The organism is Pseudomonas sp. SH10-3B (genome assembly GCF_019891415.1).
In the GTDB taxonomy this organism is placed as follows: domain Bacteria; phylum Pseudomonadota; class Gammaproteobacteria; order Pseudomonadales; family Pseudomonadaceae; genus Aquipseudomonas.
The window spans coordinates 1-45,504 of record NZ_JAFLXD010000050.1 but is presented as its reverse complement, the minus strand read 5'-3'; the positions used below and the strand labels follow the sequence as shown (position 1 = coordinate 45,504).

Genomic DNA, 45,504 nt, shown 5'->3' with positions numbered 1-45,504 from the left:
CTTGAACCTGTAAATTGGTGGAGCTAAACGGGATCGAACCGTTGACCTCTTGCATGCCATGCAAGCGCTCTCCCAGCTGAGCTATAGCCCCTCATCGGTGAGGACGGGGCGAATCTTAATGGCGGTTTGGAAGTGTGTCAAATTTATTTTCAACATTTTCCAAAATTTTTTGCCGGGATAACAATCACTTACCGACGAAACCCCGGAAAACCTGGGTTTCGTCGCTGCAACGGGCTGCTTAAGCGATAGCGCCCAACAGTTTTTCCCACTCTTTGTTTTCTTTCTTCGACACACCACCAAGCAAATCAAGGGCTTGGCGCAGGCGGAAACGGGTAAGGTCCGGGCCGAGAATTTCCATCGCATCGAGCACCGACACCGAACTGGCCTGCCCGGTGATCGCGGCAAACATCAGCGGCATGGCATCGCGCAGCTTCAGTTCCAGGGATTCAACCACCGCCTGGATCGTCGCAGTGATCGCATCCTTCTCCCATTGGCGCAGGCTTTCCAGCTTCCAGAGGATCAACTGCATCAACTGACGAACCTGGTCGCCCGAGAGCTTCTTGGATTCGAACAGCTTGGCATCCGGGTTCACACCACCGGCAAAGAAGAAGCTGGCCAACGGTGCGACCTGGCTGAACGTCTCCACCCTGCCCTGCACCAGCGGCGCGATCTTCATCATGTATTCAGGGTTCAGCGCCCATTGCTGCACGCGGCTGGCGAATTCTTCCACCGGCAAGTCACGCAGCCACTGGCCATTGAGCCAAGACAGTTTCTCGATATCGAAGATCGGCCCACCCAGGGACACACGGGACAGGTCAAAGTTATCGACCATTTCCTGCAACGAGAACTTCTCGCGCTCGTCCGGCATCGACCAACCCATGCGGCCCAGGTAGTTGAGCATCGCCTCAGGCATAAAGCCCATGCGCTCGTAGAACGTCACCGAAGTCGGGTTCTTGCGCTTGGACAGCTTGCTCTTGTCCGGGTTACGCAGCAGCGGCATGTAGCACAGCTGCGGCTGTTCCCAACCGAAGTACTCGTAAAGCAGGATCAGTTTGGGCGCCGACGGCAGCCACTCTTCGCCGCGCAGCACGTGGGTGATGCCCATCAGATGGTCGTCGACCACGTTGGCCAGGAAGTACGTCGGCAGGCCGTCGGTCTTCATCAGCACCTGCATGTCCATGCGATCCCACGGGATCTCGACGTCACCGCGCAGCATGTCCGGCACCACGCACACGCCTTCGCTCGGCACCTTCATGCGAATCACATGAGGCTCGCCGGCAGCCAGGCGTTGGGCCACTTCTTCCTTGGACAGCAGCAGCGCACGGCCGTCGTAACGCGGGGTTTCGCCACGGGCCTGTTGCTCGGCGCGCATCTGGTCCAGCTCTTCAGCGGTGCAGAAGCACGGGAACGCATGGCCCATGTCGACCAATTGCTGGGTGTACTGCTTGTAGATATCGCTGCGCTCGCTCTGGCGATACGGGCCGTGCGGTCCGCCGACGTCCGGGCCTTCTGCCCAGGTGATACCCAACCAGCGCAAGGCATCGAAAATCTGCTGTTCCGACTCACGGGTCGATCGCAACTGGTCGGTGTCTTCGATCCGCAGGATGAATTCACCGCCATGCTGCTTGGCAAAGCAGTAGTTGAACAAGGCGATGTAGGCAGTGCCGACGTGGGGATCCCCAGTAGGCGATGGCGCAATGCGCGTGCGGACGGTGGTCATGGCAGGTCTCGAATGGGCGATATAACTGAAAATTGAAACAAGGGGCGGATGGTAACAGCCTGGGGGATTTCTGGAAAACCGAGGCCAGTCCAGCCACCGCAGATCAGACAGCCAGCAACCGCTCGCGCAACTTGCCAATCTCATCGCGCGTCTGCGCCGCCGCCTCGAACTCCAGGTCGCGCGCCAACTGATACATCTTCTCTTCCAACTGGCGGATACGCTTGGTGATCTCACTCGGCGAGCGCAGTTCGTTCTCGTACTTGGCGCTCTCTTCGGCGGCCTTGGCCATGCCCTTGCGCTTCTTGCTGCGCGAGCCCGGCACGGTGGCGCCTTCCATGATGTCGGCAACGTCCTTGAACACGCCTTTAGGCGTAATACCGTTTTCCAGGTTGAAGGCAATTTGCTTGTCGCGACGGCGTTGGGTCTCGCCAATCGCCCGCTCCATGGAACCGGTGATGCGATCCGCGTAGAGAATCGCCCGGCCATTGAGGTTACGCGCCGCACGACCGATGGTCTGGATCAGCGAACGTTCGGAGCGCAGGAAGCCCTCCTTGTCCGCATCGAGGATCGCCACCAGCGACACTTCCGGCATGTCCAGGCCTTCGCGCAGCAGGTTGATGCCCACCAGCACGTCAAAGGTGCCCAGGCGCAGGTCGCGGATGATTTCCACGCGCTCCACGGTGTCGATATCCGAGTGCAGGTAGCGCACGCGCACGCCGTGGTCGGCGAGGTAGTCGGTCAAGTCTTCGGACATGCGCTTGGTCAGCGTGGTGACCAGCACACGCTCCTCCAGAGCCACACGTTTGTGGATCTCCGACAACAGGTCATCAACCTGGGTCAGCGCCGGGCGGATTTCGATTTCCGGGTCGACCAGGCCGGTGGGGCGCACCAGTTGCTCGATAACACGGCCGGCATGTTCGGCCTCGTAGTTGCCCGGCGTGGCCGACACAAAGATGGTCTGCGGGCTGATGGCTTCCCATTCGTCGAAGCGCATCGGCCGGTTGTCCAGCGCCGACGGCAGACGGAAGCCGTACTCCACCAGGGTTTCCTTACGCGAGCGGTCGCCCTTATACATGGCGCCGACTTGCGGCACGCTGACGTGGGACTCGTCGATCACCAGCAGCGCATCGTCGGGCAGGTAGTCGTAGAGGGTCGGCGGCGGCGCCCCGGACTCACGGCCCGAGAGGTAGCGCGAGTAGTTTTCGATGCCGTTGCAGTAGCCCAGCTCAAGGATCATCTCCAGGTCAAAGCGCGTGCGTTGCTCCAAACGCTGGGCTTCCACCAGCTTGTTGTTGGCGCGCAAGTACTCCAGGCGTTCAGCCAGTTCGACCTTGATGCCCTCGATGGCGCCCATCAGGGTTTCGCGCGGCGTCACGTAGTGGCTTTTCGGGTAGAAGGTGAAACGCGGCAGCTTGCGGATCACTTCGCCGGTCAACGGGTCGAAGGCCGACAGGCTCTCGACTTCATCGTCAAACAGCTCGATGCGGATCGCTTCCAGGTCGGATTCGGCCGGGTAGATGTCGATCACATCGCCACGCACGCGGAAGGTGGCGCGGGCGAAATCCATGTCATTGCGGGTGTATTGCAGGCTGGTCAGGCGGCGCAGCAGCTCGCGCTGATCGAGTTTGTCGCCGCGGTCCACGTGCAGCACCATCTTCAAATACGCTTCCGGGCTGCCCAGGCCGTAGATGCACGACACCGTGGTGACGATGATCGCGTCTTTGCGCTCCAGTAACGCCTTGGTCGCCGACAGCCGCATCTGCTCGATGTGGTCGTTGATCGACGCATCCTTCTCGATAAAGGTGTCGGAGGACGGCACGTAGGCTTCGGGCTGATAGTAGTCGTAGTAGGAAACGAAGTACTCCACCGCGTTGTTCGGGAAGAACGCCTTGAACTCGCCGTACAACTGCGCGGCCAGGGTCTTGTTCGGAGCCAGCACCAGCGTCGGGCGGTTGATCTGCGCAATCACGTTGGCGATGCTGAAGGTCTTGCCCGAACCGGTCACCCCGAGCAGCGTCTGGTGCGCCAGGCCGGCCTCGATACCTTCGACCATCTGGCGAATGGCCTCGGGCTGGTCGCCGGCAGGTTCAAAGCGGGTGACTAGTTGGAAATCCGACATAACGTACCTCTTGAAGTCACCCCAGACTGTAAACCCGTCGGGGACGAAAAAGACCACAACCCGCGAAGTTTCAGAGCGGGTCGTAGGAAAAAACCATGATAGCTGTAGAAGTGGTGGCGAATGTGACGGGTTTCAAGGCAATCGTCCTTTCTGCCGTGGTTGATCAATGTTGCAATAAGACTAACGGTCGGCAAATAAACCGAAAAACTTGGCCGAAAAGCCGTTTCGGTTGTCGCCCTCAGCCGTGATGGCCTCTATACTAGCTCCCCGTTTGTGCACCGCTCTAGTGCATTCGGCTGGAGCGCGACACGTCCCTCCTTTCCCCCATAGAGCTGCCGCAAAATGAGCCTGTTCTCCGCTGTCGAAATGGCACCACGCGATCCAATCCTGGGCCTCAACGAAGCATTCAACGCCGACACACGAACCACCAAGGTCAACCTTGGCGTGGGCGTTTACTGCAACGAGGAGGGGAAGATTCCACTCTTGCGTGCCGTTGCCGAAGCGGAAGCCATTCGCGTGGCGCAACACGCCGCCCGTGGCTACTTGCCGATCGACGGCATCGCCGCCTACGACAAGGCCGTACAAACCCTGCTGTTCGGCACCGAGTCGCCTCTGCTCGAAGCGGGCCGCGTAGTGACCGTGCAAGCCGTTGGCGGCACCGGCGCGCTGAAGATCGGTGCTGACTTCCTCAAGCAGCTGCTGCCCGACGCCGTCGTCGCCATCAGCGACCCGAGCTGGGAAAACCACCGCGCCCTGTTCGAAACCGCCGGCTTCCCGGTGCAGAACTACCGCTACTACGACGCCGCCACCCACGACGTGAACCGCGCCGGCCTGCTCGAAGACCTCAACGCCCTGCCGCCCCAGTCCATCGTGGTGCTGCACGCCTGCTGCCATAACCCGACCGGCGTCGACCTGAGCCCGGCCGACTGGCAACACGTGCTGGACGTGGTCAAGGCCAAGAACCTGGTGCCGTTCCTCGACATGGCCTACCAAGGCTTCGGCGACGGTATCCACGAAGACGCCGCTGCCGTGCGCCTGTTCGCCGAATCGGGCCTGACCTTCTTTGTCTCCAGCTCGTTCTCCAAGTCGTTCTCCCTATACGGCGAGCGTGTGGGCGCGCTGTCCATCGTCGGCGACTCCAAGGAAGAAAGCGCGCGCATCCTGTCCCAGGTCAAGCGTGTGATCCGCACCAACTACTCCAACCCGCCAACCCACGGCGCCGCGATTGTTGCCGCGGTGTTGAACAGCCCTGAGCTGCGCGCGCAGTGGGAAGCCGAACTGGCCGAGATGCGCCTGCGCATCCGTGGCATGCGTGAGCAGATGGTTGCCGAGCTGGCCAAGGCTGCGCCGGGCCACGACTTCAGCTTCGTCGGTCGCCAGCGTGGGATGTTCTCCTACTCCGGCCTGACCGTTGAGCAAGTCACCCGCCTGCGCAGCGAGTTTGGCATCTACGCCCTCGATACCGGGCGTATCTGTGTGGCGGCGTTGAACCAATCGAACATTGCTGCGGTAACAAAGGCGATTGTTCAGGTTCTATAAGCCTGCCAGCGTTCTACCAAGGGGGAAGCCAATGGCTTCCCCCTTTTTGCTGGCGAACACACTAGACTGAATCCCGACTGCCCCCTTGCTGTGAGAGCCTTATGAGAAACGACGACCTGGACTTGCGCGCCGACCGCGACGAACTGCACGACTACACCCCGCGCGCGCCCCAAACCAAGCGTCAGAAAAGCCTGGTACTGCAAGTGGCGCTGGGGGTATTCCTGGGCGGTCTGGCGTTGTGGCTGGTGCAGTTGGGCGCCACGGCACTCATGGCGAAACTGGCCATGGGCACCCTGCAATTCGGCGGCTGATACAGATCAAAATGTGGGAGGGGCGGTGTTTTGAAGAGCGCGTTCCTCCAGCAACTTCACAAAACTGTTCAAACTCTGCGACACGGTGCCCCGGCGCCAGATCAGCCAGGTATGCAGTGTGCGAAAACCGTCCGCCAGTGGCCACACGCTCACCGTGGTAAACCCCGGCATGCTTTCCAGCATGCTGCGCGGCATCAGCGCCAGGCCCGCCCCGGCGCTGACGCAGGCGAGCATGCCGTGGTAAGACTCCATCTCGAAGATCCTCCCCGGCACCGCGCCGTCCTGTGAAAACCAGCGCTCGAAATGGTGCCGGTAGGAACAGTTGGAACGGAACGTATAAATGCTCTCCCCATTCACATCCTGCCCCCGCGTGATCGGCCCGTGATGCAGCGGCGCAATCACCACCATCTCCTCCTCGAACACCGCCACGCCTTCCAGGGTGGCATGCAATACCGGCCCATCGACAAACGCCGCCGCTAAGCGTCCCGACAACACACCCTCGATCATCGTGCCTGAAGGCCCGGTACTCAGGTCCAACTCGACCTTGGTGTGCTTCTGGTTGTAAGCCGCGAGCAGCGCCGGGATCCGCACCGCCGCCGTGCTTTCCAGGGAGCCGAGGGCAAACGCGCCTTGGGGCTCCTCCCCCGCCACCGTCGCGCGGGCTTCCTGCACCAGGTCGAGAATGCGCCGCGCATAGCCGAGGAAATTCCATCCGGCGGGCGACAGGCGCAGGCGGCTCTTTTCGCGGATAAACAATTCCACGCCCAAATCCTGCTCCAGTTGCTTGATGCGCGTGGTCAGGTTCGACGGCACCCGATGAATCAACTGCGCGGCGGCGCTGATGCTGCCCTGCTCGGCAACGGCCTTGAAGATTTCCAGCTGCACCAGATCCAATTCATTCTCCAATCGTGAACGTATTGCTTAATATTATTCAGTTTCCAGAAAACATACATCCCCGTAGGCTGACCCTATTCCACACATTCAGCCGGACGGTGCCATGAACGCTATTTCTCACCAGACCCACGCCCTGTCGATCAACCCCGCCACCGGCGAAACAGTCGGCAGCTACCCCTACGAAACCGCCTCGCAACTGGACGCCGCCCTCGACCGTGCCACCGCAGCCTTCCGCACCTGGCGCCGCCAGCCGGTCAGCCAGCGTGCCGAATTGCTGCTGGCCCTGGCCGGCGCCCTGCGCGAGCAAGCCGAAGCCATGGCGCAGATGATCACCCTGGAAATGGGCAAGCCCATCACCCAGGCGCGTGCCGAAATCGAAAAATGCGCCCAGCTCAGCGAGTGGTACGCCACCCACGGCCCGGCCATGCTGGCCCCGGAGCCTACCCTGGTGGACAACGGCAGCGCCCAGATCGAATACCGCCCGCTGGGCCCGATCCTCGCCGTGATGCCGTGGAACTTCCCGGTGTGGCAAGTGCTGCGCGGCGCCGTGCCGACCCTGCTCGCCGGCAATACCTACGTGCTCAAACACGCCCCGAACGTGATGGGCAGCGCCTACCTGATGAAAGCGGCGTTGCAGAAAGCCGGTTTTGCTGAAGGCCTGTTCGAAGTGATCAACGTCACTCAGGACGGCGTGTCCCAGGCCATCGCTGACCCGCGCATTGCCGCCGTGACCCTCACCGGCAGCGTGCGCGCCGGCATGGCCATTGGCTCCCAGGCCGGCGCCGCGTTGAAGAAATGCGTGCTGGAACTGGGCGGCTCCGACCCTTTCATCGTGCTCAACGACGCCGACCTCGACGCCGCCGTGCAGGCCGCCGTGATCGGCCGCTTCCAGAACAGCGGCCAAGTTTGCGCCGCCGCCAAGCGCCTGATCATCGAAGCGGGCGTGGTGGACGCCTTCACCGCCAAGTTCGTCGCAGCCAGCCGCGCGCTGGTGATGGGCGACCCGACATCGGCCAGCACCTACGTCGGCCCGATGGCGCGCTTCGACCTGCGCGACGAGCTGCACGGCCAGGTCCAGGCCACCCTCGAAGAAGGCGCCACCCTGTTGCTGGGCGGCCACAAAGTCGCCGGTGCCGCCAACTACTATGCGCCGACCGTACTGGCCGACGTCACCGACCAGATGACCTCGTTCAAACAGGAACTGTTTGGCCCCGTGGCCTCGATCATCACCGCCCGCGATGCCGACCACGCCGTGGCCCTGGCCAATGACAGCGAGTTCGGCCTCACCGCCAGCATCTTCACCACCGACCCGGCCAAGGCCCGCGACATCGCCAACCAGCTGGAAACCGGCGGGATCTTCGTCAATGCCTTCAGCGTGTCCGACCCTCGGGTGGCGTTTGGCGGCGTGAAGAAGAGCGGGTTTGGGCGCGAGTTGTCGCATTTTGGCGTACGCGAATTCTGCAATGCACAGACCGTGTGGCTGGATCGCAAGTAGCAGCAGTGAACAAATGGCGTTAGCATTCTGTCCACTCGGCTTAACAGCATGTTTTTAGGGTCAGGATCGCACTGTGGAAAAGCTAAATCGCCTTCAAAGCGGAATCGAAGGGCTGGACGCTCTGCTCAAGGGAGGGCTGGTGTCTGGGGCGTCCTATATCATTCAGGGTCGCCCCGGCTCAGGTAAAACCATCCTTGCCAACCAGCTGGGGTTTAATCACGCGCGCAATGGCGGCCGAGTCCTGGTTGCCACGCTGTTGGCGGAATCCCACGACCGCCTTTTCCAGTTCCTCTCTACCCTGAGCTTTTTTGACGCCTCCCGTGTGGGCGCCGAAATCCAGTTTGTCAGCGCCTTCGACACCCTGGAAAACGAAGGCCTCGATGAAGTGGTCAAGCTGCTCAGGCGTGAGATCAGCAGGCAGAGGGCCACTGTCATGGTGGTGGACGGCTTGTTGAACGCGCGTTCCAAGGCCGACTCGCCGATCGACACGAAAAAATTCATTTCCGAACTGCAAGGGCATGCCGCCTTCGCCGGTTGCACGGTGTTGTTCCTCACCAGCTCACGCCTGGACGACGGCAGCCCCGAGCACACCATGGTCGATGGCGTGATCGAAATGGGCGAGGAACTGTTCGGTACCCGTTCCGTGCGCCGTATCCAGTTGCGCAAGACCCGCGGCAGCGGCGCGCTCACCGGCCTGCACGAGTGTGAAATCAACGACGACGGCCTGGTGGTGTATCCGCGCCTGGAAAGCCTCTATGGCCGTCCGTCCGCGCCCGACAGCGCCGACCTGACGCGCATCGCCAGCGGTATCGGCTCGTTGGACGGCATCCTCGGTGGCGGGCTGCACAGTTCCAGCGTGACCCTGGTCATGGGGCCGTCGGGCATTGGCAAGACCACCCTGGGCCTCAAGTTCCTCTCGGAATCGACGGTAGACGCTCCCGGCCTGCACTTCGGCTTCTACGAAAGCCCTCAGCGCCTGCGGCTCAAAGGCCAATCCCTGGGCATCGATATCCAGAAGATGGAAGACAGCGGCGCACTGACCATCGCCTGGCAGCCCACCACCGAAGGCCTGCTGGACGGCCTTGGCGCGCGATTGCTGCGCCTTGTCGAGGAAAAGGGCATCAAGCGCCTGTTCATCGACAGCTTGAGCGGCATGACCCGCGTCTCTAACAACCCGGCGCGGATCACCGATTTCTACAGCGCCCTGATGAACGAGCTGCGCGCCAGGGGCGTCACGGTCTTTGCCACGTGGGAGATGCATGATTTGTTCGGCTCGGAGGTCACTTCCCCCGCGTCTGAACTGTCGAGCATTGCCGACAACCTCATGCTTATGCGTTTCTTCGAGATTCAGTCTGAACTTAGAAGGACGCTTTCCATTCTTAAGGTCAGAGACAGCTTTTATGACCCCTCATTGTTGGAGGTGGTAATCCGTGACCAAGCCGTTGACTTAAGAAAGGTCTCAACAAATGCCCCCTCAGTTGCATCCAATTCAGCGCTGCCTGGTTCAGCTCTTTAAGTCTTCGGGTAGGTTGAATTGACATGGCCACTATCCTGGTCGTCGATGACGAGTACTTGATCGCCGATATCCTTGCCTATGCACTGGAAGATGAGGGGTTCATGGTCGTCACAGCTGGCAATGGGAAAAAAGCGCTGGAGGTGCTGGAGCGAGAACGGCCGTCGCTGATCATTACCGATTTCATGATGCCGGTGATGGACGGAGAGGAGTTCGCCGAAGCGGTGCGTGCACTGCCGGCCGTCAAGCACCTGCCGATTATCCTGATCAGCGGCGCGCAGGCCCATATCGGCATGCAGCGCTCGGACCTGTTCGATGCGGTGCTGGACAAGCCGTTCGACATCGACAAAATCATTACCAAGGTGAAGGATCTGCTGGCGTGACCTCAACTGCGGATATGCCGGCGCACACACTGCACCAGCCCATCCAGCGCCTGCGACTTCACCGGCGCGAGCACGCACACCGTATGTTCCTGCTGGCCTTCTTTCACGGTCAGGGTGTAATGCACCTGGCCCGGCTTTCCGGGCTCTGGCGCGGTGCTTTGCGGCAACTGAAAGAAGTTTGAAGCCTCGATCAGTTGCCGCAACTCTTGCTGGTCCGGCTCGGGCAACGTATTCAACTCCACCGTACGAGGTGTGGCCAAACCCGGAAAAAACGCCGGTCCGCCGTTTTCCTTGATCGATATTTTCATGGCTGTTCCTCACGTCAGACGTTAATGCCAACCGCTTTCCAGCCCTCCTTGACCGCCTTGTGCTCATCCTTATTCGCGCCGTAGAGACGACCGGCTATATCGTAGGTTATACGCGCGAAACGCAAAAACCCCGAGTTCGGCCGCAACCGTGCATCGCGCAGCGCGTCATACCAGATACGCCCTGCTCGCTCCCAGGCGAACCCGCCCAACCTGGTCGCCACTTGATAGAACGCATGGTTGGGAATCCCGGAATTGATATGCACCCCGCCATTGTCATCGTAGGTCTGGACAAAATCATCCATATGCCCCGGCTGAGGGTCCTTGCCCAGCAGCTTGTCATCAAACGCGGTACCGGGGGCCTTCATCGAACGCAGCGCAGACCCTTTGATCTTTTTGGTGAACAACCCTTTGCCGATCAACCAATCGGCGTCTTCGGCCGTTTGCTTCAACGCATACTGCTTGATCAGTGAGCCGAACACGTCTGAGAGCGACTCGTTGAGCGCGCCGGACTGATTGAAATACATCAGCTTGGCCTCGTCCTCAGTGACGCCGTGGGCCAATTCATGGCCAATCACGTCGAGGGCCACGGTGAAGCGGTTGAACAACTGCTCATCGCCATCACCAAACACCATCTGGGTCGAGTTCCAGAACGCATTGTTATAGTTCTGGCCAAAGTGAACGGTGGCGTCCAGCGCCATGCCGGCATCGTCGATGGAGTTGCGGTCGAACACCTCTTCGAAAAAATCGAACGTGGCACCCAGGCCGTCATAAGCTTCGTCCACGGCGGCGTCGCCACTGGCGGGCTGGCCTTCACCCCGGATCAGCTTGCCCGGCAGGCTGTCGGTGCCTTCGGCGCTGTAGATCGAGCGCCGTTTACCAGCGCCCATGACCAGGGCCATGTGGGCCGGCCCCTTGGCGGGCACTGCGACCATGCGCAGCGAGCGGAACGTGCTGTCCTTGGCGCGGGTGCGCAGCGCGATTTCGCGTTGGGCCTTATCACCGTGACGCGCGATCTGGTCGAGCATGTACGGCGGGATCAGGCAGAAAATCGGATTGCGGTAGTGGCGATCACACATGGGCTGGCTCCATTTTTGGCGTGTGGTGAAGCTCCAGGTAACCGCTTGAGGATAGCCCCCAGAGGGTTAACGCGTGTCATCAATTGTCATCAACCTATGTTGCAGTCGTGTTTATCCAAGGAGGACTTACCCATGCCAGCCCGTAAAGCCAAAATCGACCTTGCGCACCGTCCAAGACTCGCCGATCTGCGCCCGTTGATCACGACCACCCCCACGCTGATGGAGGCCCGGGCGGCGGCGCCCCGTGTCACCGCCGCCAAGGATCTAAAGGACCGGCGCGGCTATGCAGCAGACTTTCTCAGCAGCTTCGTGGTGCCCTGGCCCACGGCAGACGAGGCGTTGGCGGATGACGTAGAACCCCTGCGCCTGGACTACACGCATTTCTCGGTGACGATGTCGCGTTCCCGACGACTGGCGCTCTACGTCGGCGTGAATATCGACGGCGGGCAGCATGTGGAGATTATCCGCAGCAATGACACGTGGGCCTACGATGGTCGCCTGCCGATCAGCGCGCAGGTGGGCGAAGCGCTCTACACCAACAACGGCCTGGATCGTGGGCACCTGGTGCGCCGCCAAGACCCCAACTGGGGCGACGAGGCAAAAACCGCCAACCTCGACACCTTCCACTTCACCAACTGCTCGCCGCAGATGAGCGGGTTCAACCAGAAGACCTGGCTGGAACTGGAAGACTACATCCTCGATAACACGCAACGCTGGAAAGCCCGGGCCACGGTGTTCAGCGGCCCGGTGTTCGCCGACGACGACCGTCTCTACCGTGGCATCCGAATCCCCAAGGCGTTCTGGAAAGTGGTGGCCTACCTCAGCGACGACGGCAAGCCCTGCGCCAGTGCCTACATGATCGACCAAAGCCGCGAACTGGGTCAGCTCGACCTGATGTTCGGCCAGGTCAGGACCTACCAGCGCAGCGTGATCCAGATCGAACAATTGACCGGTATCCGCTTCGCCAACCTGGCGGACTACGACGGTTTCAGCAACGAGGAGCGCGCCACCGGGACGCGAATTGAAGCGCTGATCCAGGGCCCTGAGGATATTCGTGTCTGACTGGGCGCCCCTCGGGCTGTATCGCCTCGCCCTAATCAACTACCATACCGCGCCGGTTCCCAAACGGGACTAATAGGGAATCCGAAGCGCGGTATGCCGCGTCAATCGGAACTGCCCCCGCAACTGTAGATGCCGAGCCTGCTCCCCACTGCCACTGGACCACGTCCGGGAAGGCCGGAGCGTGGCGACGACGCATCAGTCAGGAGACCTGCCGGCCCAGCAAAATCACTAACCGGCGGGGTGTCCGGGAAGGACATCCTTACCTGCCCGACCGGCAGTGTTCGAGGGCGTATTTCCGAACTGTACCTCCCCTGTTCCCACGTACGGTTCACACGGAGATTGCCTCATGCTGCCACGCGTTACCGCCCTGATCAGTGCCCTGGGTTTCTGCGCCCTGGCCCAAGCCGCGCCAACTCAGTACCCGCTTACCCTGGAAAACTGCGGCAGCACCCTCACCTTCCAGCAGTCCCCCGCGCGCAGCGTGACCATCGGCCAGGCCGCCACGGAAATGCTCTATGCCCTGGGCGTAGGCGACCGTGTGGTGGGCACCTCGCTGTGGTTCAACAACGTGTTGCCACAGTACGAAGCACAGAACGACGGCATCGAGCGCCTGGCCAACAACGAGCCCAGCTTCGAAGCGGTAATCGCCAAGCGCCCGCAACTGGTGGCCGCCGAGCTGGAATGGGTGGTGGGCCCGCAGGGCGTGGTCGGCACCCGCGAGCAGTTCCACGACCTGAAGATCCCCACCTACCTGCTGCCCTCCGACTGCGAAGGCAAGGACAACCTGGTGGGCGCCGACGGCACGCGGCTGGAGCCGTTCCGTATCGAGACGATCTACAAGAGCATCAGCCAGCTGGCGCAGATTTTCGACGTACAGGATCGCGGCCAACACCTGAACGACGAGCTCAAGGCGCGCCTGGCCAAATCCGTGGCCACCGTGCAGAGCAAAGGCCTCAAGCAGGCCAGCGCGCTGGTGTGGTTCTCCAGTTCCGAAATGGCCAGCGACCCGTACGTGGCGGGCCACAAGGGTATTCCGGAGTTCATGCTCGAAACCCTCGGCCTGCACAACGTGGTGCAATCCGATGAAGAATGGCCCGCCGTCGGCTGGGAAACCATCGCCAAGGCCAACCCGACCTTCCTGGTGATCGCCCGCATGGACCGCCGCCGCTATCCCGCCGACGACCATGAAAAGAAACTCGCTTTCCTGCGCAGCGACCCGGTCACGCGCAACATGGACGCGGTGAAAAACAACCGCATCATCATCCTCGACGCCCTGGCGCTGCAGGCCAGCATCCGCACGTTCGATGGCCTGGAACAACTGGCCACGGCCATCGACGGCTACAACCTGCCGAAATGATCCGGACCTTACTCGCCCTGGCGCTATTGCTGATCGCCGTCCTCGCCGGCGTGGCCATTGGTGAAACCGCCATCGATCCGCTGGTGGTGCTGCAGGTGCTCGCCAACAAACTGTGGGCAGCCGGTTACGTGCTGGACCCGATCGATGAAGGCGTGGTGTGGAACTACCGCCTCACCCGCGCCCTGGTTGCCGCCGCCTGCGGTGCAGGGCTGGCCACCTGCGGGGTGATTTTGCAGTCATTGCTGCGCAACCCGCTGGCCGATCCGTACCTGCTGGGTATCAGCGCCGGCGCCTCGACCGGCGCGGTGTTGGTGGCGCTGATGGGCGTGGGCGGCGGGCTGATTTCACTCTCGGCCGGCGCATTTGTCGGCGCGATGGCGGCGTTCGCCCTGGTGATCTTGCTGGCGCGGGCCAGCGGTTCGTCCAGCGGCACCGGGCAGATCATCCTCGCAGGCATCGCCGGGTCACAGCTGTTCAATGCGCTCACGGCGTTCCTGATCACCAAGTCCGCCAGCTCCGAACAGGCGCGCGGCATCATGTTCTGGCTGCTGGGCAACCTCAGCGGCGTGCGCTGGCCGTCGGTGTGGCTGGCAGTGCCGGTGGCGGTCACGGGCTTGGTGGTGTGCCTGTGGCATCGGCGCGCGTTGGATGCGTTCACCTTCGGCACCGACTCGGCCGCGTCCCTGGGCATCCCGGTGCGCCGCGTGCAGTTTGTGCTGGTGGGGTGCGCGGCGCTGGTGACGGCGGTGATGGTGTCGATTGTCGGCTCCATCGGTTTTGTCGGCCTGGTGATCCCCCACGCGGTGCGCCTGTTGCTCGGCACCGGGCATTCGCGCCTGCTGCCGGCCAGTGCGCTGGGCGGCGCGTTATTTTTGATTGCGGCCGATGTGTTGTCGCGCACCTTGATCAAGGGCCAGGTGATTCCGGTCGGCGTGGTGACGGCGCTGGTGGGCGCGCCGGTGTTTGCACTGATCCTGATTGGCCGGAGGAATGCGCGATGAGCGTACTGAGTTGCACCGGGCTGGGCTTCAAGGTGCGCGAGGCCGAGTTGCTGCGCGATATTCACCTGGAGGTTCAATTGGGTGAAACCCTGGGGATTGTCGGGCCGAATGGCTCCGGCAAATCCACCCTGCTCAAACTGCTCGCCGGCTTGCGCACGCCGGCCAGCGGCGACGTGCGCCTGGGCGGGCAACGCCTGGGCGACCTGTCCCGCCGTGCCATCGCACAACAGCTGGCGGTGGTGGAACAACAGGCCGACACCGACGACGCCATCCGCGTGTTCGACGCCGTCGCGCTGGGCCGTACACCGTGGCTGTCAGCGCTGAGCCCGTGGTCCGGCGAAGACGACGCCATCGTGCGCCAGGCCCTGCATGATGTGGACGCCACCCACCTGAGCCACCGCGCCTGGCGCAGCCTCTCCGGCGGCGAGCGCCAGCGCGTACACATCGCCCGCGCCCTGGCGCAACGGCCGCAGATCCTGTTGCTGGATGAGCCGACCAATCACCTGGACATCCAGCATCAACTGGCGATTTTGAAAGGCGTGCAAGGGTTGCCGGTGACCACCCTCATCGCCCTGCATGACCTGAATCAAGCGCTGACCTGTGATCGCCTGGCCGTGCTGGATCGTGGGCGCCTGGTAGCACTGGGCAAGCCGCTGGACGTACTCACGCCGGAGCGCTTGCGGGAGACATTCGGGGTGCAGGCGCATTACCTGACGGACCCGTTTGATGGGGCGCAGATACTGCGGTTGCGGTCTAACTGAACCCACTACACCCGAGATCCTAATGTGGGAGGGGCTTGCCACCGATAGCGGTGTGCCAGTCGACACTGCTATCGGGCATAGGTATCTACGCACCGTTGGCTAAACGCTGGGCAGATAGGGCTGTTGTGGCGAGCGGGCTTGTCCCGCGTTGGGCTGCGTAGCAGCCCCAAAACCAGCCTCTACAGAGTGTCTGATACACCGCGTTCTTCTTGACTGGGGCTGCTGCGCAGCCCAACGCGGGACAAGCCCGCTCGCCACAGGGAGATTTGTCAGAGTCTGGAAGTTGTGGAGATACCTATGGCTATCAAAGATCGACGGCAGATCGGTCACCATCGCCGGCCTCAACTTCAGCGCATTCATTCGCGCAACTCACACACAGCACTGCCCTTCATACCGGAGGCGTGCACGCTCACATGGCGCACGGAAAAACCGGGGTTTTCGACGAGTTTTCTCTCTTCCCAAGCCCCACCGCTGGCGACCTGATAACCAATGGTGCCGTCCGCTTGCCAGGTCAGGCGCAAGGTGTATACGCCGCGTTGGTCGGGGGCCCGATGGAAGAACGTATCGATGACCGGCTTGGCTTTGTTGAAGGTACGCAGTTGGAACAAACGCTGATCACTGCCGGCTGGCGTGTAGCTGGAAAGAAACAGGGTGTCGTCCTCGGCAGCGTCCTCGGCAGCCGCAAGAATCACCGACGGTACCCACTTTTCGCCGCGGTCCTGGTTGTCGGTGGTGACCTTGCAGGTCAACTGGCCTGTTCCGGTAACGTTCTGGCGCAGAACGGTCTCATACATCCCATAGGGCACGTCGAACGTCAGTGTTTTTTCGGTGACCTGGCCACAGCCTGCCAGCAGATACAGCGCCGATAGACCGATGACTCCTTGGAGAATCTTCACGTGCTTTCCTTGGCTTGGGGGAATATTTGGAGAAGACAGCGTACCCGGCCCACGGGTAAAAGGGGATGGCAATCGATTTAGAAAATAAGCGCCACCTGCCTGGGGAGAATTCACTTTTCTCCCTCGACGTGCTTCGTTATCCACTTGCGGCTGTAAGCAAGCACGCCATCGGCCATCGCCACCGGAAAATGAATAAATCCATGGGCCGACTCCGGCAACAGGTGTACTTCCGCCCTGGGCCACCGCTCTGCAATCAACAGCGTGTCATCCTTGAGCGGGTCCAACTCTCCCACAAACATCAACGCCGGGGGCAGCCCTTCAAAGTCGCCATACAACGGCGATAACGGTGGATGCCTGCGCTCATCATCACTCAGCCCGGGCGTGAGCATGCGCAACGCCTCCACCATCCCAGGCCCATCCAGCACCAACGTTTCAGGGCCCGCAGCGCGTACGCTCGGTGTGCCGGTCAGGTCGTAAACGCCGTAATACAACACCGCGCCGCTTATGCGCTTGAGCAGTTCCGGCCATTGCTTGAGGGCCAGCAACGTCGCCGCCGCCAGATGCCCACCGGCCGATTCGCCGACGACGATGACCGGCAGGCCGGCAAACTCATCGGCACTGAGTAACCAGCGCGCCGCCGCCAAACAATCCGCCATCAGCCCCTCGACCGGCGTGTCGACCGCCAGCCGATAATCCACCGACACCACCGCCACGTCACACGCCTGCAGCATGCCCAGGTTGAGGTCGTCATCCATCTGCGCATTGCCGATCACCCAGCCGCCGCCGTGGATATCCAGCACCACGCCTTTGGGCTTGCCGCTTGGCCGCAGGATGCGCACGGGGACGTTGTCGACAACCCTGCTTTCAGCCGGTGTGGCGCGCTTGAGCGTTTGACTGACGCGCAACAGCGCCTGGATCAAACGCGGCGTGATGCGGTTGCGGATCTTGAAGCGCGGCAGCCAGGCCAGCTTCTGATTGAAGCGGCGCATCTGGGCCAGTTCCGCTTCGCTGGCGGGCCAAGGTTGGTGGGCCATCAGCGGTTATTGCGCAGGATCGAGAAATTCAACGCGGCCGCCACACACAGCCACGCCAGGTACGGGAACAGGATCAAGCCGGTGATCAGGTCCAGGCGAACGGCCAATACCACCATTGCTGCCACGGTGATCCACAGCAACACGATGATCACCATCCCGGCCAGGAGGTGATGCGCGCCGAAGAACACCGGCGTCCACAGCGTGTTCAATGCAATCTGCGCAGCCCACAGCGCCAGTACCATCTGACTGCCAGGAATCAGGCTCAAGCGATAACCGGCCCAGGCCAGCAGCAGGTAGATGATCGTCCACGCAACCGGGAACAACCAATTGGGCGGAGTAAAGCTGGGTTTGACGAGGGATTCGTACCAGGCGCCGGGTTTGAAAATAACACCGGTACTGGCAGCGGCGGCGCAGGCTAGCAGGAAGATAAAGAAAGTCATCGTCTGTCCTTGGCGGGAGTGGTTTGAATCTTGGACGTGCAGCACCCACGTAAAAGTTCAGCGCAAATCAACGGTAGGAGCGAGCTTGCTCGCGAAAATCGCCAACGATAACGCAGCGCCCCCAGCCAAAGCATTCAGGCATCCCCAACCCCTACAATCCTCAGCCAAGGCCAGCGTGCCTGATAACTGCGCGCCTTCTGCTCAAACAACGCCAACTCCGGATGCCGCGGGTTAATCCGCAAAATCCCCTGTTCCACGTCCTCCAACCCATAGGGCGCATACACCTCGCCCGTGGCAATCTCCAAGCCGATGCACGTACCGGCCACCAGATAACGATCGACCCCGTCGCGTGCTGAATGCAACTGCGGATAAGGCCGACCAAAGCGCTGCCCGTACCAAAGGTGCACCCGCGCCTGGTTCTTGACCTCGACATTGACGCCCAGGTCTTTGAACAACTCGTCCGACGCACGAATCACCGCGTCTTCCGCCTCGTAAGACACGTCGGTATCGAAGTAAAAAACGTCGTAGTCCTTCACGCCCTGATCGGCAGACAGATTCGCCTGATGGTTCCACACCGCCTGGAACAGGCAGCCTGCCGTGAGCATGCACTGATCCACACCAAGGTCAGGCAGGCGCGCCGTGATTTCGGCGTTGATGGGGTTGGCCATGGCCAGTTCGAGCAGGGTTTCGACGGTCAATGTCATGCTGACTCCTTCGTCATCGGTACGGTCTTGGGGAACAACCGTACAACATTGAGCACCGCGTACGACGCATGGAGTAATCCGCGCCCATCAGCCCTTCAACTCACCCGCCCGATTACTCGCCGCATCGTCGTAAGCCACATACAACGACTCGGCGATTTGGCTTTTGATGGCTTTGGTGGATTCCAACCCGAGCACAAAACCTTCCGCCTTGCCGCCGGCACGGTTGAGTTCTTCATGAGTGGAGGCACCGGTGATGGCGTCAAGCAGCTTGATGGCGTGAGGGCCTACGCCTTTGGGAAGGCTGATTTGGTCGATGGACATGGGCGATACCTTGAAAGAGAGAGATCGGTAGCGCGTGGAACCACTGCCGGGGGTGGCATGGTAGACCGTTATACGCGGCAAGGGGCTGTTTTCCAGGTGAGCCTGATTAACCCCTTTAAACTCAGGATGCCTGATTCATGGCATTTCACTCTCATGCATCGCCCCGGCCGCGCTTCATCGGGCGAGCCCGCACACCTCATGGATGCCCAAGACATGCGGGACACTATCCGAGTGGTGCGCTTGACTCACGCCAACGACACACCGATGCAAGCCTTCACAATAGAATACGACCGCTGCCTGGCGCTGCGGGCCAAGAAGCATGCGGCGGCGGCAGCGAACTGACCCATGCACACGCTCTACCGAAATTAATAGGGAAATTATGAAGCCTCTTTACCTGTGTTCCATTCTGCTGCTTGCGGGCTGCACCCCAGCGCCGAAATACCTAGTGCCTGCGGGGGCGCCTCACGCGCTTATTCGCAGCGAATTGGTGTCGATGGAGAATCGTCGTAACAGCGTGTCTCTGGTCGAGGCGCCTGCCATCGGCTGCAAATACGGCAGAACCGTGGCGACTTCGCCGGGAGGGCAATTGGTGTCCGTTCGTAAGAATGTATCGACGCCGGAGGGGTTTTTCCCGATTGAAGCCGGCAAGCCGCTGCACTTGGTGATGCGCGGCGCGGCCAAGGGCAATCGCTCGTGCAGCATAGCGTTTGTCAGCGAATTTGCGCCGGGCGCACGTTATGTGATCAAAGGAGGAATCGTCGACAGCCCGGACACGCTGAGCGGTTGTTACATCGACATATTCAATGTCGATTCGGGCGCGCGCGTCCCCAAGACCGATGAGCCGAAGATGGACCGCAATTGTGCGTTGGACCGGCTACCGACGCTCTAGTGGGAAATTGCCCCCTACCTGAGCACCCTTTGGCGCTGCATGTGACCGCCCATTTGCATTGGACTTAACCATTGATGTGCAGGCGCCTCTTGCGCGCCAAAGCATTCTCCAAGCACCGCAGTTGGATGTGGGCTTGGAGCGTAGCGGCATGGGATGCTATACGACACTTATCGGGTGTGATATCAGACAAAGATATCGATTAACGAATAGTTAGGGACAACTAACGATGCGTCCCAAAAGTGCTTATAGCCTGGTTGTTTTCAGCAGTCTTATTATTAGCTCCGGCTGTACATCATATGAATCCAAGCCAGTCATCAAAAGAGTACTTGACGGGATTAAGTCTCGGCTTGATTCCTTTTTTCCTGCCCACGCCCGTCCCTGGACGTAGGCCACACACCACCGCTTAGAAGCTGTACCGCGCAGTCAGTTTGAAATTACGCGGGTCGCCGTAGATGTCGTACGGCTCATAGCCGCCATTGGCGATGCTGACGTAGTAAGTACGGTCGAACAGGTTGTTTACGTTGAACTGCAGATCCAGGTGCTCGTTGGCCTTGTAGCCTGCCACCAGGCCGGCCACGGTGTACGAGCCCTGGCGGTTTTCCCATGCGCTGGTACCGCTGCCGCCTGCGGTGCGGATCTGGCTCTGTTGGTAGACATCACCGCCAATGCGCCAGCGGTGCAGGTCGCCGGGCAGGGTGTAGATCGTGGACACTTTGAACATCTGGCGCGGCAGTCGGCGGTTAAAGTCCTGGCCTTCCAGGGACTCATTGGCGTCGCTGACGTATTTCGTCTGGGTGTAGGTGTACCCGCCGGCCAGTTGCCAGTTTTCGGTCAGGGCACCCTGGATTTCCAGGTCTACGCCCCGGCTGCGCACCAGGCCGGACGCCTCGTAGCACGAGCTGACGGCGGTTGTCCCGCAGCCTTTGACATCAGTCAGTTCCTGGGCGCGATTTTTCTGATCGATCTGGAAAACCGCCAGGCTGGCGTTCAGTGCGCCATCAAAGTATTCGCCCTTGATGCCCACTTCGTAGTTCTCACCCACGATAGGCTCGACCACTTGTCCACCGAGGCCTTTTTCGGTCTGCGGCTTGAAGATATCGGTGTAGCTGACATAGACCGAGTGATGGGTGTCCAGGTCATAGACCAGGCCGGCATAGCGGGTCAGATTGCGCGTGACCTTGTAGCTGCTCTCAGGGGTTGCCCGGCTTTCGAATTCGTACCAGTCCAAACGGCCGCCGAGAATCAGCGACAGCGGATCGGTCAAGCGCAGGCGGGTGCTGGCATAGAAGCTGTCCTGGGTGGTTGTCTCGAGACGGCCGTTGGGGCCCTTGACGATATTCGGCTTGGTATGACCACGAGGGTCCCACGCGAACAGATCGACGTTACTGTCGATGAAACTTTCCCACAGCTTGCCGGTACGATAATCCAGCTGGCGCTTGCTGGCGCCCACGGTCACGTCATGTTCCCGGCCCATGAATTGGAAGGGGCCGCTGAGGGCCAGGTCGTAACCTTTTTCCTTCTGCTCCATGGCTTGCGTCCATAGATAGTGGCGGTTGTAGCCCCAGATGGAAGAGGCCAGCACGTCGGTGTTGGTCGTCGCCTGCATGGCGGCCATGCGCAGCTTCCAGTCGTTGGCGAAGCCATGCTCCAGGGTCGCGAAATAACCGGTGGTGCGGTTGTCCATGTACTCGTAGTCATGCCCCAGGAAGGTATCCCGTGGCAGTCCCAGGTGACCGCCGCCACGGGCCATGGGCAAGCCGCCCCAGACGTAGTTGGTGTGGTCCTTCTGCCGGTAGGCACCCACCGTCAGGGTGGTGGTATCGCTCAGGTCGGCGTCGACGACGCCGTAGTACAGGTCAGCGTCACTCTCGACCGACTCGCGGAAGCTTTTCGAGTCCTGGCGCGAGAGCACGGTACGGGCGCGCAAAGTGCCACTTTCATTGAGCGGGCCGCCGACGTCCAGGGTGCTGCTGTAGTCATCCCAACTGCCGGCACTGCCGGTGAGGGTGGCCTGGAATTTTTGCGTCGGGCGCTTGCGCACCAGGTTGATGGCGCCAGCAGGGCTGCCGGCACCCTGGGCCAGGCCGGTGGCGCCGCGAACGATCTCCACCCGGTCATACATGGCCAGGTTGGCTTCGCTGCTGGGTATGTAGGTCAGGAAGCTGGTGGGAAAACCGTCGTACATGATGGTGTCGACGTCGAACCCGCGCGCGCTGAACGTGGGCCGCCCAGCCCCGCCGGAGCTATTCAGAAAAATCCCCGGCGCACTTTGGGCGACATCACTGATGGTGGTCATGGCCTTGTCGTCCATGCGCTGACGTGTGACCACACTGACCGACTGCGGCGTTTCGCGCAGGGTCAGGGGCAGTTTGGTCGCCGTCTGCATGGCGCCGGTGGTGTAGGAGCCGCTGTTCTCGGTGGTCTGCGCCAGGTTCTGACCAGTAATGTTGGTAGCGCCCAGTTCCAGACTGGCGCCGGTGGCCTGCGGTGTCAGCACGTACAGGCCATTCCCCTGCGGTAAAGCTTGCAGACCGGTGCCCTTGAGCAATTGCTGCAGGCCACCTTCCACGCTGGTCGCAGCATTCAGGCCAGGGCTGCGCAAACCTTCCACCAGGGCCGGTTCGATGGGCAGTGTGATATTCGCCTGGCTGGCGAATTCGGAGAGGCTGCTGCTCAGGTTACCGGCTGGCACGTGATAAGTACGGTTCTGCTGGGCGCTTTGCTCGGCAGCCTGCAGCGATGCAGCAGTCAGGCTACCGCCCGCGATAATCAGACCCAGTGCGGCAGCGTGTACTGCCCGCGCCAGTGGTTGCATGCCCTGCTTCGTCGCCATGTTACCGTCCCTGCCCTGTAAAATTGATGTGGTTACAGGAGGGACACGCAAGCGGGAGAAAACACGACAATGATTCTTATTAAGCCTGTACGCGCGCCGTGACAGTGACCCAGTAGGCGGTGCGGTAGTGGACGCTCACCGGCAGAGTCTGGCTCAGGGCGCGGAGAATCTGGTCGATATCGCGCAACTGGAAGGCGCCTGAAATCAGCAGCCCGGCCACGGCTGGATCGCAACGCAGCAGGCCAGGTCGATAGCGACCCAACTCAGTGATGAAGTCATCGAGGCGCATCTTTTCCGCACGCAGCACGCCGCTGAGCCAGTCGAGACGATTCTGCGCCAGTTTCACTGCGGGTTCCGCCGCCTGGCTGTTGACATGGGTCTGCTGGCCGGTCGCCAGACGCATCAGGCCTTCATCACCCCGTGACAGCCGCGGGCGCACCTGGACAGCGCCTTCCAGCGCGGCGAGGTACGTCGTATGCGGGTACTGGCGCAGCAGGAAGCGGCTGCCAAGCAGGGTGATTTCCGCTTCGGCGGTATCGACGATGAACGGCCGCATGGCGGGCTCGCGAGGCACCTCGACGAGCATCTCTCCGGCAATGAGGCGCACGCGGCGAACGCTGTCGTCGTAAGCAATATCGACGGCGCTGCCGGTGTTCAGGCGAATCTGCGCGCCATCCGGCAGGTGCAGGGCACGCTGCTCGCCCGTGGCCGTGCGCTCATCTGCCTGCCACTCGCGCCACGGTAGACTCCGGTGTGCGGCAAGCCCCAGCGGAGCGGCGACGATCAGCAGTGCCAGGGTCTTGAGCGCCCTTCGGCGGTCCAGGCTGCGCGGCCGCTCCAGCGCAGCCCGTCCGGCACCACCGGCAATCTGTTGGGTTCGGGCGCTGAATCGCTCGGCCAGTTGCCAGGCGCGTTCGTGATCAGCGTGCTGCGCGCGCCATTCGGCACCGGCGGCATGCTCGGCCGCGCAGGCGCTGCTGTTCTGCAAACGCACAAACCAGCCGGCCGCTTCACGGGCAATACGCCGGTCGATGGGCGTCTCACTCATGCAACGCGCCCTGGCTGGCAAGCACGATGCATTCTTCGAAAGCCCGTGCAAGGTAGCGTTGCACCGACCGCACGTTGAGATTCATGCGGCTGGCAATCTCTTCCTGTGTATACCCCTCCAACTGCGCCATCAGGAACGCCTGTCGGTGCTTGGCTGGCAACACGGCAAGCACCTGGTCGATCTCGTCGAGAGCCTCCAGCACCAAGGCCTGATGCTCCAGCGACGGCGCCAGTTCTTCCGGCGTTTGCGCCAGCGCGTCCAGGTAGGCTTGCTCCAGCGAGCGGCGGCGGTAAAGGTTGATGGTCAGGCGATTGGCGATAGTCGCCAGGTAGGCGCGCGGCGTCGCGACGTTCAACGGCTCGTCGGGCGCACGGCAGAGCAGCCGCACAAACGTATCCTGGGCCAGGTCCGCCGCATCGGCGGCATTGCCCAGACGATTGCGCAGCCAGCCCTGCAGCCAGCCGTGATGATGGCTGTAGAGCTGATCGATGGACTGATGCCGGTGGACACTTGCCGATGAAGTAGACTGCACGGGATAGGCTAAACATTAATGAGAATTTGTCGCATTCTAACAGCGTGAGTTCAGGTTCGTACACGTAAAGGTGCTGGTTTCGTTGAATAATGTCCGTGTGCTGTTGATCGTGATCGAGCTGCTTCTGACTGAACGCAGTCGACAGCGGGAGTCTTATGTTCTGAAAGCACATCGAAACCGGGGAATGGGCGCTCTATTATGATTTTTACTAAGGTTGCGCGAGGCCTCAATGACTGACTACCGTGGATTAATCCTCGACGACACCCGGGAAGGAGCCCCTGACCCCGCCATCTCGCAACTGGAAGCCAGCCTCGGCGCACGCCTGCCGGAGGATTACCGGCAGTTTCTCCAGACCTGCAACGGCGCCACTGTGGATTACGACGTGCTGGCCACCATGAGCAATGGCGATGAAGAATTGCTGAGCTTTTTGTTGTATGGCCTGGACCCGGACGAAACGTATGAGTCCAACCCCTATGAACTGGAGCAACTGCGCAAGCAACCGGGCTTCCCCGCCACAGGGTTGCTGCCGATCGGCCGCGATGGCGGCGCGAGTGTCTTGCTGCTGGACCTGCGCGAAGGTCGCCAGGACGTGGGCGCGATGGTAGCGGGGTTACCCGCATGGACGGGGCGCCGCCAGCAAGGCGATGAATACGTCGTGTTGGCGGATTCGTTCAATGCCTACCTGGACTTGCTGCACCTGTCGCAGGAACGGATCGTGGAACATATCAATCACTTCGTCATCAGCGCTGACACGATCGAGGCGACACTGGAGTGGCTGGATCAAGGCAGCCCGGGTTGGCGGGAGCGCTATAGGGATATATGGAATGCAAGGGTTGTGGATAAGCCGATCTGAAGGCTGGCGTACGGGGTCGAATCGCCCGACGCGCTCCAGACTTTCACGCATGGCTTCAATTCGAATGGCGACAAGATCCTCCAAGTCGCTGTGTTGAGTGGGGACCAGGACCACCGGGGAGTTCTAATTGAGGGTGACAGGCATATTTTGCGCTCTGAACATGGTGAATCAAACGTGACGTCGAGCCACAAGCGGGTCCACTGATCGCATCCGCAGCTTGAACATTTTCTACACACACCGCATGAGCCTCTCACAGATTCATCCTGCTGCGTGTGTAGCCTGCCGTTATTCCGAATCCATCTGCCGACCTGTCAACATTCACAGTATCCGCCCCGGCTGTCACCGTTCAGAGTGATTACTCAGCCGAGGAATTCACCATGCACATCTCAAATTCGAGCCTACTGTCCATTCGCGCAGCGTCAATGATGTTGCTGTGTCCTGCGGTACTGTTCAGCCTTTCAGCCTGTATATCGAGTTCTAATAACAACACGGCCGGCAGCATGTGCCCGGGTATCGGAAGCATCCATCAGACCAAAGAGGTACAAGGCTATAGCTACACCGCCATCTCGCCCGGCAGCGGCTGGAAAGGTGAGAACCCCTATGCACAAGAGCACTACCTCAAAGGAATGAAATTCGAGTCCGCCGCTATTCGTACTGCGCAGCAAAGCGAAGGCCAGCGCGAGTACTATTTCGTAGCCTGTGACTACGAGGGGCCGGAGCAGTTTGCATTTTTGAGAATGTCTCAACGCTTCCCTGTACGACCTCGCGCGGTAGGCCCTAATTGGACGGCAGACGACTTCTGCCGAGCGGGTGCGGTTGAGGGTTGCCAATTCACGATATTCACCGAAGTGCCGTGATAGATCTTCGCTGTAAGCTGATGTGCTAAGCGAACCCGGCGATTGGCGCCTGCGCCTGGCCAAGGTGCATACGGCCAAGGGGTGAGTGCGCCTCTTCACTCGTTGGGATGCGGATAAAACTGTGGTCATGCTGATTTTTGCAGGGATTGAATCGCGCAGGCGGTGCTGAACCACCTGCACGGCTTCATTTTTACCCCACAGTAGGTCACGCCTGCGCGCTGAACCGCTGTATTCCACGCCGCTCATACATCGCCGCTTCCGTCGCTTGCGTCGCCTGCTCGCCTTTGTAATGCAGTTGTTGGATAAAAGTCCGGTCCTTAGCCCCCTTGATATCCGACGGGTCGTGATCCCTGAGTAGAGGCGCCAGATCAAGGGTCTTGGCGAAGTTTTCGTTAGTCAGGCTGTAAAACCCCAGGCCCGACCAGACCGAATCGGCGTCCACCGTATCGATGGCGGCGTTGCGGTAGGCGACGGCTGCGGTTTTCAGGCCAAGGGATTGATTGAGCAACTCCGTCAGCCGTTTGGTATCCGAGCTGCTGAGCTGGCCGGCCGAATCCAGCACTTTCAGGCGGCCATCGGCCTCGACGGTGAAGCCGTATTTTTTGCCGGCCAAGTCGGGAGCGGTGGCCGACAGCGCTGACTCGAATGCCTTGAAGGAGGCCTTCAGCGTATTGAACGCGCTGTTGGAAATTTCGACGAGTCGAGGGTGGTCTGGCGACTGGGTCCGACCGACCCAGACGTCGACCACCTCCAGCGGTTCCAACGTAGTGCTCGCTGAGCCACTGGGATGGTAGACGGCCGCCGGAGCGGCGTTTGCCAACGCTTCTTTCGCGGCATCTGTCAGTGGCTGGGCCACGAGCTTCTGGTCGGAAGGCGTAAGGCTGGTGTTGGCCGGCGGGAGATAGGCAGCGCTGACTGAAAGAGCCATTTTATCGATCCTTGATTGGCGGGTTCATGCAGGTTATCGACGGCAAAGGGCCGAGCTTTAAGCGGCCAACGTGCAGGATCGTACAAGCCAGACGCTTCGTTGCCTCGATAGTCTGGCCCTCTTACCTACCAGAGGATGGATCATGGCTACGTCACAACCGGTAAACCTCGCGCAAAAGGCCTCGCTCATCAACGAGCAGTGGAGCCCCAGGGTCGTCGCCGAAATGAACGACTACCAGTTCAAGGTGGTGCGCATCGAAGGGGAGTTCATCTGGCACTCGCACTCGGAAACCGACGAAGCATTCCTGGTGCTGGAAGGGACGCTGCGTATCGATCTGCCGAAAGGCCCGGTGTATGTGGCGGCGGGCGAGCTGTATGTGGTCCCGCGTGGCGTTGAACATCGGACCGCCGCCGAGGGTGAGGCGAAGCTGATGATGATCGAACCTCGGGGCATCCTGAACACCGGCCATGAAGGCGGCGAACGTACGGCCACGAATGATCTGTGGATCTGAAAAAGTGGCGCGGGTGAACCCATAGCCTTACAGCGTGAGGCTCTTGTAGTGAGCGGGCTTGCCCTATTGCCAGTCAGTTAAAGAGGAACACCGTAACTGTTTGCCCGTTCCATCTCTTAACTGAGCGGCATTAGGGCTTGCCCCGCTCACCACAGAGATCGGTGGCAGCCGTCAAAAGTGTGTAGATACTCTCCGTCATTGAGCCGAGCCTTTAGCGGGTAATTTCTGGATAATGCCCAGCTCCCGACCCCGATACGGACATCCCGCTCGATGAAGTTGCCCACCGCCGCCCTCCTCCTCGCCTCTGCGCTGCTGCCTTCCATCGCCCACGCCGACGACGCCGCGCTGACCGATACGCTCAAGGCCTTCACCCGCTGCGACGCGACGTTCTTCAGCCGCCTGAACAGTCATCGCGACGCCTGGCAGGCCTACGCGCCGCTCAAGCAGGACAAAGACTTCGCGTGGATCGCGGTGGTCAACCGTGCGGACCGCAAGGCCAACGCGGTGCCAATCAGCGCACCGCCCATCGCGGGTTTGAAGCTATTGTCGTACGCGGATGAGGCCACGGACCTCGGCAACCTGGGGCTCTACTATTACTGGGGCTTTGTTGTGCAAGGCACTATCGACGACGTAGCCCAACGTCTTGCTCCGCTGCTGGACCAACCTGCCCGCCTGCAAAAAACCGATGGTGCCTACATCCGCAGTGAACTCAAGGTCGACGACCGCTGGCAGGCCATCAAGCCACGGCCCGGCGTCGCACCGGGCACCCGCGAAGTCGAGCGCGTGCTGCTGGTAGAGCCGGAGGGCAGCGACGGCACGCAATCGCGCGTCAGTTGTTCGTTGCAGGGCGGTGTCGATGCGGCGCTGCTGGCCTGGTTGCGTCCGGACATCGCGCCGGTGGACTACCCGCGCACCGTCGTAGAGCCGAGCATCAACGACGTCGCCGTACCCGCCAGCGTGCTCCAGCGCCTCGACTCGGCCCTGCTGCAGCCGAAGTTCAAGACGTTGAGCTACACGTACCTGTCGAAAAAAAGCGATGGCAGCCCCGACACTCCCGTCTCAGTGACGTTCGCGGCGGCGGGCGGCTTGCTGAACAAGAACGAAATCTACAGCGACACCTTCCATGTCGAGCGCCTGGTGCAGGCGGACCTGATTCAACTGAAATCGAAGATGAATGGCGTGGGCGACGGCCAGGTGCTGCTGACCCGCGAAGCCGAACTGAGTATTCCGAGCAGTTGGACGCCTGGCCAGACGCTGAGCGCCAACCTGCACATGGCGAACGTGCCCGGCAAACCGACCGATACCCCGCTCGAGACCTCTGTGAGCTGCAAGGTCGGCCAGCGCTTCCCGGCCCGACAGGTGTTTGCCTCGTTGACCGGCGACGCCATCAAGCTTGAGTGCGTACAGGATGACTACAAGACCTCGCGCGCGTTTATCGAAGACCTGGGCATTGCCCTGACGCTGGAGACGACGTCGAGCAAAATGCACTCAACGTATCAATACACGGCGTTCGAGGTGGTGCGTTGATCGAAGGGGCGTTTGCCAAGCAAACATCCCGCTGATTCAGGGCACTCTACGTTGTCACAGCAGTCTGTTCCTACACACCCCATGCCACGCGGAGTTCCCATGATCATTGTCCATCACCTCAACAACTCACGTTCGCAGCGCATTCTGTGGCTGCTGGAAGAGCTTGGCCTGCCGTACGAGATCAAGCGCTACCAGCGCGACCCGAAGACCAACCTCGCGCCGCCGGAGCTCAAGGCGATCAATGCGCTGGGCAAGTCCCCGGTGATCGAGGACGGCGCCAACGTGGTGATCGAATCCGGCGCCATCGTCGATTACCTGATCCGCCGCCACGGCGACGGTCGCCTGCAACCGGATCCGGCCACTGCCGCCTACGACCAGTATGTGCAATGGCTGCACTTCGCCGAAGGCTCGGCCATGCTGCCGTTGATGCTCAATCTCTATGTGGGGCGCCTGGGCGATGCCGGTGCGCCGCTGCATCCGCGGATCGAATCGGAAGTCGCCAATTACCTCGGTTACCTCAACGAGGCGCTCGCACACACGCCGTATCTGCTGGGCGATGAATTGAGCGGCGCGGACATCCAGATGAGCTTTATCGGCGAAATCGCCAAGGCCCAGGGCAAGCTGCCGGCGTACCCGCACCTGGCTGCGTGGGTGCAGCGTTTCCAGGCACGCCCGGCTTATCGCCAGGCGCTGGAACAGGGTGGGGAGTATGCGTTTGCCAAGTGAGTCTTGCGGCGAACGCTTAAACCATCAAGCACCGGGCTGTTGTGGGGGAGATGGCAGCCTTGGGGGACAGCTTACCCATTCCCCATCATCTGCCACAGCGACGCCCCCACGCCGGTGATGCTCTCCCCGGCAATCAACCCCGCCGCAGCGGTAATCGCAAACCGCTCGGTAATGCTCGGCCAGCGGCAGCTCACCAGCCAGGTGAGCACCGCACCCAGCGCCATCATCAGCGACACCGAAGCTGGCAGCACAAACGCCAACCCCAACGCGGCGGCACTGGGCAAGTAGCGGGCGCGATGGGCGGGCAACAGGCTGTCGAGTATCCCCAGCAACACCCCCGCCACACCGGCAATAGCAATCGCCCAGCGAATGCTCGCCGACAATGAATCCAGCCCATGGGTAAGGGTTTGCGCCACGGCTTTCCAGGTCGCGACCGCCGGCGCCGGCCACTCTTCGGTGAGCAGCATCGATTGCGGATCAGGAATCAGCGCCAGGTACGCGAACACCCCGACGATGCTGCCAATGAAAATCCCCAGGATCTGCGCGATCACCTGCTTGTGCGGCGTGGCGCCAATCGCCTTGCCGACCTTGAAGTCGTTCATCAAGTCAGTGCACTGCCCGGCCGAGCCGCCGGCGGTGTTGGCGCTCATCAGGTTGATCGGCACCTGCCCCGGCGCGACGATGCCAAAGCTCAGCTGGGACAACTGCCCGATGGCGCCAATCGGCGGAATACCGGTGGCGCCCACCACACGGGCGGCGACGGCCGCCAGGCAGATCGCCAAGGGAATGGTCAGCAACGCCATCCACAGATTGATGCCGAACAACAGCGCCTGCAGGCTCACCACCAATACGATCGACAGCACGAAACCGGCGGCCGGCCCGGGTTTGGGGACGCTCCAGGCCTGCCCGCCGGCGGACTTGGTCGAGGTGTATAACGCCCACAGACGAATCGTCAGCGACGCCAAGGTTGAGCACACCATCAGGCTCACCCCCGGCCACAGCAACCATTCCACCAACGCCGCGAATTGCGGGCCGTTGCTGCCGGCCGGCAAGCTCACCAGGCCTTGCGCCAGCAGCCACGGGCCCAGGCCACCCCAGGCAAGCAAGGCGCCCAGCAACAGGGTCAGGCCGACACGAATGCCGATAATGCCGCCAAAGCCCAGCAGCAACAGCGAGGGGTCGGCAGTGAAGGTCAGGCGCTCCAATTGGGCACTCGGCGACCAACGCGGGAAGGCCCACACAAAGGTGTCCACCCACTTCACCAGCCCGGACAGCAACGCCGCACTGAGCAGCACCTTCAAGCGTGTCGCGGCTTCGCGCCCATGGTTGTAGATATGCAGCAGGGTTTCCAGGGTGGCCATGCCTTCGGGAAATTTCAGCGCGTTGTCATTGAGCAACGAAGGCCGCAGGTACCAGGCGATCCAGATGCCCAGGAAACTCACCGAAAACACCCAGGCGATCATCGGCCATGCGTCCAGCTGGTTGCCGGTCAGCAAGGTATAGGCCGGGATCGGCGCCACCAGCCCACCGGAAATAATCGAAGCGGCGGCCGAGGCGACGGTCTGGTTGATATTGCTCTCGTGCAGCGTCCACGGCAGTTGCTCGGACGACCGCCTCGCCAGGCCCTGCCAGATCGCATACCCCACCAGCAGGGCAATGATCGACATGTTGAACGACCAACCGATCTTCAACCCGGCGTACACATTCGAAGGGGTCAGCAGGATACCGAGCACGGTGCCGGTGATGACCGCGCGCAGGCTCAGTTCGCGTTCGACGGGGGTGTGAAGGGGCACCGTTGATGAGGTGGCATGCATGCGGACTCCTTTCGGCAAGGGAACAGGGCGACCTAACAAGTGAGCCCTGTCGGGGCTGAAGGTTCCGGGTTTAATGCGCGCCCCAGGTGCAGCGTTTTCCCTTAACCGGCTTGTGCCTTGTCCAGCAGCCGCTGCACCCAAGGCGCATCCTCGGCATTGACCACGCCATAGCGGTCCGGGGCAAAAAACGTCCAGTGATGTGCAATCTCTCTCAGCCACTTGAGTTCATCGGCCGCCAGCCAATACGCGGTGTGCACCAACGGCATCGGCTCGCCGTCGAAACGTCGGCCAAGCATCAGGTTGGTGCCGGGGGCGAAGGTGAAGGTCAGGTCCTGGCTGGGTTGCAGCTGTTTGTCCGGGGCCGGCATGCTCCCGACGCGGTTGTAGGTGAAGTCACCGGGGTATTCGTCCTTGAACACCAGCCAGTGGCCGGCCGTGGTCTTGGCGACGATCCACTGCGACACGCCGCTGCTCTGGGTGCGTTCAAGCTGGCCGTTTTTCCATTGCATAAGGGCGTTGCAGTCGGGATCGTAGTCCGAGGCCCACAGGCTGGTGCCCGACACCAGCCTGTGGCGCTCCAGCTCGACCATGCCCTGGTACGGCATGGCCTGCCAGTAGCGCTTGATGGGGTCGCGGGTATCGCGCAGGTAGTTGCGCAGCGCCCAGGCCGTCACAAAGACCAGCGTCGCCAGCGCCTGCCAGCCAAACGTGTCGCCGATGACACGGTCGACATCCAGCCTCGGCGTGGACACGGCCCCGTACAGCCACACGCCCAGCATAAACACCAGGCTTGGCAGGAACACACCCAAGCACAACGGCGGCAGCAGCACTTCGATCCAGTCGAAGCGATGCCCGGCCGCGTGCTCGCGCGCCCAGGCCTGCTCCTGGGCGAGCATCGGTGCCTGCTCACGCGCGCCGATGCCGGGATCGGGGGCCTTGAAGCGCCAGTAAAGTGCCATGGGATCGTTATTCATGCAGCGCATCATGCCCTTGGCGCGTGCAGAGATACAGCGCCCGTCACGCCGATAAAACAACCATTGCCGAGACCCCGCATACAGTCATACGATGACTGACCACGACCATAACAATAAAGGATCATCCGTGAATAAACCCCTTCTCCTGGCCGCCGCCGTTGTCTGCGGCCTCGGTGCACACGCCAACGCCGCCACCTTTGCGTATATCTCTAGCCCCGGTGACGGGCTGATTTCCCAGTACCGCCTCGACGAAAGCAACGGTGCGCTGAGCCTGATCGAGCAAGTGACGGCCGGCGACCAGGTTAACCCCATGGCCCTCAGCCCCGACGGCAAGACCTTGTTCGCGGCCTTGCGGGTCAAGCCATTTCAGGTCCAGGCATTCAGTATTGATCCAACCAGTGGGCATTTGACCCCGCAGTCCAAGGCGCCGCTGGCCGAAAGCATGGCGTACCTGGCCACCGACCGCGCCGGGCGCTACTTGCTCGCGGCGTCCTACGGTGCCGATACCCTCAGCGTACAGCCCATCGACAAGCCCGAACCCATCCGCACCTACAAGACCGGCCTGCATGCCCACTCGCTGCGCACCGACCCCAGCAATCGCTTTGCCTACGCCGGCAACCTGGGCACGGACCATGTGCTGCAATACCGCTTCGACGCCGCCACCGGCGCACTCACCCCGATCGGCAGCGGCTTCGTGAGTGTGCCGGCCAATACCGGGCCTCGGCACCTGGCGTTCTCGGCCAACGGCAAGTACCTGTATGTGGTAGGTGAAATGAGCGGCACCGTCACCGCGTTTGCCATCGATGCCAGCACCGGCGCGCTGACCCAGATCGGCATGGCCAATGGCATTCCTGAGCGGTTGAAACTGGCCCACGGCGAAGTGCGTGACGCACGCAACAATGACCTCAAAGACGACTCGACGCCGCGCATTTGGGCAGCCGACCTACGCCTGTCGCCGGACGGCAAGCTGCTGTTGATGAGCGAGCGCACCAGCAGTTCGGTGTCGGCGTTTGCGGTGGATACCGCCACCGGCGGCCTGCGCTTTGTCGACAACTACCCGGTCGAAGAGAAGCAGCCGCGCAATATCGCGTTCTCTCCCAACGGGCGTTGGCTGCTGGTGACCGGCGAGAAAAGCGACAAGGTCGGCACCTATGCGGTCAGTGCCACCGGTGCGTTGAAGCGTGTCGGGGAAGCGGCGTCGGGCAAGGGTGCGCTGTGGATCGAGGTGCTGCATACCTCGACCAACTGACCTGAACATGTGGGAGGGGCTTGCCCCTCCCACAGGGTTGGATCTTCAGGGTCTACAGACCTCAGCTCAGGCGAAACCGTGCGGTGTTATCACTCAGCGCCTGGCTGCCCTTGCTCAAGGTGTCCGCCGCACGGTTTACCGCGCGTGCGCCGTCCAGCAGGCGCCCGGCGGCCTGGTCGACTTGTTGGATATTGCCGCTGACTTCATCCGCCGTCGCCGCCTGCTCTTCCACCGCCGTGGCGATTTGCGCCAGGGTGTCGGTGACGTTCTGCACCGCGCCGGCAATCTCGCCCAGGCGGGTGCCCAAGCCGGTGACGGACTCGGCATCGGTCAACGCCTGCTCGCACGCGGCGCCCATCAGCGTCACCGCCTGGCTCACCGTGGCGCGCAGGCTGTCGACGGTGCCGGCGATCTGCGCTGTCGACGCCTGGGTGCGTTGCGACAGGCTGCGCACTTCATCGGCGACCACCGCAAAGCCCCGGCCCTGCTCGCCTGCGCGGGCGGCTTCGATGGCTGCGTTGAGCGCCAGCAGGTTGGTCTGCTCGGCGATGCCGCGAATGGTGTCGACCACCGATTGAATCTGCTGGCCTTGCTGGCTGACCTGCTGCAAAGCGTCCGACGTGTCGGTCAGGCGCTGGTTGAGCTGCTGGATGCTGGCGGTGGTGCGCTGGCTGTCACGGCTGCTGTCTTCGGCGATGCGCCGGGTTTGCTGGGCGCTGCCCGAGGCTTGTTCGCAGCTGCGCGCGACGCCCATGGACGTGGCCGCCAATTGGGTGGCGGCGGCGGCGATCTGGCTGATCTGGTGCTGCTGGTCCTCGACTTCGCTGAGGGTGCTGCCCGATTGCGAATTAAGGGTGAGCACCGCCGAGCCGAGCTGCTGGGTCTCGTGGTTGACGCCGAGTAGGCTGGTGCGCAATTGCACCACGGCGACGTTCAGCGCGGTACTGATGGCCGCGAGTTCGTCGCGCCCTTCCACCGTCACCGCCACGCACAGGTTGCCGTCGCGCAGGGACTCGGCCAGCGTGGTAATGCCACTGGCGCTGCGCCGGATGGACGCTTGCAGGCACATGAACAGGTACAGCGCCGCCAACGCCAACAGGCTGAACGTCGCCGCCATCGGTATGAATTGCGTGTTCGCGTGTTCGTGGTAGTAGTCCAGGCGCGCATCCATCGACGTCAGCGACTGAACACGCAACGCGCCAAGCGAGGTGAGCATGGCGTCGATACTGCGCTCGAAACCGGCTGTATCCAGCTTGATGCTGCCGCCGAACACGCCGTCGTCGAGCACTTTGAGTTCGTTATCCAACAACTGCAGGCTGGTGTCGTATTGCGCTGTCCACGGTTCCATCCCGGCGTACTGCTTGGCCTTGAGCGAAGCCGCAGCCTTGACCAGTTGATCCCGCGCATCGCCGATGCGGCTGCGCAGGTCGCGCATCTGCAAACGGCTCTGCAAGGTGAACTGCCCCGAAGAAATCGAGGACTGCCCGACACTGGCCATGCGACCGATGCGCTCGATCAGGTCGGGCGTTTGCTGGGTGCCCATCTGCATGAGCATGTAGGTTTCCAACCAGGGGTCGAGGATCAGGCCGGCGTCGAGGGTGATTTGTTCGCGCAGGGCCTGCATCGCCGTCAGCGCGGCGGTGAAGCGGTCGTAGCCATCCGGCCACCACCCCACGGTGCGCAGGGACGCCGAGTCCATGCCCTTGACCGTGGCCTGCAACGCCTCGAAGCGAGCCATGACGTCAGCGCCGGCGTTCTGGGTTTTCAAAGCATCACCGAGAGCTTGCAGGCTTTGCAGGATCACCGGGAAATTGGCATCGACCTTATCCATCGCCGCCTTCGCCGCTGGCGTTGGGGCGTGCAGGATGTCCGCCGCCTTCCAGCGCGCCGCCAGGTTACGTTGGGCGGTCAACTGGCCGTCCAGCGCGTCCAGGGCCAACAGTTGGCGAAGGCCGGACTGCTCGGTGGAAATCACGCTTAATTTGTCGCGATAGTCCTGGCCGATCATCCACAGGCTTCCGGCCAGGGGCAGCATGAACAGGAAAAACAGAATCTGGAATTTACGCGCGAAGCCAAAACGTCCGAGCAGGCGGATACCGGGTGATAAAAGGCTGTGCATGTCCGACCACTCCCAAAAACAACCCACCCCGCGCACCGCAGGGCGAAGCCTTGAAATGAATGAAAGCAAAATGCCATGTCATTGATTGGAAAGGATCTAGCAAGATACGGGCCGCTGACGCCAAGCCCCGAAACAGGGCGCGCGGCGCACGAACGACCCCCATCGCATGCTCGAAAATGGGGCAAAAGCACTCAGTATCGACACAGGCGCTGTCACCGCCGGAGACGACTGCCCGAGGTGCGTTCCAAAACGCCCTCAATCACAGGCATCGTATCGGCCGCACACGGGGAGAACTTGAAGGGCAGGACGCGTGAGATATCACATTGGATGAAACTCCATCAGGCCAGTAACGCGGCAATCCATCGGGCCTGACGTGCAATGTCCTGCAGCTTCTCCTCCGGGACCGTCTGCCGGGCCTGCTCAAGACTGGCCAGGGTCTTGTGTTTCTGGCGCAGCATGCGCTGCCACTTGGCGAGGAACACGGGGCTACGGGCCTGCATCTGCAAGGGGCCGAAGTACAGCTGTTCGGCGCTGTAGCTCACCGGCGTGGCACGTTCGGCAACGATGATTTCGTAGTAGAAACGGTTTTCCCGCAGCAACTCTTCACTGACGATGCGGTAGCCGTTGTTCATCAACCATAGGCGCAACGGTTGCTCGCCGCCGTTCGGTTGCAGGATCAGGCGTTCGCAACCGTTGAGGCAGGCCTTGCCGCTGTCGAGGATGTCGCGGATCGTCTCGCCACCCATGCCGCAGACGCTGATCGCGGTGATCGCGTCTGCCGGCTGTATCGCCGCCAACCCATCGGCCAGGCGCACCGTGATGTGCTGCTCCAGACCGTTATCAACCACGGTGCGTTCAGCCGCCCGGAACGGCGTGGTCGCCACCTCACCCGCCACAGCCGCCGCGATCACGCCACGGCGCATCAAGGCTACCGGCAGGTAAGCGTGGTCCGAGCCGATATCGGCCAACCGTGCGCCCATCGGCACATGCGCTGCCACGCGTTCCAGGCGCATGGACAAGGTGTGTTCGTTCAACCTGCGTTCCCTTTTTATTCGCCGGAAAATCGATCCCGGCTGTTGGTCAGATGCAACACCATCGCCGCCCGCGCCGCGTCCGGGTCCTGGCGCTTGATCGCGTTGAAGATCGCCTCATGCTCCAGGTTCGCCAATTGCCCGAGCTTGGCAAAGTCCGCCCCGCCACGTTCGGCGCCTTTCACTTGGGTACGCGGAATCATCGCATTGCCCAGGTGCAGCATGATCTCGGTGAAGAAGGTATTGCCGGTGGCTTCGGCGATGAGTTGGTGGAAACGTTTGTCCTCTTCCACGCAGCTGTCGTTGTTGGCCAGCGAGGCCTGGTAGTCGTCCAGGGCTGCGCGCATGTGGGCAAGCTGCGCATCGGTCCTGCGCACGGCGGCCAGCGCCACGGCCTGCACCTCCAGGCCCAGGCGCAGTTCCAGCATGTTGCGCACGCTGGCGACGGTGTCCACATGCAGGCGCAAGCCTTGCTGGGCCTGTTGCTCCAACACAAAGGTGCCGATGCCGTGACGCGTCTCCACCAGCCCCGAGGCTTGCAACTTGGAGAGCGCCTCGCGCACCACGGTACGGCTCACCCCATGCTCACGCACGATGGTGGATTCGGACGGCAGTTTTTCACCCGGTTTCAACTGGCCGAGCAGGATGCGCTGGGTCAGGGCGTCGAGTACGCCTTGGGCCAGGTTGGTAGAACGTCTACGGACGGGAGGGCCGTTTTCAATGGGCATATTACGAATCCACGGGGCTGGGCAGGAGCGAGCTTAACATCCCGCCCCACGGCGTAACCCCACTGTAGGAGCGAGCTTGCTCGCGAAAAACCTGAGGGCGCTGCGTTTATCCAGGAGGTCTGCATTATCGTTGACGTTTTTCGCGAGCAAGCTCGCTCCTACAGGTTGGGGGACGAGTAAAAAATGCCCAGCTTGTATGACAACCAACATTTATCGACACCCACCCCACCCGTTCCAAAAGCCTTCTCAACCTTGTTTAAAACACAACCTAGCCCCGTAAAATAACCAAAAAAGCACTAAAACCTGGCCTTTATAAACACAAAAACTTCATCGTCAGATTGCGAACCCCAGAAAAGCACTTGTATGATGTCTATCAACAAGACACGCAAACCCGCATAAAAATAATCAGGGGGAGTTTTGAATTGTGAACAATTCAAGCCATGCATCTGCCGCACCAGACAGTGATTCGGTCCTCGCGCAAGCCGTGAGAAAAGTGAAGGGCCATGTGCTCCCACTGTTCGTGATCATGTTCATCCTCAACTACATCGACCGGGTCAATATCGGCTTTGTGCGTACGCACATGGAACATGACCTGGGCATCGGCGCTGCCGCCTATGGCTTCGGTGCCGGGCTGTTCTTCATCGGCTACGCCCTCTTTGAAGTGCCCTCCAACATGCTGCTGCAAAAGGTCGGCGCGCGTATCTGGCTGACCCGCATCATGTTCACCTGGGGCATCGTCGCCACGTTGATGGCGTTCATCCAGAACGAAACCCACTTCTACATCCTGCGCTTTCTGCTGGGCGTGGCCGAAGCCGGTTTCTTCCCTGGGGTGATCTACTACTTCACGCGCTGGCTGCCGGGGGTTGAGCGCGGTAAAGCCATCGCGATTTTCCTCAGTGGCTCGGCGGTGGCCTCGTTGATTTCCGGCCCGCTGTCAGGCGCACTGCTGCAGATCGAAGGGTTTGGCTTTCACGGCTGGCAATGGATGTTCGCCATCGAAGGCCTGGCCTCGGTGGTGATCGGTTTCTTCGTGTGGTTCTGGCTCGACTCCAAGCCCCACGACGCCAAATGGATGACCCGCGAAGAACAGGACGCATTGGTCAACGCCATCGACCAGGAACAGCGCGATCGTGAAGCCGTGGGCGGCATCAAACCCACCCTCGGCAAGCTGCTAAAGGACCGTCAGATCCTGCTGTTTTGCGCCCTGTACTTTTGCATCCAACTGACGATCTACGCGGCGACGTTCTGGCTGCCGAGCATCATCAAGAAGATGGGTGACCTCAGCGATGTGCAGGTCGGCTTCTTCAACTCGATCCCGTGGCTGATCTCGATCATCGCCATGTACGCCTTCGCGACGCTGTCGGGCAAATTCAAGTTCCAACAGGCGTGGGTGGCGGCAGCGCTGTTGATTGCGGCAGCGGGCATGTTCATGTCCACCACCGGCGGGCCGATCTTCGCGTTCGTGGCGATCTGCTTTGCGGCCATTGGGTTCAAGTCGGCGTCGTCGCTGTTCTGGCCGATCCCACAGGGCTACCTGGATGCGCGTATCGCCGCTGCCGTGATCGCCTTGATCAACTCCATCGGCAACCTGGGTGGCTTCGTTGCGCCGACCACTTTTGGCTTCCTGGAGCAGACCACCGGTTCGATCCAGGGTGGCCTCTACGGTTTGGCCGGCACGTCGGTGCTCGCCGCGATCCTGGTGTTCTTTGCCAAGACCGCCCCCTCTGCCGCGTTGACGTCGCCAAGCGTGACGCCAACGAGCGCCGCCCTCAGCAAACCTCTTTGAGCCTATACAGGAACTTGCCATGAATACGCCCGTCGTCACCCATTTCCAGGTCATCCCCGTCGCCGGCCACGACAGCATGCTGCTCAACCTGAGCGGCGCCCATGGGCCTTTTTTTACCCGCAACATCGTGATTCTCAAGGACAGCTCGGGCAACACCGGCGTCGGTGAAGTGCCCGGTGGCGAACGCATCCGCGAAACCCTGGAAGACGCCCGCAGCCTGGTGATCGGCCAACCCATCGGCCAGTACCAGCGCATCCTCAACCAGATGCGCAGCACCTTTGCCTCACGGGATTCGGCCGGCCGCGGCCTGCAAACCTTCGACCTGCGCATCACCATCCATGCCGTCACCGCCATGGAAGCCGCCCTGCTCGACCTGCTGGGTCAGTTCCTCGAAGTGCCGGTGGCCGCCTTGCTCGGCGAAGGCCAGCAGCGTGATGCGGTGAAAATGCTCGGCTACCTGTTCTACGTCGGTGACCGCAGCGCCACCGACCTGGCCTACCGCAACGAGGCCGACAGCGATGACGAGTGGTTCCGCCTGCGCCATGAAACCGCCCTGACCAGCGAGGCCGTAGTGCGCCTGGCCGAAGCTGCCAAAGCCAAATACGGCTTCAACGACTTCAAGCTCAAGGGCGGCGTATTGAGCGGCGATGCAGAGATCGAAGCCGTCACCGCCCTGGCCGAGCGCTTCCCCGATGCGCGCATCACCCTCGACCCGAACGGCGCCTGGTCATTGAAAGAAGCCATCCGCCTGTGCCGCGACCAGCACCACGTGCTCGCCTACGCCGAAGACCCGTGCGGCGCCGAAAACGGCTACTCGGGCCGCGAAGTCATGGCCGAATTCCGCCGCGCCACGGGCCTGAAAACCGCCACCAATATGATCGCCACCGACTGGCGCGAAATGGGCCACGCGATCCAACTGCAATCGGTAGACATCACCCTGGCCGACCCGCACTTCTGGACGATGCAAGGCTCGGTGCGCGTGGCGCAGATGTGCCATGAGTGGGGCCTGACCTGGGGCTCGCACTCCAACAACCACTTCGATATTTCCCTGGCCATGTTCACCCAAGTGGCGGCCGCCGCCCCAGGCGACATCACCGCCATCGACACCCACTGGATCTGGCAGGACGGCCAGCGCCTGACCCGCGAACCGCTGAAAATCGAAGGCGGTTATGTGAAGGTCCCGGCCAAGCCCGGCCTGGGCGTGGACATCGACATGGACGCCGTGGCCAAGGCCCACGAACTGTACAAAGGCATGGGCCTTGGCGCACGGGATGACAGCGTAGCGATGCAGTTCTTGATTCCGGGCTGGCGCTATAACAACAAGCAGCCTTGCCTGGTGCGCTGAGGACGCTGGTTTCCGGGGGCGGCTCGGTCTCCAGAACACAATCAATCCAATGTGGGAGGGGGCTTGCTCCCGATTGCGGTGTGTCAGCCAGACATGTATCGACTGATACTCCGCCATCGGGGGCAAGCTGAGGCGGCAGACGATAGAGATGAAGCCCAAAGAAAACGTCCTGCACAGCCGCTTCAGTTTGCGTAAAATGCGAGCCGTTCTCGATCAGGAAGACTCAACCCAGGAGGGGTAACGCTTGAAACCGCTTGACACCCACGCGCCACAACACGCCGACACGACCGTCACACGACTTAAGCTCAAAGACCAACTGGCCGTAGCCCCTTACAAGGCGTTGGCCCTGCTGGAGAGCACCCTCCTCTGCTTTGTAGCGACGGCCCTCATGCTGTTCGTTGCACACAGCGTTGGCATAACCGCCACATTCAAGATCAACGTCCTCTACAGCGGCACCCTGGGTGCATGCATAGGGGCGACCTACAGGATGTACCACGATGCCGCCCTTTCCGAGTGGTGCATGGCCAGCCCTGTCAGCCCTGCGGCGCTGCAAAACGCGATGCTTTCCTTGAAGTATTCCGAGACGCAGGAAGGCGTTTACTGCCCCAAGAAACGTATGTTCACCCCATTCCATCGGTGCGATTCAGAGCGGATCACGCTCACCACACTGGATGGAGGCACACGCTTCACAGGCCCCCATCACAAGCTGAAAGCGCTGTCGGCCAAGCTGATGGAGCAGGAAGGGCTTTGAATCAACCGGGTTTGGCCGTTCATACCTAACGAGCGATGTAACTTGGCCGAAGCATTAAAATGGCGACTTTTCTGACGACAAGGACGTAGGCAGTGATGACCGCGCTGGCAATCCTGCATGCCCTGTGTGCGTTTTTTGCGCCATTTGAGGCTTGAGCATCTTCGTCCTTGGCTGGGCGCAGGCGCCCTCCCGTGCAGATGACATGATCGCTGCACAAGCAGAAGACGCAGCAGCAACCAGCGCTGCGCCTAAATGGCCATAACCTGAGGGGCTAGAGGGTCAGGATTCAGGGAGCTGACCCCGATGACGCCCGCTTGGGCAACTTCCAATTCGGCCGGATGAAGTGGCAGGTATACCCGTTCGGTATCCGCTCCAGATAGTCCTGATGCTCCGGCTCCGCCTCCCAAAACTCCCTGGCGGGTTCAATTTCCGTGACCACACGTCCCGGCCACAGCTTGGAGGCATCCACGTCAGCCGCAGTATCTTCGGCAATATCCCTTTGCTGTTCGCTCAGGTAGTAAATCGCCGAGCGATAGCTTGGCCCCAGATCATTGCCCTGCCGATTCGGCGTGCTGGGGTCATGGATCTGGAAAAAGAACTCAAGGATCTGCCAGTAGGAAATCACCGCCGGGTCAAACACGATCTCAATCGCTTCAGCATGGTTGCCATGGTTGCGGTAGGTGGCATTCGGCACATCGCCACCGGTGTAGCCGACTCGCGTGTGCAGCACGCCGGGGTAGCGGCGCAACAGGTCTTGCATGCCCCAGAAGCAGCCGCCGGCGAGGATGGCGGTTTCGGTTGGGTTGGTCATGGTCTGTCCTTGCGGTTAATGGAGACAGGGGTAGTTATGGGGCAATGCTGGGCAATACCAAGTTCAATCAAAGAAAACTGCCCCCCCTTATCGACTCAAGGTTTATTCCTGGAACGAAACGCCGCGACCTTCATCCGGTTGCCGCAGGTCGCCATGCTGCACCAGCGGCGGCGGTGTGATTTGCTCAGGTCATGGAACAACAGCACGCAATCGTGGGCCTCGCACTGCCGGACAAATTCAAACTTATCGTTCGTGACCAAGCCCACCAGCGACTCGGCCACCGGCCCAAGCAGGCTGGCCGGGCTGCTGTCCCGAGGATGCGTGGCAAGCCGAAATGCCTGCGTCTCCTGCGCCCATTCCAGCCTGCTCACCGGGCGCCCCGCTTCAAGCACCTGGTTGATCACCGCGAGATCGACGGGAACGCCTGTCATTGCCGCATTCACCACCGCCCGTGAACTCGCGCGGAGCGTGCGAGCGAGGGCCAGCAGCCCACTTGGCACCTTCGGGTCAACCTGCTCGGGCAACAGCCCCGCTTGGGTCAGCCAGCTCATAACGCTGTGATCATCGACGAAGCAGTCATGGCGCTGATCACCCACCCCGTACTCGGAGTTGATGAAATCGAGGGCAAGGTTGTCAGCCAGAAAAAGTGCGCCTGAAGCAGTGCTGTTCGGATTCATAGGAGGCCTGTAACCAATAAAATATGTTTGACAGGTTACCAAATCCAGGCATAACCTTCAAACACCAACTTTAAAGGTTACATAGGAAGCCACATCATGACCTCATCCAACGCCATTGCCGCTGCCGGGCTCACCGCCTCTTTGCTGATCAGCGGCGCGGCCCATGCAGACAACACAGTGCATTACCGCTACGAGCAGGTCGGCGACGTGAAGGTGTTCTACCGCGAGGCGGGCGACCCCAGCGCGCCGACCGTGTTGCTGCTGCACGGCTTCGCCGGCTCATCCTTCATGTTCCGCGAACTCATGCCCGAGCTTGCCGACCGCTACCACGTCATCGCGCCGGACCTGCCGGCATTTGGCTTCACCGAAGCCCCACCACGCGGCGAATACGCCTACACCTTCAGCCAACTGGCCAAGACCATCGGCCAGTTCACCGAACAGCTCAAACTCGATAAATACGCGCTGATGGTCCACGACTACGGCGCCCCCGTAGGCTGGCGCATGGCCGTCGCCCATCCGGAGCGAGTGACCGCGATCATTTCCCAAAATGGCAACGCCTACGAAGAAGGCCTGGGCGCCGGCTGGGCCCCTATCCAACGCTACTGGCACGCCCCGACCCAACAAAACCGTGAAGCCCTGCGCGACTTCCCAACCCCCGCCTCGATCAAGTGGCAGTACCTGGAAGGCGTGGCCGACAAAAGCTCGGTATCACCCGATGGCTACACGCTGGAAGGGCTGCAAATATCCCGGCCAGGCAATGCCGACATCCAGCTCGACCTGGTGCTGGACTACGCCTCCAACGTCGCGATGTACCCGGCCTTCCAGTCGTACTTCCGCCAGTACCAGCCACCGCTGCTCGCAGTGTGGGGCAAGAACGACCCGTTCTTCCTGCCGGCCGGCGCCGAGGCGTGGAAGCGCGATATTCCCAAGGCGGATATTCGTTTTTATGACACCGGGCACTTTGCGCTGGAAACCCATGGGAAGGCGATCATCCCGGTTATACGGGCGTTCCTGGACAAGAACCTCCAGTAATCGACGCACCGTATGTAGGAGCGAGCTTGCTCGCGAAAAACGTCAACGATAACGCCGCGACTCTGGTTTCCCGCGGCGCTCCAAGATTCTTCGCGAGCACGCTTGCTCCTACCTTGTGGACATGTCCTACAGCAAGCCGCAGCGCCTTGCTCCATTGCCTACAGTTGCGTCAGAATCCGCCGGCTTGTGCGCTTGAGTGGGCGTCTCTAAGGTGGCCCGGTCGCTGACAACTCAGTGATCGGGTTTAGTAGCCCGAGTGACAACATAAAGTGCATGAGCCTCATCGATCAGATGTTCTTGTCTGTACTTGATGGTGGCTGTGCGCAGGGCGCCCTCGGGCGCGCCGGCTTTGTGTGTTTCCCCGGTCTACTAACCTGCGTACAGCCGCCACCCTCTCGTTTAGTAGCGAAAAGGTGTTGGCCCTAAAACAGGTACAACACACATGTTCAAAGTCACGCCGAATCCTCCAAGCGGTCCAGACCTGAAGCCTAATCAGGCGGCGCATCGTGCGATTGATCACTACCTCAACGCGGGCGCCGAACCGCCAGGGCCGCCTCCTCCACCTTCGACGACGCTGTTCAGCGTTGCGGACGATGCCAGCAGTGAAGTGCTGATTACCAACAGCTATGAGACCTTTTCTTCGGTTAACGCGTTGTTGCTTGACCTGTCGGATGAGCTGACGGGGAAGCAGCGGGATGTGGCGTTGGCAATTCACCAACTCAGCGAGTTGGGAGTGTTGCTGATGGATAAGTTGATGACGCGCGAGACCGCTAACTAGACGCGTCACTCACAAAAGGTCGCCGAGTCGGCTCAGCCCATGCAAAGACCCGGCGACTTCTTGCATCTATGGCCGGCGCCCGATCTTCTCTATGCTGTTGACCTTCCATCCACAGTGAAGGGCAGCCCCAATGAATGTGGGCCGTGCACGGCAATTGCTTCAAGAAGGAATCAATCGTGAGGCGCCGATTGAAAGCCTCATCCACGTCCTCGAAGCGTCGATAGAACTGATCGGTCTTCCGGACAACGACTTCTGCTGGTCAAGCTGGGAAGACGAGGCACAAGCGAAGGGGGAATTGCTGGGCTTGATCAGCGTGCTCAAATCAGGGGGGGTGCCCTACAGGCTGGATGTGGCGGTTCTGTTCGCCGTCACCGGCCCCCTGCAAGAACTCAGCCTCAGCAGTGGCTGGGCGAACACCTTCCTCAAGTTGGCAGATAAGTACGACGAAGTTGAAGCGCTGCTGTGGTGAGAACCCATTCGGCTCTCCACCACGTCGCACGGAATTGCCGATGAGGCCAGCAGGGAAATGCTGATCGGCAACAGTTCCGAAGCCTTTTAGGCTTTATGTGTTTTCCTCAGCGTCGATGAACTTCTTGCGATTCACCATCCAGGGTAGCGCCGGCTGACTGCGTATTTTGAAGCGCATTGCCACACCTCAGCGTGACGACCGACAGTGTTTAGCCGATTCTGTTGAAAAAGTCGGATTTTCAGATCGCTTGAACTCAGGCACGACCACCACTGGAGAACCTACTCACCACATTGAGTGGTTTC

General features: G+C 61.2%; 44 protein-coding genes, 1 tRNA gene, 1 pseudogene and 1 riboswitch. Of the genes and pseudogenes, 23 read left to right on the top strand and 23 right to left on the bottom strand.

The window, feature by feature from the left end; genetic code table 11:
• Positions 1-15: 15 nt before the first annotated feature.
• From J1G35_RS26385 to uvrB, 3 genes are all read right to left on the bottom strand, one after another.
• Positions 16-91 (bottom strand) — tRNA-Ala (locus J1G35_RS26385).
• Between the two features lie 147 nt (positions 92-238).
• Positions 239-1,720 (bottom strand): glutamate--tRNA ligase, encoded by a 1,482-nt coding sequence (gene gltX / locus J1G35_RS26380; RefSeq protein ID WP_053128828.1) that lies wholly within the window; start codon positions 1,718-1,720, stop codon positions 239-241.
• A gap of 103 nt (positions 1,721-1,823) precedes the next feature.
• Entirely contained in the window at positions 1,824-3,839 is a 2,016-nt protein-coding gene (gene uvrB, locus J1G35_RS26375) for an excinuclease ABC subunit UvrB (protein WP_053128826.1), read from the bottom strand.
• Between the two features lie 342 nt (positions 3,840-4,181).
• On the opposite strand from uvrB, the gene J1G35_RS26370 reads away from it, so the two are divergent.
• Positions 4,182-5,378 (top strand): amino acid aminotransferase, encoded by a 1,197-nt coding sequence (locus J1G35_RS26370; RefSeq protein WP_053128824.1) that lies wholly within the window; start codon positions 4,182-4,184, stop codon positions 5,376-5,378.
• Positions 5,379-5,479: 101 nt separating this feature from the next.
• Positions 5,480-5,689: a hypothetical protein gene (locus J1G35_RS26365; protein ID WP_053128823.1), complete on the top strand. Its 210-nt coding sequence runs from the start codon at positions 5,480-5,482 to the stop codon at positions 5,687-5,689.
• A 6-nt stretch (positions 5,690-5,695) separates the two neighbouring features.
• Here the strand turns inward: J1G35_RS26365 and J1G35_RS26360 are convergent, their stop codons facing one another.
• A complete protein-coding gene (locus J1G35_RS26360) occupies positions 5,696-6,583 on the bottom strand; it encodes a LysR family transcriptional regulator (protein ID WP_053128821.1) in 888 nt (295 codons plus the stop codon).
• A 103-nt stretch (positions 6,584-6,686) separates the two neighbouring features.
• On the opposite strand from J1G35_RS26360, the gene J1G35_RS26355 reads away from it, so the two are divergent.
• The 3 genes from J1G35_RS26355 to J1G35_RS26345 all read left to right on the top strand — a co-directional run bounded on the left by J1G35_RS26355 (position 6,687) and on the right by J1G35_RS26345 (position 9,974).
• The gene (locus J1G35_RS26355) at positions 6,687-8,078 is read left to right on the top strand and encodes an aldehyde dehydrogenase family protein (protein WP_223016441.1); all 1,392 of its coding nucleotides are present in this window, start codon (positions 6,687-6,689) and stop codon (positions 8,076-8,078) included.
• A 73-nt stretch (positions 8,079-8,151) separates the two neighbouring features.
• Positions 8,152-9,594: an ATPase domain-containing protein gene (locus tag J1G35_RS26350; RefSeq protein ID WP_053128817.1), complete on the top strand. Its 1,443-nt coding sequence runs from the start codon at positions 8,152-8,154 to the stop codon at positions 9,592-9,594.
• Positions 9,595-9,617: 23 nt separating this feature from the next.
• The gene (locus tag J1G35_RS26345; protein WP_053128816.1) at positions 9,618-9,974 is read left to right on the top strand and encodes a response regulator; all 357 of its coding nucleotides are present in this window, start codon (positions 9,618-9,620) and stop codon (positions 9,972-9,974) included.
• A gap of 2 nt (positions 9,975-9,976) precedes the next feature.
• Here J1G35_RS26345 and J1G35_RS26340 read toward each other — a convergent pair whose 3' ends face one another.
• Positions 9,977-10,282, bottom strand: coding sequence for a protealysin inhibitor emfourin (locus tag J1G35_RS26340; protein ID WP_053128815.1), 306 nt, complete (start codon positions 10,280-10,282; stop codon positions 9,977-9,979).
• A 14-nt stretch (positions 10,283-10,296) separates the two neighbouring features.
• Complete coding sequence (locus J1G35_RS26335) at positions 10,297-11,358, bottom strand: M4 family metallopeptidase (protein ID WP_053128814.1); 1,062 nt, start codon at positions 11,356-11,358, stop codon at positions 10,297-10,299.
• Between the two features lie 132 nt (positions 11,359-11,490).
• Here J1G35_RS26335 and J1G35_RS26330 point away from each other — a divergent pair, with 132 nt between their 5' ends.
• The 4 genes from J1G35_RS26330 to J1G35_RS26315 all read left to right on the top strand — a co-directional run bounded on the left by J1G35_RS26330 (position 11,491) and on the right by J1G35_RS26315 (position 15,539).
• Positions 11,491-12,420, top strand: a complete 930-nt coding sequence (locus J1G35_RS26330; RefSeq protein WP_223016440.1) for a DNA/RNA non-specific endonuclease — start codon at positions 11,491-11,493, stop codon at positions 12,418-12,420.
• A 36-nt stretch (positions 12,421-12,456) separates the two neighbouring features.
• Positions 12,457-12,651: riboswitch (cobalamin riboswitch) on the top strand.
• A gap of 115 nt (positions 12,652-12,766) precedes the next feature.
• Complete coding sequence (locus J1G35_RS26325) at positions 12,767-13,777, top strand: ABC transporter substrate-binding protein (protein ID WP_223016439.1); 1,011 nt, start codon at positions 12,767-12,769, stop codon at positions 13,775-13,777.
• The gene (locus J1G35_RS26320) at positions 13,774-14,778 is read left to right on the top strand and encodes an iron ABC transporter permease (protein WP_053128810.1); all 1,005 of its coding nucleotides are present in this window, start codon (positions 13,774-13,776) and stop codon (positions 14,776-14,778) included. Before J1G35_RS26325 ends, J1G35_RS26320 begins: the two co-directional genes overlap by 4 nt.
• Positions 14,775-15,539, top strand: a complete 765-nt coding sequence (locus J1G35_RS26315) for an ABC transporter ATP-binding protein (protein ID WP_223016438.1) — start codon at positions 14,775-14,777, stop codon at positions 15,537-15,539. The genes J1G35_RS26320 and J1G35_RS26315 overlap by 4 nt, the downstream gene beginning before the upstream one ends.
• A gap of 356 nt (positions 15,540-15,895) precedes the next feature.
• On the opposite strand, the gene J1G35_RS26310 is transcribed toward J1G35_RS26315, so the two are convergent.
• The 5 genes from J1G35_RS26310 to J1G35_RS26290 all read right to left on the bottom strand — a co-directional run bounded on the left by J1G35_RS26310 (position 15,896) and on the right by J1G35_RS26290 (position 18,934).
• On the bottom strand, positions 15,896-16,435 hold the full coding sequence (locus J1G35_RS26310; protein ID WP_256243901.1) for a hypothetical protein: 540 nt from the start codon (positions 16,433-16,435) through the stop codon (positions 15,896-15,898).
• A gap of 110 nt (positions 16,436-16,545) precedes the next feature.
• Positions 16,546-17,469, bottom strand: a complete 924-nt coding sequence (locus J1G35_RS26305; protein ID WP_223016437.1) for an alpha/beta hydrolase fold domain-containing protein — start codon at positions 17,467-17,469, stop codon at positions 16,546-16,548.
• Positions 17,469-17,909: a TspO/MBR family protein gene (locus J1G35_RS26300; RefSeq protein ID WP_053132581.1), complete on the bottom strand. Its 441-nt coding sequence runs from the start codon at positions 17,907-17,909 to the stop codon at positions 17,469-17,471. The genes J1G35_RS26305 and J1G35_RS26300 overlap by 1 nt, the downstream gene beginning before the upstream one ends.
• Before the next feature lie 134 nt (positions 17,910-18,043).
• The gene (locus tag J1G35_RS26295) at positions 18,044-18,613 is read right to left on the bottom strand and encodes a nucleotidyltransferase family protein (RefSeq protein ID WP_223016436.1); all 570 of its coding nucleotides are present in this window, start codon (positions 18,611-18,613) and stop codon (positions 18,044-18,046) included.
• Between the two features lie 87 nt (positions 18,614-18,700).
• Positions 18,701-18,934 (bottom strand): hypothetical protein, encoded by a 234-nt coding sequence (locus J1G35_RS26290; protein WP_053132588.1) that lies wholly within the window; start codon positions 18,932-18,934, stop codon positions 18,701-18,703.
• A gap of 213 nt (positions 18,935-19,147) precedes the next feature.
• Between J1G35_RS26290 and J1G35_RS31080 the strand changes: the two genes are divergently transcribed.
• On the top strand, positions 19,148-19,276 hold the full coding sequence (locus J1G35_RS31080) for a hypothetical protein (protein ID WP_256243902.1): 129 nt from the start codon (positions 19,148-19,150) through the stop codon (positions 19,274-19,276).
• Positions 19,277-19,313: 37 nt separating this feature from the next.
• The gene (locus J1G35_RS26285; protein ID WP_223016435.1) at positions 19,314-19,823 is read left to right on the top strand and encodes a hypothetical protein; all 510 of its coding nucleotides are present in this window, start codon (positions 19,314-19,316) and stop codon (positions 19,821-19,823) included.
• A 403-nt stretch (positions 19,824-20,226) separates the two neighbouring features.
• Here the strand turns inward: J1G35_RS26285 and J1G35_RS26280 are convergent, their stop codons facing one another.
• The 3 genes from J1G35_RS26280 to J1G35_RS26270 form a co-directional block, all read right to left on the bottom strand.
• Positions 20,227-22,656 carry a TonB-dependent receptor gene (locus J1G35_RS26280; RefSeq protein ID WP_223016434.1) on the bottom strand — a complete coding sequence of 810 codons (2,430 nt, stop codon included), beginning with the start codon at positions 22,654-22,656 and terminating at the stop codon, positions 20,227-20,229.
• Between the two features lie 79 nt (positions 22,657-22,735).
• Positions 22,736-23,704, bottom strand: coding sequence for a FecR domain-containing protein (locus J1G35_RS26275; protein WP_053132599.1), 969 nt, complete (start codon positions 23,702-23,704; stop codon positions 22,736-22,738).
• Entirely contained in the window at positions 23,697-24,236 is a 540-nt protein-coding gene (locus J1G35_RS26270; RefSeq protein WP_053132602.1) for a sigma-70 family RNA polymerase sigma factor, read from the bottom strand. The genes J1G35_RS26275 and J1G35_RS26270 overlap by 8 nt, the downstream gene beginning before the upstream one ends.
• A 229-nt stretch (positions 24,237-24,465) precedes the next feature.
• Here J1G35_RS26270 and J1G35_RS26265 point away from each other — a divergent pair, with 229 nt between their 5' ends.
• A complete protein-coding gene (locus tag J1G35_RS26265; RefSeq protein WP_223016433.1) occupies positions 24,466-25,089 on the top strand; it encodes an SMI1/KNR4 family protein in 624 nt (207 codons plus the stop codon).
• Between the two features lie 6 nt (positions 25,090-25,095).
• Here the strand turns inward: J1G35_RS26265 and J1G35_RS31075 are convergent.
• Positions 25,096-25,203: pseudogene (locus tag J1G35_RS31075) on the bottom strand (GNAT family N-acetyltransferase); the annotation flags it as partial.
• Positions 25,204-25,466: 263 nt separating this feature from the next.
• Here J1G35_RS31075 and J1G35_RS26260 point away from each other — a divergent pair.
• Complete coding sequence (locus J1G35_RS26260) at positions 25,467-25,946, top strand: DUF3757 domain-containing protein (protein ID WP_223016432.1); 480 nt, start codon at positions 25,467-25,469, stop codon at positions 25,944-25,946.
• A gap of 205 nt (positions 25,947-26,151) precedes the next feature.
• Here J1G35_RS26260 and J1G35_RS26255 read toward each other — a convergent pair whose 3' ends face one another.
• Positions 26,152-26,874, bottom strand: a complete 723-nt coding sequence (locus tag J1G35_RS26255; protein ID WP_223016431.1) for a hypothetical protein — start codon at positions 26,872-26,874, stop codon at positions 26,152-26,154.
• Between the two features lie 142 nt (positions 26,875-27,016).
• Here J1G35_RS26255 and J1G35_RS26250 point away from each other — a divergent pair, with 142 nt between their 5' ends.
• From J1G35_RS26250 to J1G35_RS26240, 3 genes are all read left to right on the top strand, one after another.
• Positions 27,017-27,385 carry a cupin domain-containing protein gene (locus J1G35_RS26250; protein ID WP_223016430.1) on the top strand — a complete coding sequence of 123 codons (369 nt, stop codon included), beginning with the start codon at positions 27,017-27,019 and terminating at the stop codon, positions 27,383-27,385.
• Between the two features lie 270 nt (positions 27,386-27,655).
• Complete coding sequence (locus J1G35_RS26245; protein ID WP_223016429.1) at positions 27,656-28,912, top strand: hypothetical protein; 1,257 nt, start codon at positions 27,656-27,658, stop codon at positions 28,910-28,912.
• 99 nt (positions 28,913-29,011) lie between these two features.
• The gene (locus J1G35_RS26240; RefSeq protein ID WP_131699777.1) at positions 29,012-29,638 is read left to right on the top strand and encodes a glutathione S-transferase; all 627 of its coding nucleotides are present in this window, start codon (positions 29,012-29,014) and stop codon (positions 29,636-29,638) included.
• A gap of 71 nt (positions 29,639-29,709) precedes the next feature.
• Here J1G35_RS26240 and J1G35_RS26235 read toward each other — a convergent pair whose 3' ends face one another.
• Positions 29,710-31,452, bottom strand: coding sequence for an OPT family oligopeptide transporter (locus J1G35_RS26235; RefSeq protein WP_223016428.1), 1,743 nt, complete (start codon positions 31,450-31,452; stop codon positions 29,710-29,712).
• A 101-nt stretch (positions 31,453-31,553) separates the two neighbouring features.
• A complete protein-coding gene (locus J1G35_RS26230) occupies positions 31,554-32,426 on the bottom strand; it encodes a hypothetical protein (protein WP_262417427.1) in 873 nt (290 codons plus the stop codon).
• A gap of 127 nt (positions 32,427-32,553) precedes the next feature.
• On the opposite strand from J1G35_RS26230, the gene J1G35_RS26225 reads away from it, so the two are divergent.
• Positions 32,554-33,675: a lactonase family protein gene (locus J1G35_RS26225; RefSeq protein ID WP_223016427.1), complete on the top strand. Its 1,122-nt coding sequence runs from the start codon at positions 32,554-32,556 to the stop codon at positions 33,673-33,675.
• Between the two features lie 61 nt (positions 33,676-33,736).
• Here the strand turns inward: J1G35_RS26225 and J1G35_RS26220 are convergent, their stop codons facing one another.
• From J1G35_RS26220 to J1G35_RS26210, 3 genes are all read right to left on the bottom strand, one after another.
• Positions 33,737-35,794, bottom strand: coding sequence for a methyl-accepting chemotaxis protein (locus J1G35_RS26220; protein WP_223016426.1), 2,058 nt, complete (start codon positions 35,792-35,794; stop codon positions 33,737-33,739).
• Between the two features lie 338 nt (positions 35,795-36,132).
• Entirely contained in the window at positions 36,133-36,828 is a 696-nt protein-coding gene (locus J1G35_RS26215) for a tRNA (adenine(22)-N(1))-methyltransferase TrmK (protein ID WP_223016425.1), read from the bottom strand.
• 14 nt (positions 36,829-36,842) lie between these two features.
• Positions 36,843-37,553: a FadR/GntR family transcriptional regulator gene (locus J1G35_RS26210; RefSeq protein ID WP_053132626.1), complete on the bottom strand. Its 711-nt coding sequence runs from the start codon at positions 37,551-37,553 to the stop codon at positions 36,843-36,845.
• A gap of 424 nt (positions 37,554-37,977) precedes the next feature.
• On the opposite strand from J1G35_RS26210, the gene J1G35_RS26205 reads away from it, so the two are divergent.
• From J1G35_RS26205 to J1G35_RS26195, 3 genes are all read left to right on the top strand, one after another.
• Positions 37,978-39,339 carry an MFS transporter gene (locus J1G35_RS26205; protein ID WP_223016424.1) on the top strand — a complete coding sequence of 454 codons (1,362 nt, stop codon included), beginning with the start codon at positions 37,978-37,980 and terminating at the stop codon, positions 39,337-39,339.
• Between the two features lie 19 nt (positions 39,340-39,358).
• The gene (gudD, locus tag J1G35_RS26200) at positions 39,359-40,684 is read left to right on the top strand and encodes a glucarate dehydratase (protein ID WP_223016423.1); all 1,326 of its coding nucleotides are present in this window, start codon (positions 39,359-39,361) and stop codon (positions 40,682-40,684) included.
• Between the two features lie 244 nt (positions 40,685-40,928).
• Complete coding sequence (locus J1G35_RS26195) at positions 40,929-41,435, top strand: hypothetical protein (RefSeq protein ID WP_223016422.1); 507 nt, start codon at positions 40,929-40,931, stop codon at positions 41,433-41,435.
• A gap of 286 nt (positions 41,436-41,721) precedes the next feature.
• On the opposite strand, the gene msrA is transcribed toward J1G35_RS26195, so the two are convergent.
• Together msrA and J1G35_RS26185 are read right to left on the bottom strand one after the other, a co-directional pair.
• Positions 41,722-42,246, bottom strand: a complete 525-nt coding sequence (gene msrA, locus J1G35_RS26190; RefSeq protein WP_223016421.1) for a peptide-methionine (S)-S-oxide reductase MsrA — start codon at positions 42,244-42,246, stop codon at positions 41,722-41,724.
• Positions 42,247-42,341: 95 nt separating this feature from the next.
• Positions 42,342-42,923: an ABATE domain-containing protein gene (locus tag J1G35_RS26185; RefSeq protein ID WP_223016420.1), complete on the bottom strand. Its 582-nt coding sequence runs from the start codon at positions 42,921-42,923 to the stop codon at positions 42,342-42,344.
• Between the two features lie 96 nt (positions 42,924-43,019).
• Between J1G35_RS26185 and J1G35_RS26180 the strand changes: the two genes are divergently transcribed.
• From J1G35_RS26180 to J1G35_RS26170, 3 genes are all read left to right on the top strand, one after another.
• Positions 43,020-43,955 (top strand): alpha/beta hydrolase, encoded by a 936-nt coding sequence (locus J1G35_RS26180; protein WP_223016419.1) that lies wholly within the window; start codon positions 43,020-43,022, stop codon positions 43,953-43,955.
• 442 nt (positions 43,956-44,397) lie between these two features.
• Complete coding sequence (locus J1G35_RS26175; protein WP_223016418.1) at positions 44,398-44,733, top strand: DUF6124 family protein; 336 nt, start codon at positions 44,398-44,400, stop codon at positions 44,731-44,733.
• A gap of 130 nt (positions 44,734-44,863) precedes the next feature.
• Positions 44,864-45,202 carry a hypothetical protein gene (locus J1G35_RS26170; protein WP_223016417.1) on the top strand — a complete coding sequence of 113 codons (339 nt, stop codon included), beginning with the start codon at positions 44,864-44,866 and terminating at the stop codon, positions 45,200-45,202.
• Positions 45,203-45,504: the final 302 nt, after the last annotated feature.

Excerpts from the sequence above, each read along its gene's own strand:
- J1G35_RS26275 (WP_053132599.1), bottom strand. The coding sequence starts at position 23,704 with ATGAGTGAGACGCCCATCGACCGGCGTATTGCCCGTGAAGCGGCCGGC.
- J1G35_RS26185 (WP_223016420.1), bottom strand. The coding sequence starts at position 42,923 with ATGAATCCGAACAGCACTGCTTCAGGCGCACTTTTTCTGGCTGACAAC.
- J1G35_RS26240 (WP_131699777.1), top strand. The coding sequence starts at position 29,012 with ATGATCATTGTCCATCACCTCAACAACTCACGTTCGCAGCGCATTCTG.
- J1G35_RS26370 (WP_053128824.1), top strand. The coding sequence starts at position 4,182 with ATGAGCCTGTTCTCCGCTGTCGAAATGGCACCACGCGATCCAATCCTG.
- J1G35_RS26285 (WP_223016435.1), top strand. The coding sequence starts at position 19,314 with ATGAAGCCTCTTTACCTGTGTTCCATTCTGCTGCTTGCGGGCTGCACC.
- J1G35_RS26230 (WP_262417427.1), bottom strand. The coding sequence starts at position 32,426 with ATGAATAACGATCCCATGGCACTTTACTGGCGCTTCAAGGCCCCCGAT.
- J1G35_RS26260 (WP_223016432.1), top strand. The coding sequence starts at position 25,467 with ATGCACATCTCAAATTCGAGCCTACTGTCCATTCGCGCAGCGTCAATG.
- J1G35_RS26315 (WP_223016438.1), top strand. The coding sequence starts at position 14,775 with ATGAGCGTACTGAGTTGCACCGGGCTGGGCTTCAAGGTGCGCGAGGCC.
- J1G35_RS26340 (WP_053128815.1), bottom strand. The coding sequence starts at position 10,282 with ATGAAAATATCGATCAAGGAAAACGGCGGACCGGCGTTTTTTCCGGGT.
- J1G35_RS26170 (WP_223016417.1), top strand. The coding sequence starts at position 44,864 with ATGAATGTGGGCCGTGCACGGCAATTGCTTCAAGAAGGAATCAATCGT.
- J1G35_RS26365 (WP_053128823.1), top strand. The coding sequence starts at position 5,480 with ATGAGAAACGACGACCTGGACTTGCGCGCCGACCGCGACGAACTGCAC.
- J1G35_RS26180 (WP_223016419.1), top strand. The coding sequence starts at position 43,020 with ATGACCTCATCCAACGCCATTGCCGCTGCCGGGCTCACCGCCTCTTTG.
- J1G35_RS26235 (WP_223016428.1), bottom strand. The coding sequence starts at position 31,452 with ATGCATGCCACCTCATCAACGGTGCCCCTTCACACCCCCGTCGAACGC.
- J1G35_RS26295 (WP_223016436.1), bottom strand. The coding sequence starts at position 18,613 with ATGACATTGACCGTCGAAACCCTGCTCGAACTGGCCATGGCCAACCCC.
- J1G35_RS26250 (WP_223016430.1), top strand. The coding sequence starts at position 27,017 with ATGGCTACGTCACAACCGGTAAACCTCGCGCAAAAGGCCTCGCTCATC.
- gudD (WP_223016423.1), top strand. The coding sequence starts at position 39,359 with ATGAATACGCCCGTCGTCACCCATTTCCAGGTCATCCCCGTCGCCGGC.
- J1G35_RS26290 (WP_053132588.1), bottom strand. The coding sequence starts at position 18,934 with ATGTCCATCGACCAAATCAGCCTTCCCAAAGGCGTAGGCCCTCACGCC.
- J1G35_RS26335 (WP_053128814.1), bottom strand. The coding sequence starts at position 11,358 with ATGTGTGATCGCCACTACCGCAATCCGATTTTCTGCCTGATCCCGCCG.
- J1G35_RS26325 (WP_223016439.1), top strand. The coding sequence starts at position 12,767 with ATGCTGCCACGCGTTACCGCCCTGATCAGTGCCCTGGGTTTCTGCGCC.
- J1G35_RS26265 (WP_223016433.1), top strand. The coding sequence starts at position 24,466 with ATGACTGACTACCGTGGATTAATCCTCGACGACACCCGGGAAGGAGCC.
- J1G35_RS26300 (WP_053132581.1), bottom strand. The coding sequence starts at position 17,909 with ATGACTTTCTTTATCTTCCTGCTAGCCTGCGCCGCCGCTGCCAGTACC.
- J1G35_RS26355 (WP_223016441.1), top strand. The coding sequence starts at position 6,687 with ATGAACGCTATTTCTCACCAGACCCACGCCCTGTCGATCAACCCCGCC.
- J1G35_RS26280 (WP_223016434.1), bottom strand. The coding sequence starts at position 22,656 with ATGGCGACGAAGCAGGGCATGCAACCACTGGCGCGGGCAGTACACGCT.
- msrA (WP_223016421.1), bottom strand. The coding sequence starts at position 42,246 with ATGACCAACCCAACCGAAACCGCCATCCTCGCCGGCGGCTGCTTCTGG.
- J1G35_RS26345 (WP_053128816.1), top strand. The coding sequence starts at position 9,618 with ATGGCCACTATCCTGGTCGTCGATGACGAGTACTTGATCGCCGATATC.
- J1G35_RS26305 (WP_223016437.1), bottom strand. The coding sequence starts at position 17,469 with ATGGCCCACCAACCTTGGCCCGCCAGCGAAGCGGAACTGGCCCAGATG.
- J1G35_RS26255 (WP_223016431.1), bottom strand. The coding sequence starts at position 26,874 with ATGGCTCTTTCAGTCAGCGCTGCCTATCTCCCGCCGGCCAACACCAGC.
- J1G35_RS26245 (WP_223016429.1), top strand. The coding sequence starts at position 27,656 with ATGAAGTTGCCCACCGCCGCCCTCCTCCTCGCCTCTGCGCTGCTGCCT.
- J1G35_RS26220 (WP_223016426.1), bottom strand. The coding sequence starts at position 35,794 with ATGCACAGCCTTTTATCACCCGGTATCCGCCTGCTCGGACGTTTTGGC.
- J1G35_RS26320 (WP_053128810.1), top strand. The coding sequence starts at position 13,774 with ATGATCCGGACCTTACTCGCCCTGGCGCTATTGCTGATCGCCGTCCTC.
- gltX (WP_053128828.1), bottom strand. The coding sequence starts at position 1,720 with ATGACCACCGTCCGCACGCGCATTGCGCCATCGCCTACTGGGGATCCC.
- J1G35_RS31080 (WP_256243902.1), top strand. The coding sequence starts at position 19,148 with ATGCGGGACACTATCCGAGTGGTGCGCTTGACTCACGCCAACGACACA.
- J1G35_RS26210 (WP_053132626.1), bottom strand. The coding sequence starts at position 37,553 with ATGCCCATTGAAAACGGCCCTCCCGTCCGTAGACGTTCTACCAACCTG.
- J1G35_RS26175 (WP_223016418.1), top strand. The coding sequence starts at position 44,398 with ATGTTCAAAGTCACGCCGAATCCTCCAAGCGGTCCAGACCTGAAGCCT.
- uvrB (WP_053128826.1), bottom strand. The coding sequence starts at position 3,839 with ATGTCGGATTTCCAACTAGTCACCCGCTTTGAACCTGCCGGCGACCAG.
- J1G35_RS26330 (WP_223016440.1), top strand. The coding sequence starts at position 11,491 with ATGCCAGCCCGTAAAGCCAAAATCGACCTTGCGCACCGTCCAAGACTC.